Annotated in this window: 61 protein-coding genes (2 of these 61 running past the window's edge); 33 read left to right on the top strand and 28 right to left on the bottom strand. The window is 70.3% G+C overall.

Translation table 11 applies throughout. The features are described 5' to 3' along the window. From G4X40_RS10330 to G4X40_RS10300, 7 genes are all read right to left on the bottom strand, one after another. Window positions 1-547 carry the 5' portion of a cutinase family protein gene (locus tag G4X40_RS10330; protein ID WP_277832195.1) on the bottom strand. It extends 362 nt beyond the left edge of the window, so 547 of the gene's 909 nt are visible here — the first part of the coding sequence; it begins with the start codon at window positions 545-547; its stop codon lies beyond the left edge, outside the window. 185 nt (window positions 548-732) lie between these two features. Then, window positions 733-1,254, bottom strand: coding sequence for a mycothiol transferase (locus G4X40_RS10325; protein ID WP_277832193.1), 522 nt, complete (start codon window positions 1,252-1,254; stop codon window positions 733-735). Window positions 1,255-1,362: 108 nt separating this feature from the next. Continuing rightward, on the bottom strand, window positions 1,363-2,130 hold the full coding sequence (locus G4X40_RS10320) for an SDR family NAD(P)-dependent oxidoreductase (RefSeq protein ID WP_277832191.1): 768 nt from the start codon (window positions 2,128-2,130) through the stop codon (window positions 1,363-1,365). A 184-nt stretch (window positions 2,131-2,314) separates the two neighbouring features. Then, a complete protein-coding gene (locus G4X40_RS10315; RefSeq protein WP_277832190.1) occupies window positions 2,315-2,839 on the bottom strand; it encodes a peptidase in 525 nt (174 codons plus the stop codon). Window positions 2,840-2,966: 127 nt separating this feature from the next. Beyond that, window positions 2,967-3,101 (bottom strand): hypothetical protein, encoded by a 135-nt coding sequence (locus tag G4X40_RS10310; RefSeq protein WP_277832188.1) that lies wholly within the window; start codon window positions 3,099-3,101, stop codon window positions 2,967-2,969. A gap of 80 nt (window positions 3,102-3,181) precedes the next feature. Continuing rightward, a complete protein-coding gene (locus G4X40_RS10305) occupies window positions 3,182-3,631 on the bottom strand; it encodes a hypothetical protein (protein ID WP_277832186.1) in 450 nt (149 codons plus the stop codon). 93 nt (window positions 3,632-3,724) lie between these two features. Further along, complete coding sequence (locus tag G4X40_RS10300; RefSeq protein WP_277832184.1) at window positions 3,725-4,051, bottom strand: ArsR/SmtB family transcription factor; 327 nt, start codon at window positions 4,049-4,051, stop codon at window positions 3,725-3,727. 97 nt (window positions 4,052-4,148) lie between these two features. On the opposite strand from G4X40_RS10300, the gene G4X40_RS10295 reads away from it, so the two are divergent. Together G4X40_RS10295 and G4X40_RS10290 are read left to right on the top strand one after the other, a co-directional pair. Beyond that, a complete protein-coding gene (locus tag G4X40_RS10295) occupies window positions 4,149-5,354 on the top strand; it encodes an MFS transporter (RefSeq protein WP_277832183.1) in 1,206 nt (401 codons plus the stop codon). 65 nt (window positions 5,355-5,419) lie between these two features. Further along, on the top strand, window positions 5,420-5,920 hold the full coding sequence (locus tag G4X40_RS10290; RefSeq protein WP_277832182.1) for a DUF2505 domain-containing protein: 501 nt from the start codon (window positions 5,420-5,422) through the stop codon (window positions 5,918-5,920). An 84-nt stretch (window positions 5,921-6,004) separates the two neighbouring features. Here G4X40_RS10290 and G4X40_RS10285 read toward each other — a convergent pair whose 3' ends face one another. Continuing rightward, window positions 6,005-6,637: a superoxide dismutase gene (locus tag G4X40_RS10285; RefSeq protein WP_277832181.1), complete on the bottom strand. Its 633-nt coding sequence runs from the start codon at window positions 6,635-6,637 to the stop codon at window positions 6,005-6,007. 265 nt (window positions 6,638-6,902) lie between these two features. Here G4X40_RS10285 and G4X40_RS10280 point away from each other — a divergent pair, with 265 nt between their 5' ends. The 3 genes from G4X40_RS10280 (at window position 6,903) to G4X40_RS10270 (ending at window position 11,493) form a co-directional block, all read left to right on the top strand. Beyond that, window positions 6,903-8,093: an acyltransferase family protein gene (locus tag G4X40_RS10280; protein ID WP_408642180.1), complete on the top strand. Its 1,191-nt coding sequence runs from the start codon at window positions 6,903-6,905 to the stop codon at window positions 8,091-8,093. 337 nt (window positions 8,094-8,430) lie between these two features. Beyond that, entirely contained in the window at window positions 8,431-9,099 is a 669-nt protein-coding gene (gene msrA, locus G4X40_RS10275; protein ID WP_277832177.1) for a peptide-methionine (S)-S-oxide reductase MsrA, read from the top strand. Between the two features lie 78 nt (window positions 9,100-9,177). Then, entirely contained in the window at window positions 9,178-11,493 is a 2,316-nt protein-coding gene (locus G4X40_RS10270; protein ID WP_277832175.1) for an ATP-binding cassette domain-containing protein, read from the top strand. Window positions 11,494-11,580: 87 nt separating this feature from the next. Here the strand turns inward: G4X40_RS10270 and G4X40_RS10265 are convergent, their stop codons facing one another. Further along, window positions 11,581-12,810, bottom strand: coding sequence for an RtcB family protein (locus tag G4X40_RS10265; RefSeq protein ID WP_277832174.1), 1,230 nt, complete (start codon window positions 12,808-12,810; stop codon window positions 11,581-11,583). Window positions 12,811-13,021: 211 nt separating this feature from the next. Here G4X40_RS10265 and G4X40_RS10260 point away from each other — a divergent pair, with 211 nt between their 5' ends. The 4 genes from G4X40_RS10260 (at window position 13,022) to hutG (ending at window position 18,781) form a co-directional block, all read left to right on the top strand. Further along, window positions 13,022-14,905: an ABC transporter ATP-binding protein gene (locus G4X40_RS10260; RefSeq protein ID WP_277832173.1), complete on the top strand. Its 1,884-nt coding sequence runs from the start codon at window positions 13,022-13,024 to the stop codon at window positions 14,903-14,905. Between the two features lie 66 nt (window positions 14,906-14,971). Continuing rightward, a complete protein-coding gene (gene hutU / locus G4X40_RS10255; RefSeq protein WP_277832172.1) occupies window positions 14,972-16,645 on the top strand; it encodes a urocanate hydratase in 1,674 nt (557 codons plus the stop codon). Window position 16,646: 1 nt separating this feature from the next. Further along, window positions 16,647-17,840 (top strand): imidazolonepropionase, encoded by a 1,194-nt coding sequence (gene hutI / locus G4X40_RS10250; protein ID WP_277832171.1) that lies wholly within the window; start codon window positions 16,647-16,649, stop codon window positions 17,838-17,840. After that, a complete protein-coding gene (gene hutG / locus G4X40_RS10245; RefSeq protein ID WP_277832169.1) occupies window positions 17,837-18,781 on the top strand; it encodes a formimidoylglutamase in 945 nt (314 codons plus the stop codon). Before hutI ends, hutG begins: the two co-directional genes overlap by 4 nt. A gap of 14 nt (window positions 18,782-18,795) precedes the next feature. On the opposite strand, the gene hutH is transcribed toward hutG, so the two are convergent. After that, window positions 18,796-20,346 (bottom strand): histidine ammonia-lyase, encoded by a 1,551-nt coding sequence (gene hutH / locus G4X40_RS10240; RefSeq protein ID WP_277832411.1) that lies wholly within the window; start codon window positions 20,344-20,346, stop codon window positions 18,796-18,798. A gap of 74 nt (window positions 20,347-20,420) precedes the next feature. Between hutH and G4X40_RS10235 the strand changes: the two genes are divergently transcribed. Next, window positions 20,421-20,876, top strand: coding sequence for an SRPBCC family protein (locus G4X40_RS10235; protein WP_277832167.1), 456 nt, complete (start codon window positions 20,421-20,423; stop codon window positions 20,874-20,876). A 29-nt stretch (window positions 20,877-20,905) separates the two neighbouring features. Here the strand turns inward: G4X40_RS10235 and G4X40_RS10230 are convergent, their stop codons facing one another. Then, entirely contained in the window at window positions 20,906-22,207 is a 1,302-nt protein-coding gene (locus G4X40_RS10230) for an SAM-dependent methyltransferase (protein WP_277832166.1), read from the bottom strand. A gap of 148 nt (window positions 22,208-22,355) precedes the next feature. Between G4X40_RS10230 and G4X40_RS10225 the strand changes: the two genes are divergently transcribed. Together G4X40_RS10225 and G4X40_RS10220 are read left to right on the top strand one after the other, a co-directional pair. Then, on the top strand, window positions 22,356-23,609 hold the full coding sequence (locus tag G4X40_RS10225; RefSeq protein ID WP_277832165.1) for a glycoside hydrolase family 3 N-terminal domain-containing protein: 1,254 nt from the start codon (window positions 22,356-22,358) through the stop codon (window positions 23,607-23,609). A gap of 90 nt (window positions 23,610-23,699) precedes the next feature. Beyond that, window positions 23,700-24,047 (top strand): hypothetical protein, encoded by a 348-nt coding sequence (locus G4X40_RS10220; RefSeq protein WP_277832163.1) that lies wholly within the window; start codon window positions 23,700-23,702, stop codon window positions 24,045-24,047. Window positions 24,048-24,074: 27 nt separating this feature from the next. Here G4X40_RS10220 and G4X40_RS10215 read toward each other — a convergent pair whose 3' ends face one another. Together G4X40_RS10215 and G4X40_RS10210 are read right to left on the bottom strand one after the other, a co-directional pair. Beyond that, window positions 24,075-24,200 carry a hypothetical protein gene (locus G4X40_RS10215; protein ID WP_277832162.1) on the bottom strand — a complete coding sequence of 42 codons (126 nt, stop codon included), beginning with the start codon at window positions 24,198-24,200 and terminating at the stop codon, window positions 24,075-24,077. A 100-nt stretch (window positions 24,201-24,300) separates the two neighbouring features. Then, entirely contained in the window at window positions 24,301-25,227 is a 927-nt protein-coding gene (locus G4X40_RS10210; RefSeq protein ID WP_277832410.1) for an LLM class F420-dependent oxidoreductase, read from the bottom strand. 325 nt (window positions 25,228-25,552) lie between these two features. Here G4X40_RS10210 and G4X40_RS10205 point away from each other — a divergent pair, with 325 nt between their 5' ends. The 6 genes from G4X40_RS10205 (at window position 25,553) to G4X40_RS10180 (ending at window position 30,394) form a co-directional block, all read left to right on the top strand. Then, window positions 25,553-25,894, top strand: a complete 342-nt coding sequence (locus tag G4X40_RS10205; RefSeq protein WP_277832161.1) for a rhodanese-like domain-containing protein — start codon at window positions 25,553-25,555, stop codon at window positions 25,892-25,894. Next, window positions 25,895-26,929: a DUF4328 domain-containing protein gene (locus tag G4X40_RS10200; RefSeq protein ID WP_277832158.1), complete on the top strand. Its 1,035-nt coding sequence runs from the start codon at window positions 25,895-25,897 to the stop codon at window positions 26,927-26,929. A gap of 9 nt (window positions 26,930-26,938) precedes the next feature. Then, the gene (locus tag G4X40_RS10195) at window positions 26,939-27,718 is read left to right on the top strand and encodes a glycerophosphodiester phosphodiesterase (RefSeq protein ID WP_277832156.1); all 780 of its coding nucleotides are present in this window, start codon (window positions 26,939-26,941) and stop codon (window positions 27,716-27,718) included. A 58-nt stretch (window positions 27,719-27,776) separates the two neighbouring features. Continuing rightward, window positions 27,777-28,706, top strand: a complete 930-nt coding sequence (locus G4X40_RS10190; protein WP_277832154.1) for a DUF5926 family protein — start codon at window positions 27,777-27,779, stop codon at window positions 28,704-28,706. A gap of 84 nt (window positions 28,707-28,790) precedes the next feature. Next, on the top strand, window positions 28,791-29,108 hold the full coding sequence (locus G4X40_RS10185) for a hypothetical protein (protein ID WP_277832152.1): 318 nt from the start codon (window positions 28,791-28,793) through the stop codon (window positions 29,106-29,108). Window positions 29,109-29,194: 86 nt separating this feature from the next. Beyond that, window positions 29,195-30,394, top strand: a complete 1,200-nt coding sequence (locus G4X40_RS10180) for an acyltransferase family protein (protein WP_277832150.1) — start codon at window positions 29,195-29,197, stop codon at window positions 30,392-30,394. Between the two features lie 36 nt (window positions 30,395-30,430). On the opposite strand, the gene G4X40_RS10175 is transcribed toward G4X40_RS10180, so the two are convergent. Beyond that, entirely contained in the window at window positions 30,431-31,042 is a 612-nt protein-coding gene (locus G4X40_RS10175) for a trimeric intracellular cation channel family protein (RefSeq protein WP_277832149.1), read from the bottom strand. A gap of 127 nt (window positions 31,043-31,169) precedes the next feature. Beyond that, complete coding sequence (locus tag G4X40_RS10170) at window positions 31,170-31,760, bottom strand: hypothetical protein (protein ID WP_277832147.1); 591 nt, start codon at window positions 31,758-31,760, stop codon at window positions 31,170-31,172. A 452-nt stretch (window positions 31,761-32,212) separates the two neighbouring features. Between G4X40_RS10170 and G4X40_RS10165 the strand changes: the two genes are divergently transcribed. After that, the gene (locus G4X40_RS10165) at window positions 32,213-32,707 is read left to right on the top strand and encodes a hypothetical protein (RefSeq protein ID WP_277832146.1); all 495 of its coding nucleotides are present in this window, start codon (window positions 32,213-32,215) and stop codon (window positions 32,705-32,707) included. Window positions 32,708-33,015: 308 nt separating this feature from the next. Further along, window positions 33,016-33,924, top strand: coding sequence for an esterase/lipase family protein (locus G4X40_RS10160; RefSeq protein WP_277832145.1), 909 nt, complete (start codon window positions 33,016-33,018; stop codon window positions 33,922-33,924). Here the strand turns inward: G4X40_RS10160 and G4X40_RS10155 are convergent. The 5 genes from G4X40_RS10155 to G4X40_RS10135 all read right to left on the bottom strand — a co-directional run bounded on the left by G4X40_RS10155 (window position 33,921) and on the right by G4X40_RS10135 (window position 38,293). Then, complete coding sequence (locus G4X40_RS10155) at window positions 33,921-34,460, bottom strand: ferritin (RefSeq protein WP_277832144.1); 540 nt, start codon at window positions 34,458-34,460, stop codon at window positions 33,921-33,923. The genes G4X40_RS10160 and G4X40_RS10155 overlap by 4 nt on opposite strands. A gap of 54 nt (window positions 34,461-34,514) precedes the next feature. Beyond that, complete coding sequence (locus G4X40_RS10150; RefSeq protein WP_277832142.1) at window positions 34,515-35,066, bottom strand: ferritin; 552 nt, start codon at window positions 35,064-35,066, stop codon at window positions 34,515-34,517. A gap of 48 nt (window positions 35,067-35,114) precedes the next feature. Continuing rightward, complete coding sequence (locus G4X40_RS10145) at window positions 35,115-36,026, bottom strand: LCP family protein (protein WP_277832408.1); 912 nt, start codon at window positions 36,024-36,026, stop codon at window positions 35,115-35,117. A 593-nt stretch (window positions 36,027-36,619) separates the two neighbouring features. Continuing rightward, window positions 36,620-37,426 (bottom strand): CPBP family intramembrane glutamic endopeptidase, encoded by an 807-nt coding sequence (locus tag G4X40_RS10140; protein ID WP_408642164.1) that lies wholly within the window; start codon window positions 37,424-37,426, stop codon window positions 36,620-36,622. Between the two features lie 54 nt (window positions 37,427-37,480). Then, a complete protein-coding gene (locus G4X40_RS10135) occupies window positions 37,481-38,293 on the bottom strand; it encodes a DUF2470 domain-containing protein (protein ID WP_277832141.1) in 813 nt (270 codons plus the stop codon). Window positions 38,294-38,382: 89 nt separating this feature from the next. Here G4X40_RS10135 and G4X40_RS10130 point away from each other — a divergent pair, with 89 nt between their 5' ends. After that, on the top strand, window positions 38,383-39,063 hold the full coding sequence (locus G4X40_RS10130) for a hypothetical protein (protein WP_277832139.1): 681 nt from the start codon (window positions 38,383-38,385) through the stop codon (window positions 39,061-39,063). Window positions 39,064-39,122: 59 nt separating this feature from the next. Further along, entirely contained in the window at window positions 39,123-39,995 is an 873-nt protein-coding gene (locus G4X40_RS10125; protein WP_277832137.1) for a LysR family transcriptional regulator, read from the top strand. Here the strand turns inward: G4X40_RS10125 and G4X40_RS10120 are convergent. From G4X40_RS10120 to G4X40_RS10105, 4 genes are all read right to left on the bottom strand, one after another. Beyond that, window positions 39,893-40,894, bottom strand: coding sequence for an alpha/beta hydrolase (locus G4X40_RS10120; protein ID WP_277832136.1), 1,002 nt, complete (start codon window positions 40,892-40,894; stop codon window positions 39,893-39,895). The genes G4X40_RS10125 and G4X40_RS10120 overlap by 103 nt on opposite strands. A gap of 72 nt (window positions 40,895-40,966) precedes the next feature. Then, window positions 40,967-41,713 carry an SDR family oxidoreductase gene (locus tag G4X40_RS10115; RefSeq protein WP_277832134.1) on the bottom strand — a complete coding sequence of 249 codons (747 nt, stop codon included), beginning with the start codon at window positions 41,711-41,713 and terminating at the stop codon, window positions 40,967-40,969. Between the two features lie 211 nt (window positions 41,714-41,924). Next, on the bottom strand, window positions 41,925-42,278 hold the full coding sequence (locus G4X40_RS10110) for a hypothetical protein (RefSeq protein ID WP_277832132.1): 354 nt from the start codon (window positions 42,276-42,278) through the stop codon (window positions 41,925-41,927). Between the two features lie 57 nt (window positions 42,279-42,335). After that, window positions 42,336-43,322, bottom strand: a complete 987-nt coding sequence (locus tag G4X40_RS10105) for an NADPH:quinone oxidoreductase family protein (RefSeq protein ID WP_277832130.1) — start codon at window positions 43,320-43,322, stop codon at window positions 42,336-42,338. A gap of 152 nt (window positions 43,323-43,474) precedes the next feature. On the opposite strand from G4X40_RS10105, the gene G4X40_RS10100 reads away from it, so the two are divergent. From G4X40_RS10100 to G4X40_RS10080, 5 genes are all read left to right on the top strand, one after another. Further along, window positions 43,475-44,119, top strand: a complete 645-nt coding sequence (locus G4X40_RS10100) for a TetR/AcrR family transcriptional regulator (RefSeq protein ID WP_277832128.1) — start codon at window positions 43,475-43,477, stop codon at window positions 44,117-44,119. A 248-nt stretch (window positions 44,120-44,367) separates the two neighbouring features. Further along, a complete protein-coding gene (locus tag G4X40_RS10095; RefSeq protein ID WP_277832126.1) occupies window positions 44,368-45,171 on the top strand; it encodes a phosphatase PAP2 family protein in 804 nt (267 codons plus the stop codon). Between the two features lie 512 nt (window positions 45,172-45,683). After that, window positions 45,684-45,938, top strand: coding sequence for a hypothetical protein (locus tag G4X40_RS10090; protein WP_277832124.1), 255 nt, complete (start codon window positions 45,684-45,686; stop codon window positions 45,936-45,938). A gap of 47 nt (window positions 45,939-45,985) precedes the next feature. Next, the gene (locus G4X40_RS10085; RefSeq protein WP_277832122.1) at window positions 45,986-46,486 is read left to right on the top strand and encodes a gluconokinase; all 501 of its coding nucleotides are present in this window, start codon (window positions 45,986-45,988) and stop codon (window positions 46,484-46,486) included. Between the two features lie 44 nt (window positions 46,487-46,530). Then, entirely contained in the window at window positions 46,531-47,244 is a 714-nt protein-coding gene (locus tag G4X40_RS10080; RefSeq protein ID WP_277832120.1) for a haloacid dehalogenase type II, read from the top strand. Window positions 47,245-47,254: 10 nt separating this feature from the next. Here G4X40_RS10080 and G4X40_RS10075 read toward each other — a convergent pair whose 3' ends face one another. After that, complete coding sequence (locus G4X40_RS10075; RefSeq protein ID WP_277832118.1) at window positions 47,255-48,100, bottom strand: SDR family oxidoreductase; 846 nt, start codon at window positions 48,098-48,100, stop codon at window positions 47,255-47,257. Between the two features lie 57 nt (window positions 48,101-48,157). Beyond that, a complete protein-coding gene (gene hsaC, locus G4X40_RS10070) occupies window positions 48,158-49,054 on the bottom strand; it encodes an iron-dependent extradiol dioxygenase HsaC (protein ID WP_277832117.1) in 897 nt (298 codons plus the stop codon). Between the two features lie 139 nt (window positions 49,055-49,193). Here hsaC and G4X40_RS10065 point away from each other — a divergent pair, with 139 nt between their 5' ends. From G4X40_RS10065 to G4X40_RS10045, 5 genes are all read left to right on the top strand, one after another. Continuing rightward, window positions 49,194-49,649 carry a MarR family winged helix-turn-helix transcriptional regulator gene (locus G4X40_RS10065; RefSeq protein ID WP_277832116.1) on the top strand — a complete coding sequence of 152 codons (456 nt, stop codon included), beginning with the start codon at window positions 49,194-49,196 and terminating at the stop codon, window positions 49,647-49,649. Window positions 49,650-49,681: 32 nt separating this feature from the next. Next, window positions 49,682-50,887 carry an HNH endonuclease signature motif containing protein gene (locus tag G4X40_RS10060; protein ID WP_277832115.1) on the top strand — a complete coding sequence of 402 codons (1,206 nt, stop codon included), beginning with the start codon at window positions 49,682-49,684 and terminating at the stop codon, window positions 50,885-50,887. Between the two features lie 81 nt (window positions 50,888-50,968). Then, entirely contained in the window at window positions 50,969-51,427 is a 459-nt protein-coding gene (locus tag G4X40_RS10055) for a nuclear transport factor 2 family protein (protein ID WP_277832113.1), read from the top strand. 87 nt (window positions 51,428-51,514) lie between these two features. After that, window positions 51,515-52,432, top strand: coding sequence for a prephenate dehydratase (gene pheA / locus G4X40_RS10050; RefSeq protein ID WP_277832111.1), 918 nt, complete (start codon window positions 51,515-51,517; stop codon window positions 52,430-52,432). Then, on the top strand, window positions 52,429-53,094 hold the full coding sequence (locus G4X40_RS10045; protein ID WP_277832110.1) for a histidine phosphatase family protein: 666 nt from the start codon (window positions 52,429-52,431) through the stop codon (window positions 53,092-53,094). The genes pheA and G4X40_RS10045 overlap by 4 nt, the downstream gene beginning before the upstream one ends. Before the next feature lie 31 nt (window positions 53,095-53,125). On the opposite strand, the gene G4X40_RS10040 is transcribed toward G4X40_RS10045, so the two are convergent. After that, window positions 53,126-53,476, bottom strand: a complete 351-nt coding sequence (locus tag G4X40_RS10040) for a metallopeptidase family protein (protein ID WP_277832109.1) — start codon at window positions 53,474-53,476, stop codon at window positions 53,126-53,128. A 64-nt stretch (window positions 53,477-53,540) separates the two neighbouring features. Continuing rightward, window positions 53,541-54,701, bottom strand: coding sequence for a septum formation family protein (locus G4X40_RS10035; RefSeq protein ID WP_277832108.1), 1,161 nt, complete (start codon window positions 54,699-54,701; stop codon window positions 53,541-53,543). 26 nt (window positions 54,702-54,727) lie between these two features. Between G4X40_RS10035 and G4X40_RS10030 the strand changes: the two genes are divergently transcribed. Then, window positions 54,728-55,127: the 5' portion of an ankyrin repeat domain-containing protein gene (locus G4X40_RS10030; RefSeq protein WP_277832107.1), read on the top strand. The gene runs 74 nt beyond the window's last position; 400 of the gene's 474 nt are visible here — the first part of the coding sequence; it begins with the start codon at window positions 54,728-54,730; the stop codon falls past the right edge of the window.

The raw sequence follows: 55,127 nt of genomic DNA, 5'->3' as shown, positions 1-55,127 counted from the left end.
AGCCCTCGACGCGCGGGCCGATGGCGCCGCCGCCGCCGACCGGGGGACCGACCAGCGGATCCAGCGGGGAGCGGCGAGGATCGGAGATCAGTCCCACCGCGGACACCCGTTGCGGCGGGATCACGCCGGCGCCGGTCCCGATCTCGGCGGCGAGGTCGCCGGCGACGTCGGCGCCCTGGCTGTAGCCGATGATCCCGAACCGGGCTGCCGGGCAACGGATCGCGAGGTCTCTCACCAATCCGCGGGCGTTGCTCACGCCCTGGCTCTCCGAGGCGCCGTAGACGTCGGTCTCCCAGGGGAAGGCGGTCGCCGGGTAGGTCACGTAGGCCACCTGGATCGCGGGCGGCAGGCCGTCGGTGACCGCGGTGAGCAGCCCTCGGTCCGGATCGGCCGCGCGGTTGGTGGAGGTCTCCCACGTGCCGGGTACCGCGACGACGTACATGCTCGGGCAACCGGGGGCCGCGGAGGCGACTCCTGTGCCGACCACCAGGCCGGCGGCCACCGTACCGACTGCCGCGACCGCGGCCGCACACCTTTTCACCCTCATCTGGCCACTCCCCACGCGCTCGCCCGGAGCCCGGGTCGGCGCGGCCCGGGGCCGCCATCCACCATAGGGCAGCAGGACCTTCCGCGTCTGCAGTGCGAACCGTATGCCCAGGTCAGTAAGGATGAGCGGCAGACGGTTGTGGCGTTCGTGTCACGCGGTCACGGAGGCGCAGTCCCGGCGTGCGCTCACCCGCGCCGCAGGGCCATCCCACGGACGTACTGCGCCTGGCCGAGGTGCGCGGTGCAGTCGCCGATCACGCTGACCAACCGGACCGCCGCGCTGACCGGCGGGTCCCAGCGCCGGTCGACGATCCGGTCCAACTCGTCGGTGGTCAGGGTGTCGAGGTAGCGCAGCGTGGCTGCGTGCACGTCGGCGTGATAGGCGTCGAGCAGATTCGCCGCGACCCGCACCCGGCCGACCTCGTCGCTGCTCTGGCCGTAGCCGATGGCCTCGGGATCGAACGGGAGTGCGAACAGCTCGCACCAGCCGCCGGCGGTCCACACCTGCTCGGTGCCGGTGATGCCGGCCAGGTGGTCGTCCTGGACCCGGATCAGGTGCCAGAGCAGCCAGTCGATGGAGTTCGCCTCGGGGTCGGGCCGGTAGGTGGCGATGTCGTCGGGCAGGTCGGAGGTCATCTCGACGACCTGCTCGCGGATGCGTTCAAAGGAGTCGCGCAGCAGCGCTTGCGTTTCCGGTGTCGGCGTCATGGTGTGGACCGTACGCCGAGGTGTCCGCCGGTGTCGGACGGTTCGCCGCACGAGACGGGCGGGCCACCGGTGACCGGTCGCCCGCCCGCAGCGGTCGGTGCGGGAAGCTCAGCGGGGGGCCATGCGCAGGCCGCCGTCCATGCGGATGGTCTCGCCGTTGAGGTAGTCGTGTTCGATGATCATGGTGGCCAGCTCGGCGTATTCGGCGGGTTGCGCCAGCCGATGCGGGAACGGCACGCCCGCGGAGAGCGACTGCCGGAAATCCTCGGTGACGCCGGCGAGCATCGGAGTGTCGACGATGCCCGGCGCGATGGTGTTCACGCGAATGCCGAACTGCGCCAGGTCTCGTGCGGCCGGCACGGTCATGCCGTGCACGCCGCCCTTCGACGCGGAGTAGGCGATCTGGCCGATCTGGCCTTCGAAGGCGGCGACCGAGGCGGTGTTGATGACGACGCCGCGCTGGCCGTCCTCGTCGACCGGATCGGTCTTGGCGATGGCCTCGGCCGCGAGGCGCATCACGTTGAACGTGCCGAGCAGGTTCACGGTGATGACCGTGCGGAACAACTCGAGGTCGTGCGGGCCGTTCTTGGACAGGATGCGACCGGCCCAGCCGACGCCCGCGCAGTTGACGACCGCGCGCAGCGGCACACCCGACGCGACGACCTGATCGACCGACTTCTGGACCGCGTCGGCGCCGGTGACGTCGGTGTCGATCAGCGTCACGCCCTGCGGGACCTTCCCCGCGGCCTTGTCGATCGACGCCTGCAGGTCGAAACCGAAGACGGTGGCGCCCTTGGCGGCGAGCGCGGCGGCGGTGGCGGCGCCCAGGCCGGAGGCGGCACCGGTGACGATGGCGGCAGATCCCGAAAGTTGCACGGTGGACTCTCCTGTTCCGGCGGACCGGCCGGCCCGCGCGATGGGTGATACGGAGACAACTGGGTTAATGCACGATAACCCACTGTGTGGGCCACCACATCGTGAGTGAACTCCGCATCCGACGCGACGGCAAGGACTCAAGGCGTCGGTACGGGCCCGCCCGGGCGACGACCGGCGGCCGCGGTCAGGCGGCCAGCAGCAGCGAGAGCACCGCGGTGTCCGGGTCCGCGATCGGGTCGATGCCGATCTTGCTGCGGATCGCGGTGATGGTGCCGTCCGCCTCGGCCTCCACCCAGACCGCGCGGTGGCCAAGGCCCAGGTCCGGCAGGCCGGGCAGCAGGATGCAGCCCGAGGCGACACCCTCGCATTCGGGCAGGCTCGGCGTGGTCTCCGACGGCGGGTGCAACAGCAGCAGGGCCGTCGGCGTGTGCTCCGCGAACTTTCCCGGTGGCGGTGCGTCGTCGCCGAGCACCGGACCGTCCGCGAGCACCAACCCGACCGAATCGACCGGCGACAGGTCGGGCACGTCCTCGCGTGCGTCGAACACGGTCGTCGTCGGCAGCAATCCCGGGATCGACGCGACCTGCACGGTCAGCAGCAGCAACCGGCCCCACTCGTTGGTGGAATCCGGCCAACGGCCCGAGATGAGGAATCCGCGGAGCGCTCCATGCTGGTGGAAAGGCGAGATGCCTATGCGTGTGTCCTTCATGGTGGCCTCCCCTCACAGGGTCCACAAGATCAGGATGCGCCCGAAAACGTCGTCGGACAACCAAGATCGGCCACCAGGCGGGGTCGGCCGGCCGGAACAGCGCCGCCCGGACCGCCTCCGAAGCCGCCTACAGCGTGGTCGAGCCGAAGATCGCGCCGAGCGGAACGAGGACTGCCGCGGCCAGGATCGCCAGGGGATTCCCCGAGAGCATGCCGTCGCGCAGCCAGTTGCCGACCTGTGCGGCGATGTCGGTGGAATTCATTGTCCGCCTTCCGTCGTGTCGAAATTCTGCCCTGTCTATCACCCGACAGGTGTGCGGCGTTACCGACAGGCCGACGCGGATCAGCTCGTGGGCGCGGCCTGTTCGCATCCGGAGTGCACTGCGGCGGTCGCCGCACCGAGCTTGCCGAGCAGGTCCTGCGCCTGGCTGCCGCTGCCGTCCGGGGCGGGCTGCCCGGCGATGGCGCCGGCGATCGTCGTGTAGGTCTGCGCCAACTGCTGCGCCTTGTCGCGCCGCGCGGAGTCGGAGATCTGCTGCGCTCCGTCGGAGACGATCGTGCTCATCTTCCGGTAGTCGGCGACCTGCTGCTTCGTGATCTGGGCGGGGTTGCCGCCGGCGAGCACGCTCGACCGCAGATCCTGCTGCACCGGTGCGAGGTTCGCGTCGATGGTCTTGACAGCCGCGCAGTCACCGGCGGTGTCGGTGGCGGAGGGCTGTGCCTGGCCGCCGCAGGCGCTCAGTCCGACCGCCGCGAGCACGACGATCGCGGCGAGGCCTCCAGTTCGCTGCATGCGGGGTCCTGTCTCCGGTGGGAACGGTCGGCCTGTTCTAGCACCCGCGGTCGCCGGTGAGCGAATCGGTCCGTGCCTGTTCGTGCCCGACCGCTACTCGTCCGTCTCCCGGTTCGCCGCGGCCACAACGGATTCCAGCAGCCCGGGCAGCGCCTTCTCGACCTCGTCGCGGCGCAGCCGCTGGTGGACCTGTCCGTCGACGGTCAGGCGTTCGATGACCCCGGCCTCACGCAGGATCTTGAAGTGGTGGGTGGCGGTCGACTTGTTGATCCCGTCGTAGAGCTCGCCGCAGCGGACGCAGTCCTCGGCGTTGCGCAACCGCCGCACCATCTCGAGCCGGATCGGGTCCTGCAGTGCGCCCAGCACCTGCTGCACGGTGCCGACCGGAGCGTCCTGGGCCTCGGGGTCGTCTTGGGTCATCGGTCCGCCTCATTCGCAATTGGTTTGATGTTCATCAAACCTGGCGTTATGGTGATCAGGTTCGATCTACATCAAACCTACTCGCCGGGGAGGCGTCATGACAGCGGTTCTGTCGGAGCAGGTCGGCGAACGCGAAACCCAACGCTGGGCGTACGGGCTCGTCCTGGTGTTCAGCGGGGTGGCGCTGGGGGTGTCGGGGGTGCCGGCACCGCTGTACGGGATGTACGAGGTCGACTGGCACTTCTCGCCGCTGATGACGACGGTGGTGTTCGCGGTGTACGCCGTGACCGCCCTGGCGGCGGTGCTGGTGTCGGGCCGGATCTCCGATGCGGTGGGCCGCAAGCCGGTCCTGCTGGGGGCGCTGGCGGCGATGGTCGTCGGGCTGGTGGTGTTCATGCTGGCGGACAACGTCGGGATGCTGCTGCTGGCCCGCGCCATCCACGGCGCGGCCGTCGGTTCGACGGTGGTGGCCGGGGCCGCCGCCCTGCTCGACCTGCGGCCGGACCGGGGCACCCGCTCGGGCCAGCTCAGTGGCGTCGCGTTCAACCTGGGCATGGCCGCGGCGATCCTCGGCTCCGCGGTGCTGGCCCAGTACGCGCCGCACCCGCTGCGCACTCCCTACGCGGTCGTGATCGTGCTGTGCCTGGCGATCGGGGTCGGTGTCGTCGCGCTCGACGAGCCGCACCGCAACCCCACTCGAGGACGGATCACCGTTGCCAAACCCGCTGTGCCGCCGCAGATCCGCGCCGACTTCTGGTTCGCGGCGCTCGGGGTGATGGCGTCCTGGTCGGTGCTGGGTGTGCTGCTGTCGCTGTTCCCGTCGTTGGCCGCGCAGCAGACCCACCTGCACAGCGTGGTCTTCGGGGGTGCGGTGGTCGCGGTGACGGTGTTCTCCGCGGCGCTCGCCCAACTGTTCGCGACCGGGATGCCGGCCCACAAGGCGGCGATCGTCGGCAACGTCGGCATGGCGGTCTCGCTGGCGCTGACCGTGCCCGCGCTGCTCACCCACCGGTGGCTGCTGGTGTTCCTCGCGGCGGTCGCGCTGGGTGCGACCTTCGGGCTCGGCTTCGGCGGCTCGCTGCGGCACCTGGGCAACGTCGTCCCGCCGGACCGGCGCGGCGAGACGATGTCGGCCTACTACCTGCTCGCCTACAGCGCGATGGCGGTGCCGACGATCGTCGCCGGCTGGACCGCCACCCGCTGGCCGCTGGCCACGGTCTTCCCCTGGTTCGTCGCAGCGGTCGCGATCGCCTGCCTCGCAGCGGCGGGGCTGGGGGTGCGGCGTTCGGTGTCCTTCGCCTGACGGGTCCTTGTGCTGGACGCGTCCTTCGCCGTACCGGGCGCACCCACGCCCGGTACGGTCTGCCCATGCCCAAGAAGTTCGAGGTGGACACCGAACTGGACTTCCCGGTCGAGCAGGTGCACGGCGCGCTCACCGACGAGGCCTACTGGCGGCGCCGGCTGCGCGTGAACGACAACGTGGACGTGCAGTTCGACCGGACCGGCGGGGGACTGGCGGTCACGATCACCGAATCGACCGACCCCGAACAGTTCCCGGCGGTGGTCCGCGCGGTGATCCGCGGGCCGATGACCGTCCGGCGCAGCGACTCCTGGGGGCCACTCGCCGACGGCCGCGCCGACGGCACCATCGGCGGCAGCTCGACCGGACTGCCGGTGACCATCGACGCGGCCGCCGAACTGAGTGGCAACGGTGACGGGTGCACGCGGCTGCGGGTGCGCGGGCAGGTGCGGGTGAAGATCCCGCTCGTCGGCGGGCAGATCGAGATGCTGGCCAAGCAGATGGTCGTCAAACTCGTCGAGCGCGACCGCGAGGAACTGACCGCCTGGCTCACGCCGGAAACCGACTGAGCTCGCCGGTCCGCGGCGCACCGGCTCCGGACACAACTCCGCCCCGGACCGGCGTGCGGTCCGGGGCGGACGGAGTGCGGCAGATCAGGCGGGGACGATCAGCCCGTTGCCCTGCGCGGTGAGGGCCTTGGCGAGCCGCTCCGCGGCGTCGGCCCAGTTCACGACGTTCCACCAGGACTTGACGTAGTCGCCCTTGACGTTCTTGTACTGCAGGTAGAAGGCGTGCTCCCACATGTCCAGCATGACGATCGGGATGATGCCGACCGAGGTGTTGCCCTGCTGGTCGGTCAGCTGCTGGATGACCAGCTGCTTGCCGATCGTGTCGTACGCCAGGATGGCCCAGCCGGAGCCCTGCAGGCTGGTGGCCGCACCGGTGAAGTGCGCCTGGAACTTCTCGAACGAGCCGAAGTCGTTGTCGATCGCGGCGGCCAGGTCGCCGGTCGGGCGGTCGCCGCCCTCCGGGGACAGGTTCTTCCAGAAGATCGAGTGGTTGGTGTGACCGCCGAGGTGGAAGGCGAGGTTCTTCGACAGCGACAGCGACTTGGCGCCGATGGTGCCGTCCTCGCGGGCGGCGGCCATCTGCTCGAGCGCGGTGTTCGCGCCGGCGACGTACGCGGCGTGGTGCTTCGAGTGGTGCAGCTCCATGATCTCGCCGGAGATGTGCGGCTCGAGAGCGCCGTAGTCGTAGGGGAGGTCGGGAAGAGTGTATTCAGCCACGAGAGTCCTTCCTTGTCGCCTTGCGGGCGCGGTCGGCGCCCCCATATAGCGGATCAATGGTGCGTCGTCCAGCCTTTCGCATTGATCATGCTTCCGCAATACCGCCCCCCGGTGACCGGCGTGTCGCCGGTGGAGTAAGGCCCTCGGGTGCAGCGCGGGTGGCCGGGTGAGCCCTGTCGTCGGTCGCGGCGGCGTACCTCCGGTCACGGGTATGGTCGCGCGGGTGCCTCGCCCCATCGACGACCGGAACACCCGACCGCGGACGATCCCCCCGCTCACGCTCGTCGCGCGGCCGCCGGACGGGCATCGCGTCGAACTGGTCGGTGCGAACCTGCTGCGGGCTTTCGGCGCGATCGTCGTGATCTACGCGCACATCGGGTTCTTCTTCGGCGACACGCTGCACGTGAACTGGTGGCTGATGACCGGTGTCGAGAAGGTACTGGTCGACAGCGGCGGGCTGAACAAGTACCTGTCGTTCCTCGGCGTCGCGGTGTTCATGATGCTGACCGGCATGCTGCTGACCGGCTCGATGATCCGGCAGCATCCCGGCCGCTTCCTCGCCAACCGGGTCGGCCGGCTGCTGCCGGGACTGTGGGTGGCGGTCGCGATCGCGGTGGTGCTGATCAGGACCGGGTTCATGGGCACCTTCTCCGGACAGACCACGATCACCGATGCCCAGGCGGCGCTGAGCTTCGTCTTCGGCGGGTTCTTCATCAAGCCGAACGACGTCGAGGTGCTGGGCGTCACGTGGACCCTGCTGGTGCAGATCGTGTTCTTCGTGCTGTGCGTCGGGCTGGGGCGCCCGCTGCTCAAGCGAGCGCCGATCCTCGTGCCGATCGCGGGCGCGACGCTGTGCATGGCGATGCAGGTCTACAACCGGTTCGTGCCCGAGTTCTACACGGTCCCGATGCTCAGCAAGGTCGCGGCCACGCTGCCGGCGCTGTTCATGGGCCAGATCATCTACCTGGCGTGGACCCGCTCGTGCGGCTGGGTGTGGCTGGTGGTCGCGACCGTGTTCCAGGCGTTGGTGATCCGTATGTCGACGTCGTTCGGCGACTACTGGGCGGGCGATCACTACCTGTGGACGATGGTGGTGGTCACCGGGATCGTGCTGGTGGTCGGGCGGTACGGCGGCCGGGCCAACGAGTGGGCGCCGGTGCACTGGCTGTCGTCGCGCAGCTACGGCGTCTACCTCCTGCACACGCTCATCCTGTACCGGCTGTACAACTTCGCCGAGCCGTACGTCGGCAAGACCGGCGCCGTGCTGGCGTTCCTGGTGGTGCTGGTGGTGGTCGTGGAGGTGTTCCACCGGCTGGTCGAGGAGCCGGCGGGGCGGTGGATCGGGAACAAGACCAAGAACATCGGCGCGCCCCGGAAGGCTCCTGCGCCCGTCGCGGAAGCCGTCTCGGAGGAAGCCGTCGAGCGGGAGCGTGAGCCGGTGCCCGCCCGCTCCTGAGCGCCGGTCGGGACGTCATGTCGCTGCACCTGCACCTGCACCCGCACCTGCAGCACCCTCTGCCCCTGCCCCGGAGCACCCTCGGCACCCGCCCCGGAGCACCCTCGGCACCCGCCCCGGAGCACCCTCTGCACCTGCCCGCCTCGCACCTCGCACAGCGCGCGTGCACTTCGCATGCCCCGGGGGTCGTGCGAGGTGCACCGGCCGTATGCGAGGTCGCGGTGGTGGGCGGACGCCCGGGTGCGGCGGACGCCCGGGTGTGGCGGGTGCGTGGGTGCAGCGGCAACCGGCCGAGCAGCGCCGGTCGCGGGCCTGCCGCGACGCGTAGGGTGGGCTCATGTCGTGGATGGACGATCTTATGGGCCGCGCCGGACCACGGACGGCGATGGTCGACGCCGAACGCGCGCTCCCCGGACGCGACGACCCCATGCCCGTTCCGCAGACCCACGACGTGAGCGGCGCCCGGATGACCCCGCCGTTCCCCGAGGGTACCGAGGTCGCGGTGCTGGGACTCGGATGCTTCTGGGGCGTCGAGCGTGAGTTCTGGGAACTCGACGGGGTCTACACCACGGCCTCGGGATATGCGGGCGGATACACGCCGAACCCCACCTACGAGGAGGTCTGCTCCGGGCAGACCGGCCACGCCGAGGTGGTTCAGGTCGTGTTCGACCCGAAGGTCCTCGACTATCGCGCTCTGCTCGCCCATTTCTGGGAGAACCACGACCCCACCCAGGGCTACCGGCAGGGCAACGACGTCGGCACCCAGTACCGCTCGATCATCCTGACGATCGGCGACGAGCAGGCCCGCGTCGCACGCGAGACCGCCGAGCTTTTCGGAAAGCGGTTGGCCGCCAATGGGTACAGCGGCATCACCACCGAGATCGGGCCGCTCGAGTCGACCGGCGCGGGCCGGTTCTTCTACGCCGAGCCGTACCACCAGCAGTACCTGGCGAAGAATCCCGGCGGGTACTGCCCGATCCACGCCACCGGCATCAAGTGCGGCTGACCGGGACGGCCGGGATTTCCGGCGCCCGCTGACCGCAATCCATCCGAGACGCACCCGCGCGCCGGGTATCGTTCGGGCATGGGCGAGCAGCCCGCAGAGCAACCTCGACTGGTCCTGCTGACCGTGGGCGGCTCGACGCCGATGACGCCGGGACGCACCTACGTGGTGGGCCGGGACCCGCAGTGCGACATCGTCTTCCCGGATCGTCGGGTGGCGTGGCGGCACGCGGTGCTGCGTCCGGAGGGCGACCAGTACGTGGTCGAGGACACCGGCACCATCACCGGGACCTACGTCGACGGGCGCCGCGTGCGCCGCGCGACCGTGACCGCCGGGAACTCGATCCGGCTGGCCAGCGCCACGGACGGTCCCGTCGCGACGCTGGTCCACAGTCCGCAGCCCCTGCCGACGTCCACGCGGACCGGATACCGGCCGATCCAGCCCGTCACCAATGTGATCCCGTTGAACCAGCGGTGCGTCCGCATCGGCCGCGCGCCCGACAACGACGTCGTCGTCGACGACCTGCTGGTGTCGTCGCGGCACGCCGAACTGCGGGCGACCGACGACGGCTTCGAGATCGCCGACCTGCACAGCGACAGCGGCACGTACCTCAACGGCCACATCGTCGACCGCTCGCCGGTCGGTCAGGGCGACATCGTCGGGATCGGGCACTCGGTGTTCGTGCTGGCGGGGTCCGAACTCGAGGAGTTCGCGGACACCGGCAAGGTGTGGCTCGACGTCGACGACCTGGTGGTCACCATCGACGACCGACGACTGCTCGACGCCGTGTCGTTCACGGTCCCCGAACGCTGCCTGCTGGCGGTCATCGGCCCGAGCGGCGCCGGCAAGTCGACGCTGCTCAACGCGCTGACCGGGCTGCGGCCCGCCGACGAGGGGTCGGTGCGGTACGACGGGCGCGATCTGTACCGCGAGTATGCCGAGTTGCGCCAGCGCATCGGCGTCGTCCCGCAGGAGGACATCCTGCACGTGCAGTTGACGGTGCGGCGCGCGTTGTCGTTCGCGGCCCGGCTGCGGTTCCCCAGCGACACCGCCGCGGCAGACCGCGAGAACCGGGTGACCGAGGTGATCGACGCGCTCGGCCTGACCGATCACGCCGGACAGCGCATCTCCACGCTGTCGGGAGGTCAGCGCAAACGGGTCAGCGTCGCGCTCGAACTGCTCACCAAGCCGTCGCTGCTCTTCCTCGACGAGCCGACCTCCGGGCTGGACCCGGGCATGGACCGGTCGATGATGAGTCTGCTGCTCGACCTCGCGCACGGCGGGCGGACGGTCGTGACGGTCACCCACAGCGTGCTGAACCTGGACGTGTGCGACCGGCTGCTCGTGCTGGCGCCGGGCGGGCGGATCGCGTACTTCGGGCCGCCCACGAGGGTGCTGGAATTCCTCGGCTTCGACAGCTGGCCGGAGGCGTTCGACGCCTTCGAGAACGACCGCGACCGCGACTGGGCGGGGGAGTACCGTGCGTCGCCGCTGCACGAGGAATACATCGTCGACGGTCATGAACGGCATCGGCCGTCGGAACCCGCGCCCGTCGGCGCGCCGGTGCCCGCGTTGACCCTGCGACGCTGGTTCGTCCAGGTGCGCACGTTGGTCCGGCGCTATTTCACGGTGATCGCCTCCGACCCGACCTTCCTGGCGATCATGATCCTGTTGCCGGTCGTGCTGGGGCTGATGGCTCGCGCGCTGGCCGGCAGCGCGCTGACCGTCGACTCCACGATCAACACACTGCTGATCCTCTGCGTGGGCGCGGTCCTGACCGGGGCGGCGAACGCGGTCCGGGAACTGGTCAAGGAGCGGGTCATCTACCGCCGCGAGCGTGCGGTCGGGCTGCCGCGCTCGGCGTATCTGTTCTCGAAGGTGTTCGTGCTCGGCGTGATCAGCGTGCTGCAGGGTGCGGTGCTGACGTTGGTGGCGCTGGCCTGGGTGGACGTCGACCCGACGGGGTCGGGGGGAGTGCTGATGTCCCCCAGATGGGAGATCACCATCGCGGTGGCGCTGCTGGCGTTCACCGCGATGATGGGCGGGCTTCTCATCTCGGCGGTGGTGCGCCGGGAGGAGGTCACCATGCCGCTGCTGGTGTTCGTCGCGATCATCCAGGTGATCTTCTGCGGTGCGCTGCTCCCGCTGGACAGCGTCCCCGGGCTCGAGGAACTGTCCTGGTTCGTGCCGGCCCGGTGGGCGCTCGGCGCGATGGCCGGGACGCTCGACCTGCAGAGTCTGTTCCCCACGAGGTTCGGCAACGACCTGCTGTTCGCGCCGACGATCGGGTCGTGGCTGATGGACCTCGGCGTGCTGATCGGGTTGTCGGTGGTCGCGGGCGGCGTGATCAACCTGATGCTGCGCCGCCAGGAGCCGGCGGTGATGCGGCGGCGGTGATGCGGCGGCGGTGATACGGCGGCGGTGATGCGGCGGAGGTGACCGCCGCATCACCGCACACCCGATGCACGGTCCGGCTGAACCGGCTCAACCCTTGACGCAGACGACCTGACGCAGGTGCGCGACCACCTCGACCAGGTCGGTCTGGGCGGCGATCACCGACTCGATGTCCTTGTAGGCCGCCGGGATCTCGTCGACCACCCCGGCGTCCTTGCGCGACTCGACGCCGCGGGTCTGCTCGACCAGATCGTGTTCGGTGAACCGGCGCCGCGCCGCGTTGCGGCTCATCCGCCGGCCCGCGCCGTGCGAGGCGGAGAAGTACGACTGCTCGGAACCGAGCCCGCGCACCACGTACGAGCCGGTGCCCATGGAGCCGGGGATCAGCCCCAGTTCGCCGCCGCCCGCCCGGATGGCGCCCTTGCGGGTGACCAGCAGTTCCTGACCGTCGACGATCTCGGTGGCCACATAGTTGTGGTGGCAGGAGATCGGTTCGTCGAAGCGGACCACCTTGGAGGTGAAGCACTTCCGTACCGCCCCGCAGACCAGTGCCAGCATGACCGCACGGTTGCGGGCGGCGTACTCCTGCGCCCAGGCCAGGTCGCGTCGGTACGCGTCCATCTCGGGGGTGCCGGACAGGAACACCGCCAGGTCGCGGTCGGGCAGGTCCCGGTTGTGCGGCAGCGCGGTGGCGACCGCGATGTGCCGTTCGGCCAGTTCCTTGCCGATGTTCCGGGACCCGGAGTGCAGCATCAGCCAGACCGCGTCCGCGTCGCCCGTGACCCACCTGCCGTCGCGCAGCTCGCCCTGCACGCACACCTCGATGAAGTGGTTGCCGCCGCCGAGCGTGCCCATCTGCTTGTGCGCCTTGGACTCTCGGGAGTGCACCCGGGGGTCGAGGTCGTCGAACCCGTCCCAGAACGTCTGCCACCCCCCTCCGACGCGCAGCCGCTGCGGGTTCACCGCGTTCTTGTGGGCGGCGAACCCGACCGGCACCGCGGCCTCGATCAGCGACCGCAGCCGGTGCAGGTCATCGGGCAGATCGCGGGCGGTCAGGTCGGTGCGCACGGCGGTCATCCCGAAGCCGATGTCGACGCCGACCGCGGCCGGGCACACCGCGTCGCGCATGGCGATCACCGAGCCGACGGTCGCGCCCTTGCCGACGTGCACGTCGGGCATCACCCGCACGCCGTGCACCCACGGCAGCGTGGACATCCGGCGCAGTTGCTGCAGCGCGGTGTCTTCGATCTCGGATTCGTCGGTCCACAGCAGTGTGGGGGCCTTGGCCCCGGACAGCGGAACCGGGAAACGGGTGGTCATTGCTCCTGCTCTCGTGAGTGATTCTCCCACCGCACGGCGGCGGCGAACTGCCGACGATAGGGCGGGCGCGGCTCACACGCGACCGAATATCCGTCGCGCGCGGCCGCCGGCCGGTCCCGCGGCGGGGGCGGAATAATCCGGGATCGAACCGGTTCTAGCCTCTACCGGTCGTCGGCGATTCTGACGGCTGTCGATCGAATGGAGGCCGGCGATGAGCATGGAGGCGACCGCACGCACCGCCATGTGGGGTGCGATGCATGCGCAGGAGGACCGGCGCCCGTTCAACCGCGCCACCCTCGGCCGCATCGGGCGGTTCGCCCGACCACACCGCGCGCGACTGGCGTGGTATCTGGTGCTGAGCGTGATCACCTCCGGGCTGGCCGTCGCGACCCCGGTGCTGGCCGGCCGCGTGGTCGACGCGATCGTGCACGGCAAGGCGGTCGGCGTGGTCGTCGGGCTCGCGGTCGTGATCGCGCTGATCGCCCTCGCGCAGGCCGCCTTCTCGGTCACCTCCCGCTGGTTGTCGGCCGGGATCGGCGAGGACCTGATCCTCGACATGCGCACCGCGGTGTTCGATCACGTGCAGAAGATGCCGATCGCGTTCTTCACCCGCACCCGCACCGGCGCGCTGGTCAGTCGGCTCAACAACGACGTCATCGGCGCGCAGCGGGCGTTCTCGTCGACCCTGTCGGGTGTGGTCGGCAACGTCGTCACGCTGGTGATCACGCTCGCCGTGATGATCTCGATCTCCTGGCAGATCACGCTGCTGGCGTTGATCCTGTTGCCGCTGTTCGTGATTCCGTCGCGACGGTTCGGCGCCCGGCTGGCGCGGCTGAGCCGGGAGGCGGCCGACCACAATGCGGTGATGAGCAATCAGATGACCGAGCGGTTCTCCGCGCCGGGCGCGACGCTGGTCAAGCTGTTCGGCCGGCCGGGCCGCGAGTCCAGCGAGTTCGCCGTGCGGGCGCGCCGGGTCCGCGACATCGGGGTGCGCACCGCGATGGTGCAGACGGTGTTCGTGACGGCGTTGACGCTGGTCTCGGCGCTGGCTCTGGCACTGGTCTACGGTCTCGGCGGCTTCTACGCGCTGCGCGGCGAGTTGGAGGCGGGCGCGGTCGTGTCGATGGCGCTGTTGCTGACCCAGCTGTACTCGCCGCTGACCTCGCTGGCCAGCGCGCGGGTCGACGTGATGAGCGCACTGGTGAGCTTCGAGCGGGTCTTCGAGGTGCTCGACCTCAAGCCGCTGATCGACGAGAAGGACGACGCCACAACTGTTCCCGACGGCCCGGTCGCGGTCGAGTTCGACGATGTGCACTTCGCCTACCCGGCCGCCGACAAGGTGTCGCTGGCTTCGCTCGAGGAGGTGGCGTCGCTCGACAGCCGCGGCGGGGTCGAAGTGCTGCACGGCGTCTCGTTCCGCGCCGAACCCGGGCAGATGGTGGCGCTGGTCGGCTCGTCCGGGGCCGGCAAGTCGACGATCGCGCAGCTGATCCCGCGGCTGTACGACACCGACGCCGGGTCCGTGCGGCTCGGCGGGGTCGACGTGCGCGACCTGAGCTTCGACGCGCTCAAGTCGGCGGTCGGCATGGTGACCCAGGACGGGCACCTGTTCCACGAGACCGTTCGCGCGAACCTGGCGCTGGCCCGGCCCGGCGCGACCGAGGAGCAGCTGTGGGACGTGCTGCGGCGGTCGCGGCTCGAGGAGCTGGTGCGGTCGCTGCCGGACGGGCTGGACACCGTGGTCGGCGAGCGCGGCTACCGGCTCTCCGGCGGGGAACGGCAGCGGCTGACCATCGCCCGGCTGCTGCTCGCACACCCGCGGGTGGTCATCCTCGACGAGGCGACCGCGCACCTGGACTCCACCTCGGAGGCGGCGGTGCAGGAGGCTCTCGGCGAGGCGCTGGTCGGGCGCACCGCGGTCGTGATCGCGCACCGGCTGTCGACGGTCCGCGCGGCCGACCAGATCCTGGTCGTCGAGGCCGGGCGGGTCGTCGAACGCGGCACGCACGACGAGCTGCTGGCCGCCGGCGGGCGCTACGAGCAGCTGTACCGCACCCAGTTCGCGGACCGGACGGCGGCGCCGGTCGCGCCCTGAATCCGGTAGGGCGGCCTTGTCAGGCGGATTATCGTTGGCGGTGAACCCTCTCGCGAGGAGGTCGCCATGCGTGGACCCATCCGGGCCCCCCGCGGCCCGACCCTGCGCTGCCGCGGCTGGCAGCAGGAGGGTGCGCTGCGCATGCTGATGAACAACCTCGACCCCGAGGTCGCGGAGCGGCCGGAAGATCTGATCGTCTACGGCGGCAGCGGCAAGGCCGCGCGCAACTGGGCCGCCTACGATGCGATCGTTCGGGAGCTGACCACGCTCGGATCCGACGAGACGTTGCTGGTGCAGTCCGGCAAGCCGGTCGGCGTGCTGCGCACCCACGAGTGGGCGCCGCGGGTGCTCATCGCGAACTCGAACCTGGTGGGGGACTGGGCCAATTGGGACGAGTTCCGTCGTCTCGAGCAACTCGGGCTGATCATGTACGGCCAGATGACGGCCGGGTCGTGGATCTACATCGGCAGCCAGGGCATCCTGCAGGGCACCTACGAGACGTTCGGCGCGGTCGCGCGCAAGCTCGCGGCCTCGGGTCGGTATCGGCACAGCCGTGGCAGTCTCGCCGGGACCATCACGCTCACCGCGGGTCTCGGCGGCATGGGCGGTGCGCAACCGCTGGCGGTGACCATGCACGGGGGCGTGGCGATCTGCGTCGAGTGCGACCCGGACCGGATCAACCGGCGCATGGAACACCACTTCCTGGACACCAAGACCGAGAGCGTCGAGTCCGCGCTGCAAGAGGCGATCATCGCCCGCGACGAAAACCACCCGCTGTCGATCGGACTGCTCGGCAACGCTGCCGAGGTGTTCCCGCAACTGCTGCACATGCAGGCGCCGATCGACATCGTCACCGACCAGACCTCCGCGCACGACCCGCTCGCCTACCTGCCGGCCGGTGTCGCGCTGGAGGATTGGCACACGCTGGCGCAGAAGGATCCGCAGTGGTTCACCGACGAGGCGGAGCGGTCGATGGCGGCGCACGTCGAGGCGATGGTCGGGTTCCTCGACCGCGGCGCCGAGGTGTTCGACTACGGCAACTCGATCCGCGACGAGGCTCGCAAGGGCGGCTGCGCAAGGGCGTTCGACTTTCCCGGCTTCGTACCGGCCTACATCCGTCCGCTGTTCGAGGAGGGGCGCGGCCCGTTCCGCTGGGCCGCGCTGTCCGGGGAGCCGGCGGACATCGCCGCCACCGACCGGGCGATCCTGGACCTGTTCCCGGACGACGAGCACCTGCGCCGCTGGATCACGCTGGCCGGCGAGAAGGTGCCGTTCCAAGGTCTGCCCGCACGCATCTGCTGGCTCGGCTACGGGGAGCGGCACCGGGCCGGGCTGCGGTTCAACGAGATGGTCGCCTCCGGCGAAGTCTCCGCGCCGATCGCCATCGGCCGCGACCACCTCGACGCCGGTTCGGTCGCCTCCCCCTACCGCGAGACCGAGGCGATGGCCGACGGTTCGGACGCGATCGCCGACTGGCCGCTGCTCAACGCGCTGGTCAACACCGCCTCCGGTGCGTCGTGGGTGTCCATCCACCACGGCGGCGGGGTCGGGATGGGGCGCTCGATCCACGCCGGTCAGGTGTGCATCGCGGACGGCACCGAACTGGCGGCGCGCAAGCTCGAGCGGGTGTTGACCAACGACCCGGCCACCGGGGTGCTGCGGCACGTCGACGCGGGCTACGAACGGGCCGCCGAGGTCGCCTTCGAGCGCGGGTTGCACATCCCCATGACGGACCGCTGATGTGAAGCAGACAGGTTCGCCGCCTTCGATTCTCGTCGACGACATCGGCGAGCTGGTCACCAATGTGCCCGAGCTCGGGGAGGACCGGCTCGGGCTGATCCGGGACGCCGCGGTGCTGTTCGTCGACGGCGTCGTCGACTGGGTGGGTCCGCGGGCACAGGCCCCGTCCGGCGCGGAGATGCGGCACGACCTGGGTGGTCGTGCGGCACTGCCGGGGTTCGTCGACTCGCACACGCACCTGGTGTTCGCCGGTGACAGGGCCGTCGAGTTCGCCGCGCGGATGTCCGGCGAGGAGTATGACGCGGGCGGCATCCGCGACACCGTCGCCGCGACCCGCGCGGCCACCGACGGCCAACTCGAGGCGACCGTGGTCCGGCTCGCCGGCGAGGCCCTGCGCGCGGGGACAACCACGCTCGAGATCAAGTCCGGCTACGGGCAGACCATCGTCGACGAGCAGCGCAGCCTAGCGGTCGCCGCCCGGCACGCCCGCGAGACGACGCTGCTCGCCGCGCACGTCACCCCGCCGGAGTTCGCCGGGCGCACCGACGACTACGTGCGGATGGTGTGCGACGAGATGGTCGACGCCTGTGCGGCGCAGGCGAAGTGGATCGACGTGTTCTGCGAGCGGGGCGCGTTCGACAGGGACCAGTCGGCGGCGGTGCTGTCCGCGGGGATGCGTTCCGGACTTGTCCCCAGGGTGCATGCCAATCAGCTGGGTCCGGGGCCGGGGGTGCAACTGGCCGTCGAGGTCGGCGCAGCGTCGGTCGATCATGTCAGCCACACCACCGCGGCCGATGTCGAGGCGCTCGCCGGCGCCGACACCGTCGCCACCCTGCTACCGGGTGCCGAATTCTGTACGCGCAGCGCCTACCCGGATGCACGCAGGCTGCTGGATGCCGGCGTCACGGTCGCGCTGGCGTCGGACTGCAACCCTGGCACCAGCTACACCACCGACGTGGGCTTCTGTATCGCGCTGGCGGTGCGGGAGATGCGGATGACTCCCGCAGAGGCGGTGTGGTCGGCGACAATGGGCGGGGCTGTCGCATTGCGGCGCAACGACATAGGACGACTCGGGATCGGATGCCACGCGGATCTGATAGCGCTGGACGCGCCATCACATCTGCACCTGGCCTACCGGCCGGGGGTCGCGCTGGTGCGTGAGGTGTGGCGCGACGGCCGCCTGGTGGTGCGGTGAGCGCCCGGCCGCCGCGGCGCTGGACCGGTCGCGACGACGGTGCCGGACCCGAACACCTGCGCTGGCATCACGTCGTCGAGCCTTACTCTGCCGCGGCGGCGCCCGCGGACGGCGTGGTCGTGGGATTCCGCAGCGACGAGGGAGTGCGCCGGAACCAGGGCCGGGTCGGTGCGGCGGCCGGGCCGGATGCGCTGCGCAGCGCGCTGGCGTCGCTGGCACTGCCGGGTCCGCTGCGGCTCTACGACGCCGGCGACATCGAGGTGAGCGATGGCCGGCTGGAGCCGGCGCAGCGGGAACTCGGCGACCTGCTGACCGTGCTGCTCGACGGCGGGCAGTTCCCGGTGGTGCTCGGTGGCGGGCATGAGGTCGCGTACGCGAGCTATCTGGGATGGTCGGATGCGGCGGAAGTACACGGGGGAGCGCGCGTGGCCGTGCTGAATCTCGACGCGCACTTCGACCTGCGGGACAACCCGATTGCCGGCTCCGGCACGCCCTTCCGGCAGATGGCCGACGATGAACGGGGTCGGGGGCGCTCACTGGACTACGCGGTGATCGGCATCGCCGAACCGAGCAACACCCGCGCGCTGTTCGACGCGGCGGGCGGGATGGGCGCCCGGTATCTGCTCGACGACGAGTGCGAGGTGGATGCTGTCGACGCGTTCGTCGATCGTGTCCTGGGTGCTGCCGATCTGGTGCACCTGAGCATCGACCTCGATGTGCTGCCCGCCGCGGTCGCGCCGGGGGTCAGCGCGCCCGCGGCGTTCGGGGTGCCGCCGGCGGTCGTCCAGCGGGCCTGCGACCGCGTCGCGCGCAGCGGCAAGCTCGCGCTGTGTGAGGTCGCCGAGCTCAATCCGTCCTTCGATGTCGACGGCCGGACCGCGCGGTCGGCGGCCCGCCTCGTGCACCGTATCGTCACCGGGCGCTCCGCGCCCCGTGCGTGAGTCGTATCGCGGCCTCAGTCCAGCGGGCCGACAACAGCTTCCGCGACGTCGACCAGTGCGCCCGACCGCGCCAGTTCGGTGACCGCGGCGATCTCGGGGGACAGGTGCCGGTCGGGGCCCGGGCCGGCGACGCGCCGGCGGATCGCCTCCAGGACCGCACCGGTCGCCGGGCCGGGCCGCAGCGGCGCGCGCAGGTCCAGCCCGCGCGCCGCGGTGAGCGCCTCGACGGCCAGCACCCGGGTCAGCCCGTCGAGCGCGCGCCGCAGCTTGCGGGCCGCCGACCAGCCCATCGACACGTGGTCTTCCTGCATCGCCGACGACGGGATCGAGTCCACGCTCGCGGGCACGGCCAACCGCTTGAGGTCGCTGACGATCCCGGCCTGCGTGTACTGGGCGATCATGAGTCCGCTGTCGACTCCGGGGTCGTGGGCGAGGAATGCCGGCAGGCCGTGGTTGCGGGCGACGTCGAGGAACCGGTCGGTTCGCCGCTCGCTCATGCTCGCCACGTCGGCGACCGCGATCGCGAGGAAGTCCAGCACGTAACCCAGTGGGGCGCCGTGGAAACTGCCGTTGGACTCGACTCGCCCGTCGGCGGTGACCACCGGATTGTCGACGGCACTGGCCAATTCGCGCGCCGCCACCTGCTCGGCGTGGGCGAGGGTGTCGCGGGCCGCGCCGGCGACCTGGGGGGCGCAGCGCAGCGAGTAGGCGTCCTGCACGATCGGGCAGTCCGGCCCGGCGTGGCTCGCCACGATCGGCGACCCCGCCAGTAGCCGGGCCAGGTTCGCCGCGGACGCGGCCGGCCCGGGGTGGTGGCGCAGCGCCTGCAGGTCGGCCGCGAACACCCGGTCGGTGCCCAGCAGTCCCTCGATGCTCATCGCCGCGGTCACGTCGGTCAACGCCAGCAGGCGGCGCAGGTCGTGGCAGGCCAGTACCAACTGTCCGAGCATGCCGTCGGTGCCGTTGACCAGTGCCAGGCCCTCCTTCTCGGTGAGCGTGAGCGGGGCGATCCCGGCCGCGGCCAGCGCACGGTCGGCGGGCTCGAGGGCGCCTTCGGGCCCGCGGACCTCACCCTCGCCGATCGCGGCCAGTGCGCAGTGTGCGAGCGGGGCCAGGTCTCCGGAGCAGCCGAGGCTGCCGTACTCGGGGACCACCGGGGTCAGCCCGGCGGACAGCATGCCCGCGTAGGTCTGCGCTACCACCGTGCGCACTCCGGTGTGCCCGGTCGCCAGCGTGGACAGCCGCAGCAGCATCATCGCGCGCACCACCTCGCGCTCGACCTCCGGTCCGGACCCGGCCGCGTGTGAACGGATCAGGCTGCGCTGCAGTTGCTGTCGCTGCTCGACCGGGATGTGCCGGGTGGCCAGCGCGCCGAAGCCGGTGGACACCCCGTAGACGGGCCGCGGGCCGAGGGCGAGCGTGCGGATGTGCGCGGCGCCCGCCTCGAGCGCCGCCAGGGCGTCGGGCGTCAGCGCGACCGACGCGCCGGCGCGGGCCACCCGGACCACGTCGCGCGGGTGCACCGGGCCCACCCCGACCGGAACCGGTTCACCGTTCACGACGATGCCCGATCGCGACAACGGTTACTGTGACGATGAGTCTTGTACATTCGTTCAAAAGTCAGCTGAGGAGCCGGCAGATGGGCCACATCCACCACACCGCGGTCGCGGACGTCCCTGTCGATGTCGCGTTCGCCTTCGTGGACGACTACCGCACCGTGCCGAACTGGATGTTCGGGATCTCGCGCTTCGAGCCGATCGGGGAGCGGGACCACGGTCTCGGGGCGACATACAACGCGACCATGAACATCGGGCCGAAGGCGCTCAAATCGGTCGTCGAGGTCACGGAATGGACCCAGGACGAGGTGATCGCCATCGAGTCGATCAAGGGCATGTCGAACTCGTCGACGTGGCGGTTCGAGCCGGTCGGCGAGGGACAGACCCGGCTGACCGTCGACTTCCGCTACAACCTGCCCGGAGGGCTGGCGGGTAAGGCGCTGGCGGCCATCGTCGAACCGGTCGTCGGCGGCGCGATCCGGCACACCGAGGCCAAGCTGCGCGCTCAGGTCGAGGCGCACCACGCGGCCGCCGGCTGAGTCCGGCACAGAACCCGTCGCCCCGCCGGTCATCGCGGCGTGAGCCAGCGTTCGCGCACCGGCGGGATGTCGACGACGCCGTCCGCGGTGGGTCGCACCGTCAGGGTCTGGTTGACCCGCAGCAGGCCGCGCTCGAACCCGATCGCCGACAGCGCCATGTAGAGGTGCCACACCCGCGCCCGGCCCGGTGAGGTCAGCCGCACGCACTCGTCCCAGTGCCGCTCCAGGTTGCGCACCCACGCCCGCAGGGTCCGCCCGTAGTGCTCGCGCAGGCACTGCACGTCCCGCACCTCGAACCCGGCCAGCTCCAGCTTGTCGATGACCATCGCCAGCGGCAGCAGATCGCCGTCGGGGAACACGTACGCGTCGATGAACGTGCGGTGGCCCGGCTGCGGACCCGGAGTCGCGGCGATCTGATGGTTGAGCAACCGGCCGCCGGGCCGGAGCAGCGCGAGCATCGCCGCGCAATAGTGGTCGTAGTGCTCGCGGCCCACGTGCTCGGCCATGCCGATGCTGGCGATAGCGTCGAACCCGCCCTCGTCCAGCGTGCGCCAGTCCTGCAGCCGCAGCTGCACGTGGTCGGCCAGCCCGACCGCCGCGATCCGCTCGCGGCCCGCCCGCACCTGCTGCTCGGACAGCGTGATGCCGAGGACGTCGACGCCGTACTCGGCGGCCGCGTGCTGGGCGAACGAACCCCACCCGCAGCCGACGTCGAGTACCCGCATGCCCGGCCGCAGGCCCAGCTTGCGGCAGACCAGATCGAGCTTGTCGCGCTGCGCGTCCTCGAGCGTGTAGTTCCGATCATGTTCGGGCTCGTCGCGCCAGTACGCGCAGGAGTACACCATCGACGGCCCGAGGATGTGCCGGTAGAACTCGTTGCCGACGTCGTAGTGGCTGCTCACCGCGGCCCGGTCCCGCGACCGGCTGTGCCGGCGCCCGGCGACGACGACCTCTTCGGGCGGCGGGGCGGGTGCGGGCCCGACGGCGCCGACCCGGGCCGCGCGGCCCAGCAGCGCCGCGCGGTCGCGCAGGCTCAGCTCGGCGCGGTGGTGCAGGGTCAGCCCGACGTCCGCGGCGGCGGCGAGCGCGTCGAGCAGGTCGCCGTCGACATCGACCTCGCCGGCGACGTAGGCGCGCCCCATGCCGAGGTCGTCGGGACGCCACAGCATCCGGCGCAGGGCCCGCCGGGACCGCACGACCAGCACCGGGCCGTCGGCGGGCCCGGCCTCGGAGCCATCCCACGCCCGCACACGGAGGGGGCTGGAGCCGATCGCCGATTCCAGCATCCGCAGCAGCAGGTCGGCGCTGGTCGTGGTGCGCGAAATGCTCATCTGCCGCCTCCCGGTCGGATCGCGGTCGCGGTGCATGATCACTTTCGATTGAACACCGCCCGGCCGCCGATCGAGGGCGGTTGGTCGGACCCGGTCCGTACCCTTGGGGACGCTGGTGCTCACAGTCGGCCCACAGGGAGGTCCACCGATGTCCGCTCGAGAACGACGTCCGATGCGTCGGCGCAAGGCGCTCTGGTGGGGGTCGCTGGTCGCGGTCCTCGCCGTCGCGGCCGGCGCTGCGGTGGCGGTGTCCAAGAGCGACTCGGGGTCGGGCAGCCGCGAGAGTGCCGCCGGCGCGCCGTCCGCGCAGCTGACAGCGGCGACCACTCATGCCGCGCCGACCACCCAGGCCGCGGCGTCTCCGCGACCGGCGGCGGCTCCGCAGCCGGGCGGGCCGCTCAGCCCGCAGCAGATCGCCGGCCAGCACATCATCTACTCCTATCCGGGGCTGACGCCGCCGCCGGAGTTGTTCGACCGGATCCGCGCCGGCGAGGTCGCCGGGGTGATCTTCTTCGCCGAGAACGTGGCGAACGAGCAGCAGCTGGCGGGGGTCAGCGCGCAGCTGCAGCAGGCGGCGATGCAGAGCCCCGAGCACCTGCCGCTGCTGCTGATGACCGATCAGGAGGGCGGCCAAGTGCGCCGGCTGCCCGGCGGTCCGGAGGCGTCGGCCAAACAGATCGGGCAGTCGCCGGAGGTCGGCACCGCTGCCTCACAGGCGGGTGCGCAGGCCGCCGCGGCCATGCACGCCGCCGGTGCCAACGCGAACCTCGCGCCGGTGCTCGGGGTGTACCGGCAGCCGGGGGACTTCCTCGACCAGTACGGCCGGTCGTTCGGGTCGGATCCGCAGTTGGTCGGCGAGGCCGGGTCGCGGTTCATCGCCGCGCAGCAGCGCGACGGCGTGGCAGCAGCGGCCAAGCACTTCCCGGGCCTGGGGGCCGCGCCGGCGTCCGCGAACACCGACGAGGTGCCGGTGACCATCGACACCCCGGCCGCGACGATCCGCTCGGTCGACGAGGCCCCATACCGGCAGGCGATCGCGCAGGGCGTCGACATGGTGATGCCGTCGTGGGCGGTGTATCCGGCGCTGGATCCTGCGCGCCCGGCGGGCCTGTCGCCGACGATCGTGCGCGGCGAGCTGCGCGACCGGCTCGGCTACCGCGGGGTGACGGTCACCGACGCGCTCGAGGCCGGTGCGCTGCAGGCGTTCGGCGATTACGGCAACCGGGCCGTGCTGGCCACCCAGGCCGGGATGGACCTGCTGCTGTGCTCGGCGCGGTCGGTCGCGCAGGGCGATCAGGCCGCGGCCGGGCTCTCGCAGGCGATCGCCTCCGGCCAGATCGACCAGGCGGACCTGGCTGCGTCGACGGCCCGAATCCTGGAGTTGCGGGCGTCGCTGCGCTGAGGTTTGGCGGGAACGCGCGGGACCGAACGAATCCCTGCAGAAGCGCACGGCGGGCGCATACTTGATCTCCCGAGTCGAGAGGCGACGACCATGTCCACATCATTCGCGTTCCGGAGTGCTGTCGTCGTGGCGGCCGGTGCCGCCGCCCTCCTCGTCGGTGCCGGCCAGGCATCCGCTGACGTTGCGCCAGGCAGCTACACGTCCACGACAACGACCTCGTCCGGCATCGTGCTGCTGCAGCGCACCGGGTCCGTCCAAGGGCAGGACCTCGTCCTGATCGGCCGGTACCCCATTCATCCGACGCCCACCGGCGGCTACGTGGACTTCTTCCCCGGACATCGCGTTGTCATGAACAGCGACGGCCACGGCGGATACACGGGCCCGGCGTACCTGGGCGGAGTGGTGGTCGGCAGCATCACCCTCACCCCGCAAGGCTGACCGACAGCACTGTCGCTGCCGAAGTCTTCAGACCGGCGGCCGGGTCATCCAGTGCACGCCGTCGATCACCTCCGAACCCTCGGGAACCCAAGGGTCGGTGAGGTCTTCGAGATAGATCCCGGCGGCGAATCCCGGGTCGTCGTCCGTCGTCATCCTGCGGAGCTTCGACAGGATGAGCCGATCGTCGGCCTGGCTATCGTCGGGGCGCTGATTTCCTGATGCTCTCCGGCGGCGCCGTCGGGTCCCCATCCGCTTACACCTGCGACATCACCTCGGCCGCAACCAGTTCCAGGTGCTCCGTATCCGACAGATCCAGCGTCTGCAGGTACACCCGCTGCACACCGATCTCGCGGTAGCGGCCCAGCTTGTCGACAAGTTCGGCGGGCGTGCCGGCCAGTCCGTTCTCGCGCAGCTCGCCGACCTCGCGTCCGATGGCCTCGGCGCGGCGGGCGATCTCGGCTTCGGTGCGGCCGCAGCACAGCACGAGCGCGCTGGAGTAGGTCAGCGAATCCGGATTCCGGTCGATTGCGCTGCAGGCCTTGCGAACCCGATCGAACTGGGCGGCGGTGTCCTCGAGGGAACTGAACGGGATGTTGCACTCGTCGGCGTAGCGCGCGGTCAGCGCGGGGGTGCGCTTCTTACCCTGCCCGCCCATCAGGATCGGCGGATGCGGGCGCTGCGCCGGCTTGGGTAGCGCCGGCGAATCGGTGATCGGGAAGTGCGCGCCCGGATGCGAGAAGGTCTGGCCGAGCGGGGTGTCCCACAGCCCGGTGATCACCGCGAGCGACTCCTCCAGCCGGTCGAAGCGCTCGCCGAGCGGCGGGAACGGGATGCCGTACGCCTGGTGCTCTTCGGTGTACCAGCCGGCACCGATGCCCAGTTCGACCCGGCCTCCGCTCATCGCGTCGACCTGCGCGACCGCGATCGCCAGCGGACCCGGATACCGGAAGGTCGCCGAGGTGACCAGCGTGCCGAGCCGGATCGTCGACGTCTCCCGGGCCAGCCCGGCCAGGGTGATCCACGCGTCCGTCGGTCCCGGCAGGCCCTCGGTGTTCATCGCCAGATAGTGGTCGGAACGGAAGAACGCGCCGTAGCCGCAGTCCTCGGCGGTCCGGGCGACCCGCAGCAGATCGTCGTAGGTCGCGCCCTGCTGGGGCTCGGTGAAGACTCTCAGTTCCATGTCCGGCATGCCTGCCACTGTGCCAGAGGAGGGCGGGGGACCGAAGGCGTGCCGGCGCGGGATCGTACCTCGAAAATTCGGCAGCAGAAGCTGTGGAAAATCTGAAAATCTCGGGCGAAGTCATCAACAGGCGCTGTGGATTGGCTGCTCACAGCCACGGATCTCTCCCGAATCTGTGGATGAGTCTGTGGAAAGTGTGGATAACCTCCCGGAATCATGTGGCGTGGCTCACAAATCGGGCTGCCGCTTCGTGTGTACGTCTCCCGACCGTCGCCGGACGTTCACCCGGTGGTCGAGCGTGCGCGATCGTGGGAGGATCGGCCCTGTGAGCGAACCGATCTCCTCGATATCCGCCGCGGACGTGCCGGGCGAGTTCAACGACGACGTGGTGCTGCTGGACATTCGTGAGGACGACGAATGGGAACTCGGTCACGCCCCGGGCGCACTGCACATCCCGATGGGGGAGGTGCCGGGCCGGATGGGTGAGCTCGACGTGGACTCCGAGTTGTACGTGGTGTGCCGTCAGGGCGGCCGCTCGTTCCGCGTGTGCCAGTACCTCAACCAGAACGGTCACGACTCGATCAACGTCGCCGACGGCATGGTCGGCTGGCAGAAGGCCGGGCGGCCGCTGGTCACCGACTCCGGCGGACCGGCGAAGATCTACTAGATGACTTTCGTGCAGGCGTGCGTCGGCTGCGGGACGCTCTGGCCGGTGTCGATGACGCCGTCCGGTCCCGCGCCGGCGAAGTGGTGCCCGCGCTGTCAGAGTGCCCTGTCGGCGCCGTTCGTCGAACAGCCCGCGCGTCCACAGCAGCCGCGGCAGGCCCCGCAGCAACTGGCGCCGCCGCCGTCTGCGAGACCGGCCCCACCGCAGCGCCGGCGCTGGAACTCGCCCGCCGAACGCGCCTACCGCTGGGTGGCGCGCAAGCCCGACCACGCGAGCGCCCGCGTGCTGCCCCCGCCGCCCCGCGTCCCCGGCCCGACGCCGCGCTACCGGCAGACGCCGACCTGGGGATTGATCGACAACGGCGGCGCCCCGCAGCAGGACGCGCGGCCGAGCCGCCGGCAGTCCTGGGCCGACGGCACCCGTCCGGCCATGCGCGCGGTGGTCGCGCTGTATCTCGTCGCGACGGCGGCCGAACTGTTCCGCTACTTCCTGCTGCTGCGCAACCGGCACACGCTGATCAGCCCGATCACGCTCGCGATCTCCGACGCGCTGGCCTGGGTGATCGGCTACGCCGCGCCGCTCGCCGCGATCGTGGCGGCCGTAGCGGTGAGCATGTGGCTGGTCGACGGCCGGGCCCGACTGTTCGCGATGGTCGGCCGGTCCGACCCGCGCAGCGCGCGCGGCCTGGCGCTCGGCGTGCTGGTGCCCGGGTGGAACCTGGCCATGCCCGGGGTGTTCCTGACCGAGATGGCCCGCGCGGTGCCCGGCGACGATCCGGCGGCCGGCGGGCTGACCCTGCGGGTGCGGATCTGGTGGGCTGCCTGGGTGCTCAGCGCGGCGGTCATGGTCGGCAACTGGCTGTGGCGGCTGAACGACTCGGTGCAGGCCCGCGCCGACGGCGTGCTGTTCACCGCGTTCGGTGATCTGCTGGCCGCGTTCGTGGCCGCCGGGGTGCTGGTGTTGATGGATCGCTTCGCATCGGTCGGTGCCGCGGCGGAACGCCGACCGCACCGGTGGGTTGCGGCGACGTCGTAGCATGACGCGGTGAGCCGAATCCCTCGCCGCCCCCGTGTCGTCGCACATCGTGGGGCCTCGGGGACGTTGCCGGAGCACACGCTCGCCGCGTACGAGCAGGCGCTGCGGGAAGGCGCCGACGGGCTCGAGTGCGATGTCCGCCTCACCAGCGACGGCCACCTGGTGTGCACGCACGACCGCCGCATCGACCGCACCTCCACCGGCACCGGCCTGGTCAGCGAGCACACCCTCGACTCGCTCAGCGACCTCGACTTCGGCAGCTGGCATCCCTCCGACGACGCCGAGCCGGCCGGGGTGCTCACGCTGGACACGCTGATCGAGCTGGTCCTCGACCACAAGGCGCCGACCAAACTGTTCATCGAGACCAAACATCCGGTGCGCTATGGCGGGCTGGTGGAGAGCCGGTTGCTCGGAACGCTCAGCCGCTATGGGCTGGCCACGCCGCCGTCGGCGAACCACGCCCGCGTCGTCGTGATGTCGTTCTCGGCGGCCGCCGTGTGGCGGGTACGGCGGTCCGCGCCGCTGCTGCCGACCGTGCTGCTCGGCGAGATGTCCCGCTATCTCGGCGGGGGCGCCGCCATGACGGTCGGCGCCACCGCAGTGGGGCCGTCGATCCGTGCCCTGCACCGGCATCCGGACCTCGTGGACCGCGCCGCGGCGGCCGGCCGCGCCACCTACTGCTGGACCGTCGACGAGCCCGACGACATCAGGCTGTGCCGTGACCTCGGAGTCGGCTGGATAGCGACCAATCACCCGGGACGGACCCGCGAGCTGCTCGAGGCGCGCTGAGCCGGGTCGGGTCCGACGCCATGCGCGCGGAGCCCGCACTGAAGTAGGTTTGGCGCTCGTGGGCAAGAAGAGCAAGAGAAACAGTGGTCCCCGCCCGGGCAGCAACCGGGCCGAACTGATGGAGCGTCGTCGCCTCGAGCGCGCCGAGCAACCCGAGACGGCGGCGCGGCCGCTGCAGGGGCTGGCCGCGGAGTGCGACCTGGTGGCGCTGCGTGAGTTCGTGCCGTCCGCGACCGCCACGCTGACCGTCGCCGACACGGTCGCCGCCGAGCGCCCGCTGGTCGTGTCGACGGTGCTGCCGGGCGCGGTCGCCGCGCTGGTCCGCGAGCAGGGTCCCGACGACGCGGGTCTCGGCATGGTCGCGATGCAGGTGCAGGCGTATTCCGGTGACCTGGGCGCCGACCTGGCCGCCTCGGTGCTGTGGGCTGCGGGCGCCTCGGTCGGTGAGACCCTGACCGCCGCCGGGCCGACCGCGCAGACGCCGCCGGTCACCGAGGTGCTCGCCGCGGACCGCCCGCTCGAGATCACGGTCCACAACGACTTCAACTGGTGGATCCCCGAGGGGGTGCAGCCGGCGCCGGAGGTGCAGGCCGCGGTCGACCGCGCCAACGAGGTCATGCTGCCGACCGCGCTGCTGCAGGGCGAGGGCATCGAATCGGCGTGGTGGGTCGACGCGGGCGACAAGGCGCACCTGCGGTGGGTGCGACCTGAGGACGAGGACGAGCTGATGTCGGCGCTCGCGCGGGTGCACGCGGCCGGCGGTCTGACGTTGGGCGACGGCTCGCGCTTCGCCGGTTCGTTCCGCACCCACGGGCTGCTGGTGCCGGTGTTCGACCTCGATCCGGAACGTCACCCCGACGAGTGGATCCCGGCCACCGCCGAGTTCGGCCGCCGGTTGCAGGACGCGCTGGCCGTCACCACGCCGCTGACCCCCGAGGAGCGGCGCTCCCGCGACGGGATCCGCGGGCGGCAGATCACCCTGCGCTGACCGACACACTCCCGACCACCGCCCCGGCGCGCCCGCGTGCGCCGGGGCGGTGGTGTCTGACCGCGGACAGGGCAGGATGACACCGTGACCGTGACTGCCGCACACCTGGCGAGGATCAATCCGAACGTGCTGCTGATGCAGTACGCCACCCGCGGTGGCGGTCACGGTGGTGGCCATGGCGGTGGTCGTGGCGGATTCGGACATCATGTGTCCACCCACACCGGATCGGGCGTCGGCGGTGGCCTGGCGCGGACGTTCGTGCATGCCGCGGTGGCCAGTCTGGCCTGGCACGGCGTCGCGGGACTGTTCCGGCACGGCAACGGGCTCGGACTGGTCGTCTTCCTCGCCGTGGCCGTGGCGGTGATCGTCTACTTCGCGCGGCGGCGGCGCCGCGACTGGTGAGCCGAAATCGGTCCTGACCAGGGAGGACGGGTCCGGTGGCGAGTCCGGTCCCAGGGGGCGGTCACTGAACGTGTTAGGTTGGCCAAATGTCTGCCGAGGTCCAGGTCAGGCCTCCGGCCCGAAGCAATCGCAAGATCAGCTGGGATCTGATCCGGGCCGGCTGTGTCGTGATGGTGATGGTCTTCCACGCCACGTTCGAGGGTCCGCAACTGCATCCGGAACTGGTGCCCGGGCGGATCCACTTCGACCATCAGGTCGGCGCCAGCCTGCTGCTGCTCATCTCCGCGTACTTCGTATGCGTGACCATCGGCCGGGGGACGGCCCTGCGCTACGCGTGGGGCCGGATCGCGCGGCTGCTGCCCGCGTACTTCGCCGCGGTGGCGATCACCTTTCTGGTCACCCGCTACCTGTCCCCACCGGGCTGGTTCCGCCCGAGCTGGCACGACTTCGCCGCGAACGAGCTGATGCTGTGGAACTGGTTCCCGAAGTACCCGTTCATCGACGGGTCCTACTGGACCACCCCGCTGCAGCTGATGGGCTTCATCATGGCCGCGCTGCTCTACCGCAGCGGCAAGCTCGGACACGGGCGACCGCTGCGCGTGGTGCTGTGGGCGCTGGTGCTCATCCCGATCCTGCAGTGGCCGTACCGCATCTCCGGTCCGCCCGAGTTGTACCGCGCGCTCGTCGACGGATTCGGTTTCCACCGCCTGCACATGTTCGTCGCGGGCGTCGCGATCTGGATGTGGTCGACCAAGCGCATGTCGCACTGGCATTTCGGCCTGCTCATCAGCACCTGCCTGCTGGCCCACGCACTGCACACCGCGATCATCGGACCGGACGGCAGCGTGCACATCGTGTGGGGCTCGTGGTTCGGCATCGCGGCCGGTTTCGCGATCATCGCAATCGCCTCCCGGTTCCGCGACTGGGACCACCTCGTCCCCAAGCCCACCTGGCGGGCCATCCGCTGGTTCGCCGGCATCTCCTACGGCGTCTACCTGATGCATCAGGCGATCGGCTACATCGTCATGCGCCAACTCGGCGTCTGGCACTTCGGGCCGACCGTGCAGCTGGCCGGCATGCTCGTGACCGGCACCCTGCTGGGCTGGGCGTTGACGAAGGCGGTCGAGCGGCCCATGCAGACCCGGTTGATGAAGTGGTACGACGCCGTGGCCGACCGTTGGACGGCGGCGCGACGCACCCCGGAGCCGGAGAAGACGCCGGAACCGCCGGGCGAACCGTCCGAGCAGACGGGGCAGCAGCCCGAGGAGAACCGGCAACCGGCGTAGGTCGGGCACGTGCGGGTCCGGGGCCGCGCCGGGTGCTCAGGGGCCCGCGCCGGGCGCCGTCGGCAGGTTCCAGTGCAGCAGCAGCGCCAGGTAGCGCAGCCCGGTGGCGATCACCGTTCCCACCGCCAGCGCGGTGTTCGCGGTGAAGCCGAGCTCGGACCCGACGACCACGGTGATCGCGCCGAGCAACGCGGGCAGTGCGTAGAGGTCCCGGTGCAGCAGCAGCGGCATCTCGTTGACCAGCACGTCGCGCAACACCCCGCCGCCGATCGCGGTGGTCGCTCCGATCAGCGACGCGGCCAGCGGCCCGGCCCCGTGGTCGAGCGCGGTCTGCGCTCCCGCGGTCGCGAACAGGCCCATGCCCAGTGCGTCGAGGCCGACGACACCGATCGCCAGGCGCTTCACCGCCGGATGCGCGAAGAACACCACCAGCGATGTGAGCAGCGCCGTGACGAAGTTGGGCCAGGTGTCGAGCGAGGTCGGCGGATGGATGCCGAGGAGCAGGTCGCGGATGATGCCGCCGCCGATACCGGTCATCACCCCGACCACGCAGATCCCGAAGATGTCCAGCCGACGCTGCACCCCGATCATCGCGCCGGACGCGGCGAAGGCCGCGATGCCGACGAGATCGAGAATCGTCAGCAGCACGGCGCCTCCGGAATGGTCGGGTGGACGGGGACCATCTACTCATATGGGGATCGGTCCGCCCGCGTCCGACAGGCCGGTGGCCCCGGGGCGCGTCCCCCGGGGCCACCGGCCGGCCACAGGCTCGGATTCAGTTCTGCCCGTTCTGGTTCGGGTCGGTACCGGCACCGTGGTCGGGGTTGGTGCAGATGGTGCCCTCACACGGAACGGCGTCGCCGTTGCCGTTCGGGTTGGGCATCACGGCGCCGCCGTTCTGGTCGGGATCGGTTCCCGCGCCGTGGTCGGGGTTGGTGCAGATGGTGCCCTCACACGGCACGGACTGGCCGTCCCCGTTGGGGTTCGGCATCACGGCGCCGCCGTTCTCGTCCGGGTTGTCGCCCGCGCCGTGGTTCGGGTTGGTGCAGATGGTGCCCTCGCACGGGACGGTCGATCCGTCACCGTTCGGGTTGGGCATCACGGCGCCGCCGTTGTTGTTGTTCGGCGCTTGATTCTGCTGACCTTGCTGATTCTGCTGGGCCGGTTGCTGTCCGGAGTTCGAACCGCTGTGCTCCTGCGCCGGGGCGCTCGCGGTGGTCGTCGGGTGAGGTGCCGTCGTCGTGGCCGGAGCGGAGGTCGTCGGCTTGGGCGTCGTGGTCGTGTTGGTCGGCGTCGTATTGCTCGAACAGGCTGCGCCCGTCGCGAGGGCCCCGGCCAATGCGACGACGATCATGAGTCTTCTCATGCGATCCTCCCGACATCGGACCACCCCCGGCTCCCCTGAGTCGGGTCGGTGGTTTTCCTGGCACATTCCAGCAGACTTTCGGTCGGAACGCCGGGCAATTGTCGGTATGTGAGTGCGCCTGCCCGGTTCCCTTGGTGCGGAGGTGTATTCGACGCCGTCGGAGCCGTGGCCATTCGTAGGGGACAATTCGTCGCCGACCCGATCGCTCCGCGCCGAATCCCATGCGCCATAATCCCTGATGCCGTGGGAGCGATCCCGACAATCGCTCCCACGGCCTCACGACTTCGCGAGTGACCGCAGGCGAGTTCCGGCGAATGATTCGAAAATCGGACTTGCCGATCGAAAACGGCCCAATTCCGGCGGCGTCGAATTCTGCGAGGCCCGATCACCGCCGCATGAGCGCCCGGAGTTCTACCGTGGGCGGGACCACAAACCCGCGATTGGAGCACCGCATGCTTTCTCGCCAGTCCTCTCTGCGTGTCACCACGATCGCCCTGGCCGTTGCGGCCGCCGCGATCGTCGTTCCGGCGGCCGCGTCTGCCTCGACCCCGACCACACTCTCGGCGGACGGCCACCTGCAGCCGATGGCGAACTTCAACGCGCTGCACATCGTGGCTGACGGGCAGGACGCCGGCGGCACCGTCACCGGCACCTACGCCGCAACCGGCGACATGATCCCGATTTCGGTGTCCGGGCCGGTCACCTGCCTCGACGTCGAGGGCAACACTGCGTCGCTGGTCTACCCGATCACCGCCGTCAACGGCATGACGCTCCCGGGCGGGCTCAACGGTGCCGCCGCGGTCCAGGTGACCGTCACCAAGGGCGCGAACGGCCAGTCGAACCAGGTCGGGATCATGGGACCGATGGCGACGACGTCCTTCAACGGGTGTGCCCCCGGGCCGACGCCGTTCACGTTCGACGGAACGGTCAGCATCGACGGCGACTGACCACCGGGACCCTCCCGTCGGCCCGGGTCTGCCCGATGGCGTCGGTCACATTATGGAATGCCCGGCGCCGAACGGGCGATACACATACAGTTTGTGTCCACGCCCGGGTTCGACGAGGAGGGGTCGCGATGGTGCTGACGGTGGTGTTGACGGCAGCTATCGGCGGAGTGCTGGCCGTGGTGCTCTATGCGGAACGACGCGAGCGCCGCAACAGCCGCGCCACGAAATACCTACGCCCGCAGCGCTGATCGGAAGTGCGGTAGGTTTCGTCGATCCGGGTGCGATCGATGTCGGTCATCGTGAGCACCGTGAACTCGGCATCGAACGGGTGGGTTGACGTGACGTTGAAGTGGATCAGGTTCGGTGTCGGCGTGGCGGTCGCCGTCGCGGTGGTCGCCGGCGCACCCGCGGCCGCTGCGGCGACGTCGTCGTCCGAGGCGGAATCGACGGTGGTCGCGGCGCCGATCGACTGCGCACCCGATGCCGCGCGTCCGAATCCGGTGATCGTGCTGCCCGGCGCGGACGGCACCACGTCCCAGACCAGCGCGCAGTGGTCCACGATGCTCACGGCGCTGCGGCGCACGGGCGCCTGCGTGCTGGTGTTCCAGGGCGGGGTGGTCGACGGACAGCGATGGGCCGGCGACATGGCCGAGTCCGCCGGCCAATTGGCCCGATACGTGGACGAGGTCAAGGCTCGCACCCATGCGGCGAAGGTGGACATCGTCGCGCACTCGGCGGGGACGTTCGCGGCGAACTACTACCTCAAGGTCCTGCGCGGCGCGCCGAATGTGCACGACGTGGTGCTGCTCGCGCCGGAGTCGCGCGGCTGTGATGGTGCCGGATTCCTTGCGCAGTACGGGATTCCGAAGCTGCCGGTGACGCCGGTGCAGATGCTCACCGCGATGCCGTGGCTGGTGCCCGTGCTCTCGCAGCTGATGCCGAACATGCGTTCCGCCCTCGAGCTGACGCCGGCATCGGAGGTCTATCACCGGGTGATGGACGGCCGCCTCACCCAGCCGGGCGTGCGGTATGCGGTGATGGCGACCCGCCGCGACGCAGTGGCCACACCGCCGGGAACCTGCTCGTTCATCGACGAGCCGGGAGTCACGAACGTGTTCTACGAGAACGTGTTCCCCGATGGCCCGGCGGTGGACCACTCGACGCTGCGCTCGAGCCCGCTCACCGCGCAATGGGTCGTCGACCAGCTTCGGCGCTAGATGTTGCCGCCCGCGGCACGTGGCGCGCCGGCCTCGGCCTTCGCCGCCGACATCTCCCGGGCGACGAAGTCCTCCAGGTCGAACAGGTTGTCGCCGGCCCGCTTGGCGACCGTCACCAGGGTGTTCATGGTCGCCACCTCCTCGACCTGCTCCTTGAGGAACCACTGCATGAACTGCTCGCCGACATAGTCGCCCTCGTCGCGGGCGGCGCTCGCCAACTGCACCACCTGTTCGGTGACGTCCTTCTCCTGCTGAAGCGAGAACTCCAGCGGGGCAAGGATGTCGGCCCACTCGGTGCGCACCTCGTCGACGCCGGGGACGGTGACCTGGATGTGCTTGTCGAGGAAGTACGCGATGATCATCATCGCGTGGTTGCGTTCCTCGTTGGCCTGCTCGTAGAAGTGCCGCGCCAGCTGGGGCAGATCGTTGCTGTCGAAGTGGTACGCCACCGCGATGTACTGCTGTGAGGCGGTGAACTCGTTCTTGATCTGGTCGTGCAGCAGCGTGAGGAACTTGCTCTTCTCCAGGGCAGTCATGAGCACGACCCTATGTGTGGATCGCCGTCGCTGTCACCCAAGCGAAGCCTTGTCTCAGATCATTCCGCCGGCGGCCTCGGGGTGACCCGACTCGGTGGGGGTGCCCGCGGTGGCCGGACTCAGCTCGCGTGCGACGAACTGCTCGAGCTTGAGCGGCTGGGCACCCGCCCGCCGGGCGACCACCCGGAGGGTGCGCATGGCGGCGATCTCCGCGGTCTGCTCCTTGAGGAACCAGTGGACGAACTGCTCGCCGATGTAGTCGCCCTCCTCGCGGGCGGTGCGGGCGAGCCGGCTGATCTGCTCGACGACCTGCTCCTCGAGATTCAGCGAAAAGTCGAGGGCGGCAACGATGTCGGGAAAGTCGTTGCGGACCGCGTCGGTTCCGGGGATGCGGATCTCGATGTCGTTGTCGAGCGCGAACTGCACCAGCATCATCGCGTGGTTGCGCTCCTGCCGCGACTGCGCGTGGAACAGCGTCGCCAGTTGCGGCAGGTCCTGCTGCTCGAAGTACACCGCGACGGCGATGTACTGCTGCGCGGCGGTGAACTCCTGGCGGACCTGCTGCCGCAGCAGGTCGGGGAACCGGGCGGGCGTGGCGGTGGTCATGGACCGAGGATATGACCACCCGGCGGCCACCGCTGCGCGCGATCGATGTCAGTCCTTGGCGACCAGGTCGGCGGGGATCTGCTGATCCTGCGCCAGCGCACCGAAGAACCGGCTCGCCTTGTCGTGATCCCACAGCAGCACATTTCCGGAGCTGTCGGTGTTCTCGAATCCGCCGACCGGCACGGTGGTGCTGACGAGTTTGCCGTGCAACGCCCACGCCATCGCGGCGAGGTTCCAGATGTGGTCGCCGTTGTCGACGGTCAGCGAGCCGGCCACGCGGTTGATGAACGACCACAGCCGGAACGGGTTGGCCAGAGTGCCGGCGCTGGTGGCCTTGCTCATCACCGCCTCCATGAAGTTGCGCTGGTTGTTCTGCCGGTCCAGGTCGCTGAGCGGCAGCGCATAACGCTCGCGGACGTACCCGAGTGCCTGCCCGCCGTTGAACTTGCTGCACCCGGCGGGCAGGACGATGCCGTGCGCCGCGTCGTTGATCGGCTGATCCAGGCACATCGTGATGCCGCCGAGCGCGTCGACCACGCCCGCGAACCCGCCGAAGCCGATCTCGGCGTAGTGGTCCAGGTGCAGGCCGGTGGCCTCCTCCACGGTCTGCGCCAGCAGCGCCGGCCCGCCGATCGCGAACGCCGCGTTGATCTTGTCGCGCCCGTGCCCGGGGATCGGCACGTACGAGTCCCGCGGGATGGACACCAGCGTGTTCGGGCCGCTCTTGGTGATGTGCAGGATCATGATCGTGTCGGACAGTCCCGTACTGGCATTGTCGCCGCCGGTGTCGAGCGTCTGCTGCTGCTCCGGCGTGAGGCCGACACGGCTGTCCGATCCGACGATCAGCCAGTTGGTGCCGGGCGTGTCGCCGATCCGACCCGGATAGTCGACGAGGGCCGCGGTCCGGTGCAGCGACCGGTCCAGATACACCCCGACGCCGCCGATCGCGACCAGCAGCACCAGGATCAACAGGCCGATCCGTCGGCCCCAGTGTCGCTTCTTCCGGATCTTCTGTGGTTCCTGACCGGGCGGGACGGCGCGCGGCCTGCCCGCAGGGGGTGCGGGGGGCGGCGGCGCGCCTGATCCGCCGCGGCCGGCCGGGGCGTGCCCACGGTAGGGCTCGTGCTCCCGGTAGGGCTGGGGGGTCTGGGTCGGCGCGTACTGCACCGGGCCGGAAACCGGCCGGTGAGGTGGATTGCGGGACGGGTCGCGCGGCGGGGCCACCGAACCGGCCTCGGGGGCCTGCGACCAGGCGAGACCGGCAGGAGGCGGGGAGACGCGCGACGGCGGCAGGACTCGACGGGTCGCGTCCGCCGCCGGTGGCGGCACCCGCCGGGGCGGCGCCGGTGGGTGCGGTGCCTGCGGGTGCGGCGCCGCCGGCCGGAACGGTCGGCCGTCACGGCGGATCACCTGCGGACCCTCGGCGCCCACAGGTGGCTCTGATCCCCGCTGCGGGGGTCCGGGTCGCTCACCGTTCACGTCAACCGACTGTACGCAGGCAAACGCGGTATCTGCCGCAACGAGCCGTCGACGCGGTGCTCACGCGCCGCTGCTCAACGCAGCCACGACAGGTGGGGTGCGAGCAGCGCATAGCCCACGAACGCGACCGTGTCGATCAGTGCGTGGGCGATGATCAGCGGCCAGAGCCGACCGGTGCGCTGCCACCAGCGTCCGAACACCAGCCCCATGACCACGTTCCCCAGCCCGCCGCCGATGCCCTGGTACAGGTGATAGCTGCCGCGCAGGAGCGCCGACGCCCACAGCGCCCTGTTGGGGGACCAGCCGAGCGTGCGCAGTCTGCTGAGCAGGTAGGCGACGACGACGGTCTCCTCGGCCACTGCGTTCGCGATCGCCCAGAGCACCAGCGTCGGCAGCCGCCACCAGGTGTCGTGCAGCGCGGTGGGCACCACGTGCACGTTCGCCCCGACCGCGCGGGCCAGGAAGTAGAGCCCGAGGCCGGGGAGGCCGATCAGCGCGGCCAGCCCGATGCCGGGCAGCACGTCGGCGCGCCGGCGGATCCGGGCGAGCCCCACCGTGCGCGGACCGAGCCCGCTGCGCCAGAGCAGGTACAGCGCCAGGCCCGCCCAGGCGAACAGCTTGAGCACCGAGAGCACCTGGAAGGCCAGGTCGATCAGGCTGATCGACGACATCGACCGGTTCAGCGCGACCGTCGTCCCGCCCAGGCCGGCCGAGGACAGTGCGCTCTCGAGCAGCGACAGGATCGAGCTGAGCCCGCTGAGCCCGAAGGTGACGAGAAGGACGACCGCCACCTCGAACCAGAGCATCTGCCGGGCCCTCGGATCGGTCTGCGGGGCAGGGTCGACGGCCTGGGTCTCGGGTCGCAGCCACTCGCGGATCACCCGGTCACGCTAGCCTCCGGGCGATCGCGCGGCGCGGTGGTCAGGTCGGGCAGGTCATGTCGAGCGTGCCCGCAGGCCGTTGAGGAACACGCAGCCGGCCAGCGCGCGGATCGCACGGCTGAGCCCGGCGACGTCGTGCACCGGTGAGCCGAACGGCAGGCGGACGTCGGTGTCGCAGGCGGTGCCGTCGTCGTGCTCACATTCGACCCGCAGCCGGATCCCGAACCGGTCCACGCCGAGCGGACGGACCCGGCCCCGGCGCAGCGCCGTCGGCAGCCGACGGGAGAGCGCCGTGACCAGGTCCGCGTGGTCGGATTCGAGGTGCCGCAGCCAGTCGGTCTCGGCCTCCCAGAACGGGTCCGGTGTGGCGTCGACGAGCTCGCGGACCGAGACCGGTTCCGCGCCATGGGAATCGGCGATGATCACTGATGACAGGACCAGCCGCAGGAGGACGGCGGTGTGACCGACGTCGAGCAGCCCGGGATGGGGGTGCTCGGCGGCGATGTCGTCGAGCAGTGCACGGATCTCGGTGGCGGGCACCGGGTGCAGGGTTCCGCGCAGCCAGACGAGCGCCCGCACGGGCTCGCGCAGCGGCAGCGGGGCGAGGTCGGTGATCTCGAGCATGGCGGTCGGGGTGACCCCGATGGCGGGCCAGGTCGCCGTCGCCGCGGGGGAGTCGAGCGGCACCGACACGACGACATCGCCGCTGCCCTGCACATGGTGCAGGGCGGTGACGGTCGTCTCGACGGCGTTCGCGACCCCTTCGACCGCGAGCACCGCGTCGGTGGCGCGGGCACAGGCGCTGCGGACCAGCTCGGCGGTGGTGGGGGCGGGCACGGCCGAGGTTCGGGCGGTCGACTCGGTCATCGGCGATCCTCTCTCGTATTTGGTTAGGCAAACCTAATTCACTGGACGGGGTTGCGCAACGGGTGCGACGACGGGGATACCGTGAGTCGGTGCCCGTGTCGCTGTCACTGATCGCCCCCGACGCCCCCGAACCGCGCCCGCTGCTGCTGCGGCTGCTGAACCAGCGCTGTGCAGACCCGGCGCGGGCCGCTGCCACGCGTGGGCCGCGCGCGAGCGGTCCGCCGATCGTCGCGGCGTCGTCGTTGGACGTCGCAGGCGGTGAGATCGGTCCCGTGGTGGTCCAACTCGACCGCGAGCCCGGAACGGTCGCGGGCTCCGGCTACGAGGCGGTCAGATTTCAGATCGATTGCGGGGCAGGTGAACTCGATGATGCACTGAGGCTCTCCCCGTCGGGCCCGCTGGTGGTGTACGCCGAGGGTGTGGTGCCCGCGGAGTCCGCGGCCCGGATGGTCGCGGTGGGCGTCAGTCCCGGACTGGCGGCCGACGTCGAGGTCGAGCAGGCGGCGGACTTCCTGGCGGTGCTTGCGCACAGCAGCGTCGGGTTCACCGCCCGCGCCGACGACGCCGCCGGCGTGGTGCGCCTGCTCGCCGCCACGGTTGCGGCGCTGCGGGGCGACGACGTCCGGCAGGCGCTGCGCGAGCCCGACGTCGCCGCGCTCGTGCGGCTGAACGACCCCGCCGCCGCGGCCCTGCGTGAGGTGCTGCTGGGCATCGAGGTGCCCGATGCGGCCGGTGTCGCCGCGGCGCTGGCCGAGTTGGGTCTGGAGTAGGCCCGGCATCGGGAGGTTCGTCGCACGGCGCCCCTTCCTGTCGCAGTTAGGCTGCGGCCATGGAGTTGCGTCACCTGAGGTACTTCACCGCGGTCGCCGAAGAGCTGCATTTCGGGCGGGCGGCCGCCCGGCTGTACGTGACCCAGTCCACCCTCAGTGTGCAGATTCAGCAGCTCGAAGCGGAGATCGGCGGCGCGCTGTTGGCCAGGTCGAGTCGTCAGGTCCAACTGACGGAGGCCGGTCGACTGCTGTATGCCGAGGCCTGCCGCACGCTCGACCAAGCCGATCGAGCGCTGTATGTCACCCGGCAATCTGTGCTGGGCGAAATCGGTTCCATCAGGATCGGTTTCGCCGGCGTGGCCGCGTTCAGCGGAGTACTTCCGGCCGACCTCAGGAAGTTCCACCGTGCACATCCCGACGTCGAGATCGAGATCGGCGAGGAGCTGCCTCCGTCCGGTGTCGTGGACGAACTCCGTTCCGGGGCAATCGACCTGGGCTATACCCACGATATGGAATCGATCTCGCCCGACGAGTTCACCCGGACGTTTCGTAAACGCATCGAGCTGACAGCTGCACTGCCGGCAAGCCATCGTCTCTGCGCCAAGGGTGCGCTCAGCAAGGCTGATCTGGACACCGAGACGCTCATCGTCCCCGCCACCGACCCCGGCATCGCCAGCATCGCCGAACGCATTCGCCCCATCGCACCCGGCGGCTCTGCCGGGGTGCGGCTGGTCCCGACCACGCTCGGTGTTCTCACCCTCGCGGCGGCCGGCATGGGCGTGGCGATCGTCCCCGAGGACACCTCGCTCATCGCGCTCGGTGATCTCGTCTACCGACCCATCGCCGATGTCACCGGACCCGACATGGTCGTCCTGCACCGCCGCGGTGAAACCTTCGGCCCGGTCCTGGCCTTCTCGGCAGCCATCAGGTGATTGCGCAGGAAGGTCGCGACACGGTCCAGCGCCTCGCCGGCCTCGTCGAGGATTTCGGCGAAGCCCTGGAAGACATGCGGTGCTCCGGGGCAGACCTCGAGGCTGACGGCCACATCATCGGCTGCCGCCCGTGCGGCGAGTCGGACCGCGTCGTCCAGGAGTATCTCGAACGAACCGGACTGGATCAGCAACGGCGGCAGGCCGCGCAGATCGGCGTGCAGGGGGCCGGCGAACGGTGAGCGTGGGTCCGCCCCGGCCAGGTAGGACTCGGCGCGGGTACGCAGCGCATCGGCGGTGAGTGCGGGATCCACTGCGGCCTTCCCGGCCATGCTGTCCCCCGACAAGGACAGGTCGCACCACGGGGAGAGCACGACCGTCGCCGCGGGCATCGGCAGGCCGGACTGCTTGATCCGCAACAGCATGGCCATCGCCAGGCCTGCCCCTGCGGACTCTCCGACCACCGCGATCGAGCTCGCGGGCACGCCGCTTTCCAGGAGCCCGCGATATGCGGCGATCGCGTCATCGGTGGCGGCCGGGTACGGATGCTCCGGTGCCAGCCGGTAGTCGACCGTGTACGCGGACGCACCGCACCGTCGCACGATGTCGGCAACCAGTCCGACGCTGTCCCGTGCCGATCCCGCCGCGTACGCTCCGCCGTGGAAGTACAGCAGCGAACTCGTGCCCGACTGCGCCGCAGCGGTTTCCGCGCTGGTGTCGACATGGACCTCGATCGCGGGCACGCCGCCGAGACTCAGGTCGGCGAAGTGAACATCCCGAGCAAGCGGATGGGTGCCGATCATCTCGTGGAACACTGCACGTACCTGCTCGACCGGCGCACCGAAGTCGAGTGGCGAATCCCGCAGCAGTTCACGGACTTCGGCCAGTTGAAACAGAGACATGACTTCTCCTGAGGCTTCGAGGGGAGGGGCGGTGTCGGGTCGGTGCCGCGCGGGTGTGCCGGGATCGGCAGGTCAAGCCGCCCCGCCGTTGACGAAGATCGTTTGGCCGTTGATCCAGCGCGCCGGACCGGCGAGGAATGCGGCGACCTCGGCGACATCTGCCGGTGTGCCCAGCCGCCTCATCGGGTTGGCGGCAGATATCCGCTCGATCAGTTGCGGCGACTTACCTTCGAGAAACAGGGGGGTCGCCGTGGGGCCGGGCGCGATGGTGTTCACGGTGATGTCTCGCCCCTCCAACTCTCGGGCCAGGATCAGTGTCATCGCCTCGATTGCGCCCTTCGAAGCGGCGTAGGCGCCGTAGGCCGGCGACTGCAGGCGGGTGATCGAGGTCGAGAAGTTCACGATCGCCCCGCCGGCGCGCACCGACCGGGCGGCGAGTTGGTCTACGACGAACGTGCCCCGAACATTGACCCGTTGGATGCGGTCGAAGACGTCAAGGCCCATCTGTGCAATAGGGGCCAGCGGCATGATCCCCGCAGTGTTGACCACGACATCGATACCGTCGAACTCTCTTACGGCCGTATCGAATACGACAGCCATCTCTTCTTCATTCGCAATGTCGCCGGTTGCGGCGATCACCGGCGCCCCTGCGCGGCTCATCGTCGCGATCACGTCGGGAGTACGCGCGGTGCGACCGCTGTGGTGGGCCACCACTGCCATGCCGTCTCGGGCAAACCTTTCGGCGATCGCTGCGCCGATTCCTCCCGACGCGCCGGTGACGAGGGCGACCCGCTTGGCCTTGGTGATCGATTCGGGCACGGCGACTCCTGCTTCGGATTGGTCGGTGGTGGCGGCACCACCCGCTCGCTCAAAGCATCGCCTGTGGCGATGAATCAATCCAATAGTTCTCTCGCAACGATCATTCGCTGCGAGCGAACGGCCGCGAGAAGCGTGAAGGCGGATAGACGGCGAACCGCGGTCCGCGTCCAGCGTCGGACGGTCGCCGGGCCGATCCCACGGCGAGTGCCGGCTAGTTGCTGCCGCCGTTGGCGATCTCCTGCTGCCGAAGGATCGCGTCGCACTGCTGCGGAGTGTTCCCCTGAACGGAAATGCAACTCTGGATGTCGCCCGACGTGGGCGGTGCTCCGCAGGCGACGCCACACTGCACGTAGCCCGGGACGTATGACCCGTCCGGATACGTGCACGTGTCGAGGGTGCAGGTGTAATCCCTGCCGTTCGGATCTACGTGCGACGTCACCGCATCCGCAGAGGTGGCGACGGCCGCGCCGAACACGGTGAGGATGCCCGCCGTGGCGCAGATCGAAAGCACGCCCCGCAGAGTCCGCATCGTCCTCGCCGGCCCTTCGTAATGTTCCGTCGCCACCGACTCAACGTCCCCTTGAATCGGCTCATCCGCCGGTTGTTTGCCCTCCAAGGCGGCTCAGCGCACCTGCAGCACGATCTTGCCGATGCCGCGCCGGGTGTCCATGTTGTCCAGGGCGGCCGAAGCCTGGCCCAGCGGGTGGACCTCGCCGATCAGCGGGTCCAGCTTGCCGTCGGCCAGCAGCGGCAGGAGGTCGGCCCACTGCTCCTGCAGGTAGGCGGGTCGCCGCATCCAGTACTCACCCCACGCGACCCCGACGACCGAGATGTTGCCCAGCAGCAGTCGGTTGACCTTGACCGTGGGGATCTCACCGGCGGTGAAGCCGATCACCAGCAGCTTGCCCTCGGGGGCCAGGCAGCGCAGCGAGTCGGTGAACCGGTCCCCGCCGACCGGGTCGACGACGAGGTCGACGCCGCGTCCGCCGGTGAGCTGCTTGACCGTGTCCTTGAAGCCGGGGACGTCGTCGGACCCGCCGACCAACACCGCCTCGTCCGCTCCGGTGCGGCGGGCGAACTCGGCCTTCTGCTCGGTCGAGACCACCGCGATCACCTTGGCGCCCAACGCATGTGCGAGCTGGACACTTGCGCTGCCGACCCCGCCCGCGGCACCGTGCACCAACACGGTGTCGCCGGCGCGCAGTCCGCCGCGGTGTACCAGCGCGAAGTGTGCGGTGAGCACGTTCATCGGGATGCCCGCGCCCTGCTCGAACGACAGCCGATCCGGCAGCGGAAAGGTGGCGACCGGATGGGCCGCAACGGTTTCCGCGAATCCGCCGAGCCCGGGAAACGCGACCACGCGGTCGCCGGCCGCGAACCCGCTGTCGGCGGGTGCGGTGCGGACCACGCCCGCGACCTCGGTGCCCGGGACGAACGGCAACGGCGGCTTGATCTGGTAGAGCCCGCGCGTCTGCAACAGGTCGGGGAAGGTCACACCGGCGGCGTGCACATCGATGAGGACCTGCTCGGCCGATGCCTCGGGCTCGTCGACGTCGACCACGGTGACGGCGCCGGGACCGTCGAGGGTGGAGATCTGTACCGCGCGCATGGCAATCCTTTCGGTGGAACCTTCCGCTCAGGCGGTACCCATCGTGTCAGACGGCGGCGCGGGGGACGAGGCCGATCGGCCGCTGTCTCGCTGCCTCCGTGCCTCGTTCGTCGGCCGGCCCACGCCACCGCGGCACCGGCTAGGCTCGTGGCGTGAAACCCGTGTGCGTGTCCGACGAGGACGGGTCGACGTCGGCCGACCCGCCGCGCCGCAGGGACGCGAGCGCGACGCGGGAGGCCCTCCTGAACGCGGCCCGCGCGCTCATCGGCCAGCACGGTGTGGATGCGGTCAGCACACGCGACATCGCCGCGTCCGTCTCGGTGAACCAGGCGCTGGTGTACCGCTACTTCGGCTCGAAGGACAACCTGATCGCCGAGGCGCTCGGCGGCATCCCCTCGTCGCTGCCGACTGCGATCGCGAACGCGCCGCTGTCCGACCTCCCGCGCGTCCTGCTCGCGCACGTGCTCGACGTCAGCGCTCGCTCGGGGGATCAGGCGACCGCCCTCTCGACGCTGGCGGCCTCCGCGAGCAACGAGGCGATGCGGCCGCTGATCCGGGCGAGGATCGAGTCGGCCATCACCACCCACGTGGCGGCGCGACTGGACGGCCCCGACGCGAAACTGCGCGCGGAACTCATCGTCGCACTCACCGTCGGGATCGTGATCATGCGGGACAAGATCGCCACCCCGGCGATCGCCGCGGTCGATCACGGCGCGCTCGAGAACTACGTCGACCGGATGGCCGCCGTGTTGCTCGAATGCCCCTCCGGTTCGGAGACCGGCGCCGCGCAGGGCTGAGGCCGGCGCACACCCGCGGAGTGCGGGCGGGCAAGTCCATGACCGACGTCACAGCCCGGCATGTAATCACTCGTTGACTTGGTGTGCAGACGTTTCTACAGTCTAAGTAGTCAGTCGATTACTTATGAAGGCAGTCTGCTCGGAACCTGGGCCTGTACTGCTGTGGCCAGTGGAGGGTGCGGGCGATGGTAGCCGTCCCGAACGGGTCGAACTCGCGAACTGTCGGGGCTCCCGTGTGGTTTCGTTCCGTGCGTGAGGCCGTGCGCGGGCGCGGCCGCGAGGCCGTCGGCCAACTGTCCCTGACCACTGTGCTGTATCTGGTGTATCGCTACGGCAGGGTGCTGGTCCTCCACCACGAGGCCCGGGCGTTCGCCAACGCGAGGTCGGTGTGGGACCTCGAGCGCGCGGCGCACCTGCCGAGCGAGACGTCGCTGAACGCGTTCTTCGCGAACTCCGAACTCCTCGCGATACCTGCGAACGTGTACTACGCAACGGTGCATTTCCCATTCGCGATCGCAACCCTCGTGTGGCTGTGGGTCTTTCGCGCCCCGCTCTACCGGTGGACGCGTAACGTCATGGTCGGCCTGACGGGAACGGCGCTGCTCGTCCACATCTTCTTCCCGCTCGCGCCGCCGCGGATGATGCACGACCTCGGGTTCGTCGACCTCGCCGCGGTGTACGGCGAGTCCGTGTACGGGTCCCCGGAGACAGACACCCTCTCGAATCAGTTCGCCGCGATGCCGTCGTTGCACATCGGCTGGGCGCTGCTGCTGGCCCTCGCGCTGTGCTTCGCCTTCCGGTCCCGTTGGCGCTGGCTGTTTCTCGCCCATCCGCTGATCACCACCGTCGTGGTGGTCGCGACCGCCAACCATTACTGGCTGGACGGCATCGTCGCGGTCGCGCTCATGGTCGTGGTGATCGCCCTGGTGCGCGCGGTGAGCGCGTGGCAGGCCCGTCGACGAGTCGCGAACGGGGAACCGGCGAGTGAGGGCTTGTCGCCCGGCGAGCCGGTGGAGGAGCCCGGCCGTCAGCTCGTCACCGCACAGAGGTGAAGCCGCCGGTGCGTGCACCGGCGGCTTCACCGTTTTGCGGGGTGACGACGCCCGCCATATCGCCTCTCGGCAAGTGGTCGCACGAAGCGACGATTCTGATGTGGTACCCGGGGTATGTCCGGACGCCGTCAGCTTCTACAACGCCTCACGCGCGCCGTTGTTCCCTGCGCGCTCAGTTGTCTGCGTCACGTCTCCGTGGGGGAAGCGGCGCGCGCAGACGCGGCACGCGGGAAGGTTGTCCCATGGTGATCGATCGACTGGTCGTCTTCGGCGGCACCGGCGACCTGACGGTGCACTACCTGCTGCCGGCGTTGGCGCCGTCCGAGGTGGCCCGGGTGGTCGCGGGTGCGCAACCGGCAACTCGCGGATCTGGTCCCCGAAGAGGCAGTCTTTCGGGTGGACCACTTCCTGGCGATGCGGCCCGTGCAGAACATGCTCGCCGCCAGGCCGGCCAATCCGGTGCTCGCATTGTCGTGGGACAGCCGGCACATCGAGATCATCGGGGACGAGACGTGGTCGGCGACACCTTCGACACCCTGTTCCCGGTCACCCTGTCCGCACCCCCACCGCCGCCCGGCCTGCCGGCCTACGGACGGCTGCTGCGCGACGTCTTTTGCGGGGATCCGACACTGTGCGTCCGCGGTGACGAGGCCGAACAGGCGTGGCGGGTCGTGGCGCCGGTGCTTTCGACGTGGTCGCGTGGTCTGGTACCGCTCGCGGAGTACCCCTCCGGTTCGTCCGGGCCGGCCGGTGGGGCGGGTTCGTGAATCATTCAGGAGGCGAAGGCCGTTCGCGACCGCCGTGCATCGTCGTGATGGGTGTGTCCGGGACGGGGAAGACGACGATCGGCCGAATGCTCGCCGCGCGACTCGGTCTCCCGTACGCCGACGCGGATGACTTCCACACCGCGGCGAACATCGCCAAGATGTCGGCGGGCGTGCCGTTGGACGATGCGGACCGCCGGCCCTGGCTGTCGACGGTCGGCGGCTGGCTGCACGACCGAGTGGCCGAGGGGAGCGGCGGTGTGATCGCGTGCTCGGCGCTCAAGCGGAGCTACCGCGACATCCTGCGAGCCGCCGCGCCCGACGCCTTCTTCCTGCTGCTGATCGCCGACCGTGCCCTGCTGAGTGAGCGGCTGGACCGGCGGGGCGGTCATTTCATGTCGGCCTCGCTCCTGGACTCCCAACTGGCGGCGCTCGAGCCACTGCTTGCCACGGAAGCCGGTGCCGCACTTCACGTCGGACCGGGCCCCGAGGAGATGGCGGAGCAGGCGTTCGCCCTCGTCCGGGGATTCGCCGGCCGGGGACCCGATTGACGCCGCCGGACATGGACTCGTCAGTGGGGTGGTTGGATGAGCGGATGATCTTGGCGAACCCGCCGCTGGCGTTGCTGTTCGACGTGCAGGGCACGGCGACCGACTTCCACTCGACGGTCACGTCCGCCGCCCGGCGGATCAGCGCCGGACGTTGCCCGGACGTCGACTGGGAAGGTTTCGTCGATCGTTGGCGTGCAGCCTATTTCGAGGCGACGGCCCGCAGCGGTGACGGCTCGCGGTGGCGCACCGTGCAGTCGATGTACCGGGACGCGCTCGATGTTCTGCTGGCCGAGGACGGAATCGAGGTGTTCTCGGCGGCCGAACGTGATGAACTGGCGTTTTCGTGGCAGCAACTCGATCCGTGGCCGGACACGGTGCCGGGGCTGGCGAGGCTCAAGTCGCGGTACACGCTGGCGACACTGTCGAATGCGGACGTGAGCGCGGTCGTGAACATCTCCAAGCACAGCGGGCTGCCCTGGGATGCGATATTCGCGGCTGAGATGGCGGGAGCGTTCAAGCCGGACCCCGCGGCCTACCGGATGGCCGCGACCTATCTGGGACTCCAGCCCGAGCAGATCATGATGGTCGCCTGCCACAAGTACGACCTCCGGGCGGCCGGGGCGCTGGGGCTGGGCACCGCGTTCGTGGCGCGGCCGCTCGAGTTCGGCGCGGGCGGTGTCGTCGACACCACCTACGAGGACGAATTCGAGATCAACGCAGCAGACTTCGTCGACCTGGCCGAACAGCTGGGCTGCTGAAGCGCCCGTGTCAGGGCCTGTTCGGTGCCTGGCGCGCGAGCTTGGTGAAGTACCGGTTGGCAACGCGCATCGCCACGCTGTACGGGTACTCGAACTTGCGTTGCAGGAAGAAGGCGTAGCGGACGTCCGGCGAGGTGTAGACGTAGTAGCGGTTGCGTTCGACCCCCCGCACGATCGCCGCCGCGGCCTGCTCCGGCGAGGCGGCCCGGCGCAGGAAGATCCCCAGCGCCTTCTCGACGCCAGGATCGTGGCGGTCGACCGTGTTCAACTCCAGGGTGTGCGCCAGTGGGGTCGAGACCGCGCCCGGGCAGACCAGGCTCACCCGGATCCTGTGCTGCGGCAACTCGTATCGCAGCACCTCGGAGAGCCCGCGCAGGCCGAACTTGCTCGCGCTGTAACCGGCGTGCCACGGCAGTCCGAAAAGCCCTGCGGCCGAGGACACGTTCACGATGTGCCCACCGCGTCCGGTGGCGACCATCGCGGGCAGGAACCGTTCGATCACGTGAATCGGCCCCATCAGGTTCACGTCGACGAGCCGGCGCCACTGGTCGACGGTGAGCTGGTGCGCCGGAGCCCATGCGGAGATGCCGGCGATGTTCATCATGATGTCGAGCGGACCGACCTTCTCGCTCACCGCCCGCTCGAGCGCGGCGACGTCGTCGTGATTCGAGACGTCCGCGACCTGGTGCCAGACGACCGCGTCACCGAGTTCTGCTGCCAGCGTGGCGAGTCCGACCGGATCGCGGTCGGTGAGCACCAGGCGGGCGCCGCGGGTGGCGGCCAGTTCGGCGGTCGCCCGGCCGATCCCGCTGGCGGCTCCCGTGATCAGCGTGGTCGCACCGCTCAATGAGGTCATGTGCGGTCAGCGTAGTCGGATCGGCGCGCCCGCGGGGCCGTTGACGACCCGGCCCGGTCAGTGGGCTCCGGCGGTGAAGTCGTGCCCCCACAGGCTCAGCTCGGTCGACTCGCGCGCGATCCAGTCGCCGTCATCGACTTGCAGACCCTCGCAGCCGAACTCGATGTCGAACCCGCCCGGCGCCTTCATGTAGAAGCTGAGCATGAGGTCGTTGACGTGACGTCCCAGCGTTCCGCTCAGCGGCACTCCGCGGCGCTTGGCGCGGTCCAGGCACAGGCCGACGTCGTCGGTGTCGCCGACCTCGATCATCAGGTGGATGATCGCGCTCGGGGTGGGCATCGGGAACAGGCCCAGGCTGTGGTGGCGGGGGTTGCAGCCGAGGAAGCGAACCCATGCGGTGTCGTCGGGGTCGCGGCCGACGAACGAACCAGGCACCCGCAGTGAATCGCGCAGTGCGAAGCCCAGTACGTCCCGGTAGAACTCCAGCGTCGCGTCGTCGTCGGTGGAAGAGAGCACGATGTGACCGAGCCCCTGTTCGGCGGTGACGAAGCGGTGCCCGTAGGGGCTGATCACCCGGCGGTGTTCCAGTGCAGCGCCGTGGAAGATCTCGAGGGTGTTGCCTGCGGGATCGCGAGTGATCAGCATCCCCTGCACGCGACGGTCGCGCAGTTCATCGGGGGTAGCTGCGCGCCAATCGATCCGGTGCTCCGAGAGTGACCGTGCGATGGTGTCCAGTTCGCCGGCGTTCGCGGTCTCCCAGCCACAGGCGAGCAGGCGGTCCTGCACACCGGACTCGACGATCAGCCGGGCCGGGAAGTCGTCCATGCGCAGGCGGAGTGCGTCGGGCCGATCGCTCCGACCTTCGATCATGCCGAGGACCTTCAGCCCGAACTCGCGCCAGGCGTCGAGATCGGTCGCGGTGAAGCGCAGGTAGGCCAAGGACCGGATTCCCATTCTCGTGTCTCCCATCGTCGCGTCTCCCATCGGGGCGTGTGGTTGGTGGTGACGCCCGAGATTAATGATCAAGTCAATGATTGGCAATGCCAAGTATTGAGGAATGGGGACCCGCGGGCGACGGAACTAGGCTCGCACCATGAGTTCGTCCCCGGTGAAGGCGCCCGAATCGCTGTTGTCCAGGCCCGGCTACGTGCTGGAGCGGGCAGCGCGGATGGTTCGGCAGCTGCACGCCGAAGGCCTCGCCGGGGTGGGCCTGCTGCCGCACCAGCACGCGATCCTGTGCTGCCTCGACGAGTTCGGCCCCGACCACCAGAAGGCCGTGGCCGGACGTCTGCGACTGGACCCCGGCGACATCGTCGCGTACCTGGACGGACTGGAGACGAACGGTGCGATCACGCGCGAGCGCGACGCCCGTGACCGCCGACGGCAGATCGTGTCGATCACCGACTCGGGGCGCGCCACGTTGGCCGCTGCGGAACGGGCGCTCGACAATGCCGAGAAGCAGGCGTTCGCGGCGCTCGACGGCGAGGCCAGAACGGCGTTGGGTGAGCTGTTGGAGCGGGTGTACGCGGACCTGGTCGCGCGCGACTGAAGCTTGTCAGTGGCCCGTACCAGTGTTCGAGTATGTCGATCGGGCTGGCTGATTCGGGCGTGGAGGGTGCCGCCGTCGATGCTGCGTTGTCGCAGGTCGAGGCCGGTGTCGACATGCTGCGCCGGGCCGGGTTCGACGCCCTGACGAACACCGGTCGGATCGAGGTCCTCGAACGGCTCGAATGCGTCGCGCGCACGGCCCCGGCACTCGGCCGCACGCTGATCAACCAGCTCGGCGAACAGGGCGCTGCCGGCGAATACGCGGTGCGCAGCCTGCGCGAACTGCTCGTGACACGACTGAGTATCACCGGACCGGACGCTTCCGGCCGAATCGCCGCCGCCCGGCAGCTCGGCGCAACCCACACCCCCACCGGGCAGGCGGTCGCGCCCGAACTTGCCGCGACCGCCGCCGCCCAATTCGACGGCGTCATCGGCACCGACCACGCCCACATGATCCGCCGGTTCCTCGCGCACCTACCGGCCGCGGTCGGGGACGACGAACGCGCCGAGGCCGGACACGCGCTCGCCGCGCTCGCCCGGCAGGCCACCGCCACCGAAGTCCAGGCACGTCGCGACACCCGCAGCCAGGGCAAACGCCAACACGACGCCCTCAAAGTTGGGCTACGCGCCCTGCTCGCCTCCGGGGACCTGGGCCGGCACCGCGGACTGCCGGTCACCGCGATATTCACGCTCGACCTCAAAGAACTGCAGCGGGGTGCCGGAGCCGCGGTGACCGGTGGCGGCACCCTGCTGCCGATGCGCGACGCGCTGCGCATGGCCGCACACGCCCACCACTACCTCGTGGTGTTCGACAAGCACACCGGCCGGCCTCTCTATCTGGGCCGCGCCAAACGCCTCGCGAGCGCCGACCAACGCATCGTGCTGCACGCCCGCGACATCGGCTGCACCTATCCGGGCTGCGACGCCCCCGCCTACCACTGCCAAACCCATCACCTGGATGAGTGGGCCAACGGTGGCCGCACCGATGTGGACCGGCTCACCCTTGCCTGCGGCACCCACCACCCCCTGGTCGGCAACGACGAAAACCAGTGGGCCACCACCACAACCCGCCCCGGCCGGTCCTGCGCCGGACGCACTCGCCGGCACCCACCCGCCCGTCTCGACCCCGCACGAGCCGGTCGCATCAACCACCACCATCACCCCCTCGAACACCTCACCAGTGCCGGCGACGGCCGTGAAGGGGGTGACGACGAACCACGGAAACCCCACTGCGACTGATGTTTTTCCCTGTCCGGGAGCAGACTCGACAGCGACCGTTCGCGCCGCAACATGCATCCGCAACGTGCAGAGGAGTACACGATGACCGAACTACGGCCCTGCCCACCGTTCGGGGAGCAGTCCGCTCGGCAGAAGGTGCAGGCGGCGGAGGACGCCTGGAACAGCCGCGATCCGGAGCGGGTGGCACTCGCCTACACAGAGGACTCGGTGTGGCGGAACCGGGATCGCTTCGTCTCCGGCCGCGCCGAGATCGTCGCGTTCCTGCGCGAGAAGTGGTCCCGAGAGCTGGACTATGCACTGCGCAAGGACCTGTGGGCCTTCCACGACAACCGGATCGCCGTGCGATACCAGTACGAGTGCCGCGACTCGGCGGGGCAGTGGTGGCGCAGCTACGGCAATGAGCTGTGGGAGTTCGCCGCCGACGGCCGGATGCGTCGACGTGAATCGAGCATCGACGACGTCCGCATCGACGAGACCGAACGCCGCATCTTCGGCCCTCGGCCGGCCGCCGAGCGGGGAGCGGAGCTGCCGCTGCGGTGAGGCGGGCGCACTGCGGAAGCGGCAGCTGTGTCCCCCGCCTCCATGACGGGCCGATGCGAGCGGGATCGAACACGTAGAGTTTCCTGCGTGCAGCGCATCGCATTCTTCGGACCGCCCGGGACCTTCACGGAGGCCGCGCTGATGCAGCTCGAGGCCGAGGGCTCGGTCGCCGGGCCGATCGAGCGGGTCTCCGCCGCGAGCCCGCCCAAAGCCCTCGAACTCGTGCACGCCGGCGAGGTCGAGCTGGCCGTCGTGCCCATCGAGAGCTCGGTGGAGGGCCCGGTGCCGCCGACCCTCGACGCGCTCACCTTCGGCCCGCGGCTACAGATCCTCGCGGAGACCGAACTCGACGTGGCCTTCTCGATTCTGGCCCGCCCGGGCACCACGGCCGACCAGGTGCGGACCATCGGCGCCTATCCGGTCGCCGCGGCTCAGGTGCGTCAGTGGCTCGATGCCAACCTGCCGGCCGCGACCGTGGTGCCGGCCAGTTCCAACGCGGGCGCCGCCGAGGACGTCGTGGCCGGAAAGGTCGACGCGGCGGTGTCGACCGCCCTCGCCGGCGACCTGCTCGGCCTGGAGTCGCTCGCCGCCGACGTCGTCGACGTGCGGACCGCGCGCACCCGGTTCGTGCTCGTCGGGCGGCCGACCACCCCGCCGCCGCGCACCGGCACCGACCGCACCGCCGTCGTTCTCGACCTGGAGAACGTCCCCGGCGCGCTGACCCGCGCGATGACCGAGTTCTCCATCCGGGACATCGACCTGACCCGCATCGAATCCCGCCCGACCCGAACGGGGTTGGGCACGTACCGGTTCCACCTCGACTGCATCGGGCACATCGAGGACGCCGCGGTCGCCGAGGCGCTCAAAGCGCTGTACCGGCACAGCCGTGAGGTCCGCTACCTGGGCTCGTGGCCCGTCAAGGTCGTCGCCGGCGCCAACCCGCCGCTCGACGACGACGCCTCCCGCTGGCTGGACCGTGTCCGAACCGGGGAGGAGGCGACGTGAGCGGCAGACTGATCCTGGTGCGGCACGGCCAGACCGTCGCCAACGTCGCACGCCAACTCGACACGCTGCCGCCGGGCGCCGAACTGACGGAGGAGGGGCTGGCCCAGGCCGCGCGCCTCGGGCTGGACCTCGCGCACGAGCCGCTGTCGGCGCTGGTCAGCTCCACCGCGCTGCGCGCGCAGCAGACTGCCGACCCGGTTTCCCGGTTGAGTCACTCGCCACTGCAGGTGCGCGACGGGCTGTACGAGATCCAGGTCGGCGAACTCGAAGGCCGCTCGGACGACGCAGCCCACCACCAGTTCATCGAGGTCTATCAGGGCTGGCATCACGGCGACCTCACCGCACGGTTGCCCGGCGGTGAGAGCGGACGCGATGCGCTGGACCGCTACCTGCCCACGCTCGCCGAACTGCGCGGCGAATACCTCGACCGCGCCGACGCCGGCGATGTCGTCGTCGTCAGCCACGGCGCGATCATCAGGCTCGCGGTGGCGGCGATGACCGGTATCGATGCGCGGTTCGCCGACACCCGGCACCTGGCCAACACCGAGTCCATCGCGTTGTCGCCCACCCCGGACGGCGGCTGGGAATGCGTGCGCTGGGGTGCGATCTACCCGCCGTTCGAGCGGGACCGCCCGGAGATCGTCGACGACCCGATGGGCTGACGCCGGTCGTCGGGCCGGCTTGCGTCGTCCGTCAGCCCCAGCCCCAGGCGTGCAACTGACCGTCGTCGATGCCGAAATAGTGTGCGATCTCGTGGATCACGGTCACCGCCACCTCGTGGACCACCTCGTCCTCGCTGCGGCAGAAGTCCAGCAGCGCCTCGCGGTAGATCGTGATGGTGTCCGGCAGCGCCCCGGCGTAGCTGCTGTCGCGTTCGGTCAGCGCGATGCCGTGGTACAGCCCCAGCAGCGTCGGATCCTCGGGATCGCGCGCCTCGACCAGCACGACCACGTTGTCGATCGCCGCGGCCAGCTTCTCTGGGATCAGGTCGAGCGCCTCGGAGACGAGCTCGTCGAAGCGCTCCTCGGACATCGTCACCGGCATGTCGTCTCCAAGCGGCCGTGGGTGGGAGGGGAAGTGTGTCACCGGGGATCTGGCACCTGCCAGGTCACTGGCCGGGCAGTCGCAGTCCGGGGATGCCAGGCAGCGCCGGTGCGGCCGGGGCGACCGGAGCATCGGCACCCTGACCGGGCGTGCCCGGTTCGATGGTCACCGGGATCGGCAGCGACCGTCCGGGCGGTGCCTTCGGCGGGGGCACCGGCGCGGTGCCGTTGACGGTGATCGGCCCCTTCGCCGAGCCGCCGATCGGCGCGAAACCCCTGCCCGGGATCGGGCTGCCGATCGTGCAGTTGACCTTGCGGCTGCCGGCCATCCACGCCGCGAGGTCCTTGTTGTCCCAGAACAGCGTGAGGGTCTTGTCGGCGAGCGCGTCCGGTGAACCGAGATAGGCGTTGGTCTCCCGGGTGCACAGATCCTCGAGATACGTGTCCTGGTCCGCGGTCGACGGCAGGTCGCCCGGGAACTGTTCGCCCAGGTCCGCGGTGTAGGTGACCTCGACCGAGTGGATCCGGTCGCAGGCCGCCGGATCGGTCGGCAGGCTGCGGTCGATGCCCAGACATGTGCCCGCGTCCCACACCTTCGACTGGTCCTGCGACGCGACCGTGCCGCGGATCGGCGTGAACTGCCGGCCGTCCACGCTGGTCTGCTGCAGGCCGCACCGGACCGTGCGGTCGCCGCCGGCCCACCCGGCATCGCCGGGGTGGATGACGCCGACGGAGAACTTGCCGTGCGGGTCGAGCCGGTTGCCGAGGTAGCCCGCCACCGCCGGCGTGCACATCTCGTCGCGCAACTGCGCGTACCGCAGCGGGCTCGGCTTCGGCGCGTCGCGGCCGAACTCGGAACCCGGGAACGCCCCCAGGTCGATCGATGACGCGACCTCGAACAGGTGCGGGGCCGCGCAGTCGACCTGCGCCAGATCCTGCGCGTCGTCCTTCGTCCAGGTCAGGCATCTGCCCGCCGCGGCGTCGCGGGCCACCGCCGGCTCGACAACCGCGCTCTCGGCCGTGCCCGCGTTGCTCGCGCTCACCGTCGGCGTCCGGTCGCCGCCGGCGAACACCACGGTGACCACACCCGCCGCGACAGCCCCGGCCGCCATCAGGAGCAGGCCGCGACGGGTCCGGGTGGCGCTAAGCCCCAGACGGCGCCGACGGGACCGCGGGCGCGGGCCGTCGGCGCGAGGGTGGTCCTGGTCGGGATCGTCGCGAAGCATTGCCGTCCAGGGTAGCTTCGGCACACATGGGCACCGGGACACCAGGGGATTCGCCGGCGGGCAGGCTCTCGGACGAGGACGAACAGCGCCTGCAGGAGCTGGCCACCCGCGTCTACGCGCTGGCTCGCAGCGGCGACGCGGAATCGCTCGCGGCCTACCTGAACGCGGGCCTGCCGGCGAACCTGACCAACGAGCGCGGCGACACGCTGATCATGCTGGCCTCCTATCACGGGCACGCCGCCGCGGTCCGGGTGCTGCTCGCGCACGGCGCCGACCCCGACCGGCTCAACGATCGCGGGCAGACACCGCTCGCGGGCGCCGTGTTCAAGGCGGAGGACGAGGTGGTCCGGCTGCTGATCGAGGCCGGCGCGGACCCGCACGCCGGCCATCCCTGCGCGCTCGACGCCGCGCAGATGTTCGGCCGCG

The sequence above is a fragment of the Speluncibacter jeojiensis genome, assembly GCF_029589495.1.
In the GTDB taxonomy this organism is placed as follows: domain Bacteria; phylum Actinomycetota; class Actinomycetes; order Mycobacteriales; family Mycobacteriaceae; genus Speluncibacter; species Speluncibacter jeojiensis.
Note: the sequence above shows the minus strand (reverse complement) of the source record. Positions and strands in the feature narration are given on the sequence as shown.

Bases quoted from the DNA above. Each gene is read 5' to 3' on its own strand.
- G4X40_RS10325 (WP_277832193.1), bottom strand. From the start codon at position 1,254: ATGACGCCGACACCGGAAACGCAAGCGCTGCTGCGCGACTCCTTTGAA.
- G4X40_RS10315 (WP_277832190.1), bottom strand. From the start codon at position 2,839: ATGAAGGACACACGCATAGGCATCTCGCCTTTCCACCAGCATGGAGCG.
- G4X40_RS10310 (WP_277832188.1), bottom strand. From the start codon at position 3,101: ATGAATTCCACCGACATCGCCGCACAGGTCGGCAACTGGCTGCGCGAC.
- G4X40_RS10305 (WP_277832186.1), bottom strand. From the start codon at position 3,631: ATGCAGCGAACTGGAGGCCTCGCCGCGATCGTCGTGCTCGCGGCGGTC.
- G4X40_RS10300 (WP_277832184.1), bottom strand. From the start codon at position 4,051: ATGACCCAAGACGACCCCGAGGCCCAGGACGCTCCGGTCGGCACCGTG.
- G4X40_RS10295 (WP_277832183.1), top strand. From the start codon at position 4,149: ATGACAGCGGTTCTGTCGGAGCAGGTCGGCGAACGCGAAACCCAACGC.
- G4X40_RS10290 (WP_277832182.1), top strand. From the start codon at position 5,420: ATGCCCAAGAAGTTCGAGGTGGACACCGAACTGGACTTCCCGGTCGAG.
- msrA (WP_277832177.1), top strand. From the start codon at position 8,431: ATGTCGTGGATGGACGATCTTATGGGCCGCGCCGGACCACGGACGGCG.
- G4X40_RS10270 (WP_277832175.1), top strand. From the start codon at position 9,178: ATGGGCGAGCAGCCCGCAGAGCAACCTCGACTGGTCCTGCTGACCGTG.
- G4X40_RS10265 (WP_277832174.1), bottom strand. From the start codon at position 12,810: ATGACCACCCGTTTCCCGGTTCCGCTGTCCGGGGCCAAGGCCCCCACA.
- G4X40_RS10260 (WP_277832173.1), top strand. From the start codon at position 13,022: ATGAGCATGGAGGCGACCGCACGCACCGCCATGTGGGGTGCGATGCAT.
- hutU (WP_277832172.1), top strand. From the start codon at position 14,972: ATGCGTGGACCCATCCGGGCCCCCCGCGGCCCGACCCTGCGCTGCCGC.
- G4X40_RS10235 (WP_277832167.1), top strand. From the start codon at position 20,421: ATGGGCCACATCCACCACACCGCGGTCGCGGACGTCCCTGTCGATGTC.
- G4X40_RS10230 (WP_277832166.1), bottom strand. From the start codon at position 22,207: ATGAGCATTTCGCGCACCACGACCAGCGCCGACCTGCTGCTGCGGATG.
- G4X40_RS10225 (WP_277832165.1), top strand. From the start codon at position 22,356: ATGTCCGCTCGAGAACGACGTCCGATGCGTCGGCGCAAGGCGCTCTGG.
- G4X40_RS10220 (WP_277832163.1), top strand. From the start codon at position 23,700: ATGTCCACATCATTCGCGTTCCGGAGTGCTGTCGTCGTGGCGGCCGGT.
- G4X40_RS10215 (WP_277832162.1), bottom strand. From the start codon at position 24,200: ATGACGACGGACGACGACCCGGGATTCGCCGCCGGGATCTATCTCGAA.
- G4X40_RS10210 (WP_277832410.1), bottom strand. From the start codon at position 25,227: ATGGAACTGAGAGTCTTCACCGAGCCCCAGCAGGGCGCGACCTACGAC.
- G4X40_RS10200 (WP_277832158.1), top strand. From the start codon at position 25,895: ATGACTTTCGTGCAGGCGTGCGTCGGCTGCGGGACGCTCTGGCCGGTG.
- G4X40_RS10180 (WP_277832150.1), top strand. From the start codon at position 29,195: ATGTCTGCCGAGGTCCAGGTCAGGCCTCCGGCCCGAAGCAATCGCAAG.
- G4X40_RS10170 (WP_277832147.1), bottom strand. From the start codon at position 31,760: ATGAGAAGACTCATGATCGTCGTCGCATTGGCCGGGGCCCTCGCGACG.
- G4X40_RS10165 (WP_277832146.1), top strand. From the start codon at position 32,213: ATGCTTTCTCGCCAGTCCTCTCTGCGTGTCACCACGATCGCCCTGGCC.
- G4X40_RS10155 (WP_277832144.1), bottom strand. From the start codon at position 34,460: ATGACTGCCCTGGAGAAGAGCAAGTTCCTCACGCTGCTGCACGACCAG.
- G4X40_RS10150 (WP_277832142.1), bottom strand. From the start codon at position 35,066: ATGACCACCGCCACGCCCGCCCGGTTCCCCGACCTGCTGCGGCAGCAG.
- G4X40_RS10135 (WP_277832141.1), bottom strand. From the start codon at position 38,293: ATGACCGAGTCGACCGCCCGAACCTCGGCCGTGCCCGCCCCCACCACC.
- G4X40_RS10125 (WP_277832137.1), top strand. From the start codon at position 39,123: ATGGAGTTGCGTCACCTGAGGTACTTCACCGCGGTCGCCGAAGAGCTG.
- G4X40_RS10120 (WP_277832136.1), bottom strand. From the start codon at position 40,894: ATGTCTCTGTTTCAACTGGCCGAAGTCCGTGAACTGCTGCGGGATTCG.
- G4X40_RS10105 (WP_277832130.1), bottom strand. From the start codon at position 43,322: ATGCGCGCGGTACAGATCTCCACCCTCGACGGTCCCGGCGCCGTCACC.
- G4X40_RS10085 (WP_277832122.1), top strand. From the start codon at position 45,986: ATGGGTGTGTCCGGGACGGGGAAGACGACGATCGGCCGAATGCTCGCC.
- G4X40_RS10080 (WP_277832120.1), top strand. From the start codon at position 46,531: ATGATCTTGGCGAACCCGCCGCTGGCGTTGCTGTTCGACGTGCAGGGC.
- G4X40_RS10075 (WP_277832118.1), bottom strand. From the start codon at position 48,100: ATGACCTCATTGAGCGGTGCGACCACGCTGATCACGGGAGCCGCCAGC.
- hsaC (WP_277832117.1), bottom strand. From the start codon at position 49,054: ATGGGAATCCGGTCCTTGGCCTACCTGCGCTTCACCGCGACCGATCTC.
- G4X40_RS10065 (WP_277832116.1), top strand. From the start codon at position 49,194: ATGAGTTCGTCCCCGGTGAAGGCGCCCGAATCGCTGTTGTCCAGGCCC.
- G4X40_RS10060 (WP_277832115.1), top strand. From the start codon at position 49,682: ATGTCGATCGGGCTGGCTGATTCGGGCGTGGAGGGTGCCGCCGTCGAT.
- G4X40_RS10055 (WP_277832113.1), top strand. From the start codon at position 50,969: ATGACCGAACTACGGCCCTGCCCACCGTTCGGGGAGCAGTCCGCTCGG.
- G4X40_RS10040 (WP_277832109.1), bottom strand. From the start codon at position 53,476: ATGCCGGTGACGATGTCCGAGGAGCGCTTCGACGAGCTCGTCTCCGAG.
- G4X40_RS10035 (WP_277832108.1), bottom strand. From the start codon at position 54,701: ATGCTTCGCGACGATCCCGACCAGGACCACCCTCGCGCCGACGGCCCG.